Here is a 54,004-nt window from a genome sequence, read left to right as displayed (position 1 = left end):
CGAGCGCCGGCGAGGTGAAGGTGACCAGTACCTCGCCGGTGGCGGCGTCGCGGACGGTCGCGGTCGGTTCGATGCCCGCGAAGGTGGCGCCCGCCTCGTCGGGACTGGCGGTGACCACGATCTTGCTGATCCCGGCCGGGACGGCGGCGGTGTCGACGATGATGGCGTCCGGGCTGCCCGCGGCGGCCGGGCGGTGGGTCACCCCGGGCCCGTTGGGGGCGTTGTAGAAGACGAAGTCGTCGTCCGAACGGACCTTGCCGGCATCGGTCAGCAGCAGGCCCGAGACGTCCAGCGCCTTGGGTGCGGTGACCTCGACGGTCACCCGCGCGGCGGTCAACGGGGCGTTGCCGCCTTGGGTCAGGACCGTGGACACGAACTCCTCCTGGGAATGACGTGGTGCGGGGCCGGCCCCGGCGGTGGGGCGGCTGTGCCGACTGGCGACCACAGTAACGAACGAGGTCGGCCGGATGAGCCCGATCGGGTCGCTGACCTGTCGGGTTGTCCGACCGGAGCGGGCCGGGCCGGACGGCGGTGGTGCGGTGGTGCGGCGGCGCCGGGGCCGCTCAGCGGGCGGGTGCGGTCAGCGGACGGGTGCCGTCGCGCCGCGCCGGTGCCGTGGGGCCGGGGCGTACCTCGGTCCCGGTGGCGGACGGTGCGGCGAAGGTGCCGAGGGCGGCCACGGCGCGCGGCCGGTCGATCCCGAAGGCACTGGCCTTCCAGGACTCGATGGTCCGGGGGTCGGCGGTCCGGGGGTCGGCGCGGCGCGGTGCGGGCGTACGGATGCCGAGCACGGCGAAGGTGTACCGACCGGGGCGGACGTCGGTGCCGGGCGGGGTGGTGAAGCGGTACACCGCCGCGCCCCGCTCCTGGTGGGTGGTGATTACGGCGCCGGCCAGGTCCGTCCAGACGGTGCCGGCGCCCGGGGCCGACCCGCCCGGGGCGAGGCGGAACTCGGCCTGGAGCGCGGTCAGCGGCTCGGTGACGGTCAGCGCGAGCAGGTGGCGGGTCCCGTCGCGGCCGAGCGGCTGGACCAGGGCCGCGCCGGTGAGCGCCAGGTCGTCGGCGTTGTCGGTACCGCCCTTGACGCCCTTTCCGCCCTTGTCGCCCGGTTCACCCGTGGCTCCCTTTTCGCCGGTGCCGCCGGTGCCGTCGGTGCCGCCGGTCCCGGGGTCGGTGAGGACCTCGCCGGGCCGGCCGGGCGCAGGCGTCGGGGTGCCCGGCGCGGGGGCGAGCGGGCGGGACGCGGTCGGGGAGGGGGAGGGCGCGGGGGTGGCCGGGGCCGTCGCGGTGGGTGCCGGCTCCTCGGCGGGCCGGTCGGCGGTCGGCCGGTCGGCGTTGCGGGAGGCGGGCTGCTCCTCGGCGGGCTGTCCGGCGGCGAGGGTGTCCTGGCCGCCGCCGGCGGTGCCCGTTCCGGTACCGGTGCCGTGTCCCCCGGCGGGCTCGCCGGTCACGCCGTGCCGGGGCGGCGGGCCCTCGGCGAGCGGCACGCCGGTGGAGGAGCCGCCGCGGGGCGCGGCCGGGGTGGCGGACCGCGGGCCGGGGGTGCTCCCCGGGGCCCGGGGGCCGGCCGTCGGGCTGTTCGGGTCCTTCGAGCCGTCGGGGCCGGTCGGGCCGGGCACGGGGACGGCCGGGGTGGCCGGGGGACGGCCCGCGGTGGCGGCCGGGGCGTCGCTCTCCCGGTCGGCCGTGGTGCCGGAGGCGGGACCGGTGCCGGTGCCGGAGGCGGCACCCGATCCGCTGTCGGGGCCGACGGCCGGGCTGGGCGGCGGGGCGCTGGAGCCGACCCGGGCGACCCCGGCCCGGCGGCCCACGCCCTGTTGCTCGTTCAGCAGCAGGGTGGTGGCGATGCTGATGCCCACGACGGTGGACATCGCCATCGCGGCGCCTGAGAAGCGCAGGGTGGGCAGCCGCAGACGGCCGCCGAACGGGCCGGGCCGTCCGTGCCGGCCGTGCCTGGTGCGGTAGCGCTCGTGCGGGTACGCCGCGTCCTGCCCGGTGTCCTCGGACGGACCCACCGGACCCCTCCCTCCCCTGAAGTCACCGTTGCGGTCGCGGCATTCTCCCACGTACCGACGGCGGCGCCGGTGCCGCCGACCGGGCGGACGGCCGCCGGGCCGGCCCGGTGCGGTCGGTCCGACCGGGATCCGGTCGGGGGGCGTCGTCCGGGACGCGTCCGGGCCCGGCCCGAGCATCCCCCCGGGGCCGCGCGTGCGGAGTCCGCCGGGTGCGCGCGGGCGTGCGCCGGCAGGGGGACGAGCGTAGCAGCGGGTACCCGGGCGGTGGCCAGAGTCCGGACCGAATGGATCAAATCCGTGGACAACCCTTTGCCCAGCGGAAGTTGACGGTCCGTCTGACAAGGCCGGTAAGGGACCCCGGGAGCGTTCGGGGATTATTGCAACCCCCTTGCAACCCTTGCCGGTCCGTCGCGCGGTGGCGCAGTCTGGGGGGCATTCCACGCCGTCCCGGAGAGACCGTCATGCCGCCCGACCCGCTGCCAGCACCCTCCAGTGCCCCTCTCGCCGCTACCCCCACGGGCGGCGAAGAGGCAGGCTCCACCGCCGCTCCGGCGGCGGTGGAGGAGGTGCTGTCCCTGCGGATCTCGCTGGGCGAGGAGGTGGTCGGAGAGGTCCGTACGCGGTTCCGGTTCGACGCCGCGCGCCCGTACGAGGTGCTGCTGACGTTCCATCTGGGGCGGCCGGACGAGGCCGACTGGGTGTTCTCGCGCGAACTGCTGCGCGACGGCCTGCGCTCGTTGAGCGGTCAGGGCGACGTCAAGCTGTGGCCGGCCTACTGTCCGTGCCACGGCTCGACGTTGCACCTGGCGCTGGAATCGCCGCACGGCAGCGCCCTGCTGGAGGTCTCCATGCCGAAGGTCCGGGCGTGGCTGGACCGGACGTACGCGCTTGTCTCGGAGGAGGCTGAGCGGGCCCACGGGCCGAGCGACGCCGAGCTGACCGAGCTGCTGTCCGGCGGCCGCTGAGCCCGGGGCGGGTGCCCCGGGCCGACGGACGGTGCCCGGACGGGCGGTGCTCGGGCCGACGGACGGCGACCGGACCCGGCGGTGGGCTCGGGTCGGCGGTGGGCTCAGGCCAGCGGGAGCCGGCCGGTGCGCGGAGCCAGCGCTCCCGGTAACGGTGGCGGGCCGGGGAGCCGGACGGTGCCGCCCGCGAGCCCCGCGCGGAGCCTGCGTACGGCCGGGCCCGAGGAGGACGGCAGCAGGTCGTACGGGTCCTCCGGTCCGGCCACGCCGACCAGGACCGATTCAGCGAAGCGGTACGGCCGGTGGGCCAGCAGGCCGCCCAGGTGGCGGCGGAGCCGGGACAGCTCGGCCCGCACCGTGACCGTCCTGGCCGGGTCCCCGAACAGCGCGTCGGCCAGCTGGGCCGCGCTGAGGCCGTTCCGTTCGGTGGCGAGCAGGAGCAGCAGTTCGGCGTGGCGGGGGCTGAGCGAGTGCGACCAACTGCCGGCCGCGCCGTGCACCGACAGCGCCGGGCTGCCCGGCCGGCGCAGGTCGAGCCGGACCCGGGCGCCCTCGGCCTGCTCGGCGAGCAGTCCGCCGAGGCCGCCGGGCCCGTCGGGAGTTCCGGGGCCGTCGGGGCCGTGCGGGCCCGCGGGGTCTGCGGCCGGGGCCGGGGCGGTGCTCCGGAGCGGGACCGGGCGGACCAGCCAGCCGTCGGCGAGCGGCTCGATCACGCACTCGCCCAGGCTGGGCAGCCAGTGCACGGCGGCGGTGCTCCAGCCCTCGGCGGGCAGTCGCAGCCGGGCCGGTGGCGGCAGGCCCGCCGCCGCGGCGGTCCAGCCGGCCGCGTCGACGACCAGGGCGGGCCCGTTCACCCGGGCCAGCATCGGGGCGGCGAGGGTGCGCAGGTGGTGCAGCGATTCGAGGCGGCGGGCGCGCAGCTCGGTCTCGGCGAGCTTGGCGGCGGTGGCGGTCAGCTGGAGCAGGTAGGGGCGGACGGAGTGGGCCGGGCCGCTGAGGTTGATCGCGCCGATCAGCCGGCCGGTGCCGGGGTCGTGCACGGGGGCGGCGACGCAGGTCCAGGAGTGGTGGCTGCGCAGGTAGTGCTCGGCGGAGTGGACCTGCATCGGCCGCTGGGCGCGCAGGGCGGCGGCGATCCCGTTGGTGCCGACGCTCTCCTCGATCCACCGGGCGCCGGTGAGGAAGCCGATCCGGTCGGCGCTGCGGCGCAGGCCGCGCTCGCCCTCCTGCCAGAGGATGTGGCCGTCCGCGTCGGCGATGGCGAGGATCAGCGGGGGCTGGCCGGACTGTTCGAGCAGGGTGCCGCGGAGGACGGGGAGCAGCGGGTCGAGGCCGCTGGTGCGGCGGCGGTGCTCGATCTCGGCGGGGCCGAGGTGGACGGCGGCGGCGCCCGCGTCCGGGTCGAGGCCGAGGCGGCGCAGGCGTTCCCAGGAGTCGCCGATCTCGGGGCGGGGCTGGGACAGCGGCGGGTCGTCGGGGGTGGTGTCGCGGGCGGCGGCGCGGGCGGCGGCCTCGGCGAGGGCGCGCTCGTGGACCTTGGCGAGCTCCGCCGCGGTCTGCGGAGTACGACGTTCGGGTCGTCGGGTCTGCCGTCCTGGCTGCCGCACTCGGTTCGCTCCTCGCCGCCGTTCGAGGGCGCGCCGGGGCCGACGCGCTGACGAAAGAGTACGGGCGCCACCCGTTCCTGGGGATGGGGTCTGCCAACTCGGAATACCCGGCGGTATGAGAGTGGACATGCCAATGACCGCGAGTGTCCGGCCGGGGGTGGGAAGGGGTGTGGCGAGGGGCCGGGAGCGGTGGGCCGGTGCCCGGTTCCGGAGCGGCCGAGGCGGGCTGCGGCAAGCGGGCGCGCGGGGCCTGCGGGGTGCGCGCCCGGCGCACGGGTGCGTGGCAGGGGCGCGTGTCCGAATGCTGGTCACGGCGGCCGGTGCGGGGGGCGGACGGCGGTCCGGCTCGGGCGCGCCCGATATCGACCGTAGTCCGATGGCGATCGCCGTTCTGGTAGTAGTTGTCTTCATGCTCCCGATTGTTTGCAGAGTGTTCGGTCATCGGCCTGCCCGCCGTCACACCGGTGCCGACCGGTGACGGCAGCGGTCCCGGCGTACGAGGCCGCGGCACAGGAGGCGGCGCTGCGAGGGCTGCCGGCGCACGGCCTTCCGGTGCACGAGCTGGCCGTGTACGACGGCAGCGGCATCTCCGGCGGCCTGTACAGCCGGGTGGTCGGCTGGGCGGACGCCGCGCCGCACTGGCTCGACCGGCTGGTCGAGCTCTGGTCGCTGCTCGGCCTCGGGCTCTTCGCGCTGCTGATGCTCGCCGCCTGGTGGCGGGCACGCGACGGCGGGCCGGCGGTGATGGCCCGGGTGCTGGTCTCGGCACCGGTCGTGCTGCTCGCCTACGTGGTGAACTCCGGCTTCAAGGGGCTGGTGGAGGAGGTCCGGCCGTGCGCGCAGCTGCGGGTGCGGGACACCCTGGAGAGCTGCCCCGGTCCCGGTGACTGGTCCTTCCCGAGCAACCACACCGTGATCGCCTTCGCGGCGGCCGCCGCGCTGTTCCTGGTCGACCGGCGGATCGGCGCGGTCGCCGTCGTGGCCGCCGTGCTGATGGGCGCCTCCCGGGTCTGGGTCGGGGTGCACTATCCGCACGACGTGCTGGTGGGGGCGGTGGTCGGCGTGCTGGTGGCGGTGCCGCTGGTGCTCGCGGCCGGCCGGGCCGGGCCGCTGGTGGCGCACGCCCGCTCCGGTCCGCTGCGGCCGCTGCTGGGCGCGGGGGCCGCGGCGGCGGTCGCCGGGCCGGGCCGGCCGGTCGGGACTGAGCGGGACTGAGCGGGACTGAGCGGGACCGGGCGGGGTCCGGCCGCACCGGTCGGCGCCCGGCGGTACCGGTCGGCACTCGGCGGTACCGGGCAGTACGGAACCGGCAGGCCGGACGCTGTCCCGACCCTTGTGCGGCAGGGGTGCCTGGGAAGAGCATGTGAGCCGGGCGCGGCGGCCCCCGACGGGGGCACCCGCCCGGCTCAGTCGTGCCAGGGCGCCGCGCGCCGGGCGTGCCAGTGGAGGGAAGTGCTGCTCATGCCGTACCGACTCGACATCACCCAGGGGGACTGGCCGGCCGAGGAGCTCGGCAAGGGCGTCGAGGGCCTGCTGGCCGAGGCGATGGTGCTCACCCTGGCGACGGCCGGCCACGAGCACGGCCCGCACGCCAACCTCGCCTTCTTCGCCTACGACGACGACCTCGTCCTCTACTTCGTCAGCGAGCGCTCCACCCGGCACAGCCACCACCTGGCCGAGGAGGCCCGGGCGGCGGCCACCGTGTTCCTGCCGCCGCCGGTCTTCGGCGAGCAGCTGCGCGGACTCCAGCTGACCGGCAGCGCGGGCGAGGCGTGGGGGCGGCAGGCCGAGTCGGCGCTGGCCGCGTACCAGGGGCGGTACCCGGCCTTCGCGCAGGACGAGGAGGTGCGGCGGCAGTTCCTGACCGGTGGCGGGGCGGCGGCGCTGTACCGGTTCCAGGTGGAGGGGCTGACAGCGGTGGACGAGCCGAAGTTCGGCCGGCGGAACTACCTGCGGGCGGCCGTGCGGCGCTGATCCCTGCCGGGGTGTCCGTCCGGGTGTCGTCGCGAGCCCGGGCAGCGCCATGTTGGCTGTACAACTTTTCGGTCGGTTCATCTGCGGTCCGCCGCTCGGACTCCCCTCGGACACCTGGCGGCACCAGCCTGGCCGCATGAGAGTCATCGTCGTAGGAGCAGGCGTGCTGGGCACCATGCACGCCTGGCAGGCCGTCGAGCGCGGCCACGAGGTCGTCCACCTGGAGCGCGAGGCCGAGGCGCGCGGCGCCTCGGTGCGCAACTTCGGCCTGGTCTGGGTCAGCGGCCGCGCGCAGGGCGAGGAACTGGACACCGCGCTGCGGGCCCGCGAGCTGTGGGAGCGGATCGGCGGGCAGGTCCCCGACCTCGGCTTCCGCGCCAACGGCTCGCTCACCGCGATCCGCACCGAGGCCGAACTCGCCGTCGCCGAGCAGGCGCTGACCCTGCCCGACGCCGCCGCGCGCGGCTACCGGCTGCTCGACGCCGAGCAGACCCGGGCCGCCAACCCCGCCCTGCGCGGCAAGCTGCTCGGCGCCCTGTGGTGCGAGCGGGACGCCGCGGTCGAGCCGCGCACCGCCCAGCCCGCGCTGCGCGCCGCCCTGACCGCCACCGGCCGGTACACCTTCCTGCCCGGGCGCGAGGTCCGCGACGTCGTCGGCGAGAACGCCGTCCGCGACGACCACGGCGACGTCCACACCGGTGACCTGGTGATCCTCTGCACCGGCGCCTGGCTGGGCGGCCTGGTCCGCGAGCTGGCGCCCGAGCTGCCGGTCCGCAAGGTGCGGCTGCAGATGATGCAGACCGACCCGCTGGACGAGCCGCTGACCACCTCGGTCGCCGACGGCGACTCCTTCCGCTACTACCCGGCCTTCGCCGGCGGCGCCCTGGACCACCTCCGCGAGGTCCAGCCGCAGCCGCCGGTCGCCGCCGAGCACAAGATGCAGCTGCTGATGGTCCAGCGCCGGGACGGCGGTCTGACCATCGGCGACACCCACGAGTACGACCACCCCTTCGGCTTCGACGTGGTCGAGGACCCGTACGACCACCTGGTCGGCGTGGCCGAGGAGCTGCTGGGCCGCCCGCTGCCCCGGGTCCGCCGCCGCTGGGCCGGCGTCTACGCGCAGTGCGTCGACACCACCCGGGTGGTCCACCGCGAGCGCGTCCGCGACGGCGTCTGGCTGGTCACCGGCCCCGGCGGCCGGGGCATGACCTGCTCGCCCGCGATCGCCGAGACCACCGCCGAACTCGCCGACCTGTAACTCCGCCCACCTGCAATCCCGTCGAAGGAATTGAACATGTCGAACGACATCCGCCTGGTCGTCCTGGACATGGCCGGCACCACCGTGGCCGACGACGGCCTGGTCGAGCGGGCCTTCGGGGCCGCCGCCGGCTCGCTCGGGGTCGAGACCGGCAGCGCCGAGCACGCCACCATGCTGGAGCACGTCCGCGCCACCATGGGCGAGTCCAAGATCTCGGTCTTCCGCCACCTGTTCGGCGAGGAGGAGAAGGCCCAGCGGGCCAACCTCGCCTTCGAGGCCGCGTACCACGACCTGGTCGACGCCGGCCACTGCGAGGCACTGCCCGGCGCGGCCGAGGCCATCGCCGAACTCCGCGGCCAGGGCCGCAAGGTGGTCCTCACCACCGGCTTCTCCCGGTCCACCCAGGACCGCATCCTGGCCGCCCTCGGCTGGCAGGACATCGCCGACCTCACCCTCTGCCCGGCCGAGGCCGGCCGGGGCCGCCCCTACCCGGACCTCGCGCTCACCGCGTTGCTGCGCACCGGGACCGACTCGGTCCGGCAGATCGCGGTGGCCGGCGACACCGGCTACGACATGCTGACCGGCGTCCGGGCCGGCGCCCCGGTGGTCGCGGGCGTCCTCACCGGCGCCCACGACGAGCAGCGGCTGCGGGCTGACGGCGCGACCCACGTGCTGAAGTCCGTCGCCGAGCTGCCGGCCCTGCTGGGACCGGTCGGCTGAGCCCGACCCGGGCGGAGCGCGACGCGAGGCGCGCCCCGCCCGGTACTGCTGCTCCCCGTTCTACGGCCCGACCGCGGCCAGTAGGGCGGGGAGTTCGCGCATGTCCTCGAAGACCACCGTGTCCGGGCCGGTCAGCCGGGCGGCGGGGGTGAGGCCGCCCGCGTAGCCGAAGGCGCGCATCCCGGCCGCGCGCGCGGCCAGGACGCCCGGGGCGCTGTCCTCGACGACGGCGCAGGCCGACGGCGGCACCCCCATCCGGCGCGCCGCGTGCAGGAAGAGGTCGGGGGCGGGCTTGCCCCGGGCGACCTCGGTGGCGCTGAAGATCCGGCCGGCGAACCGGTGGTGCAGCCCGGTCCGGCCCAGGGTGTGCGCCATCTTCTCGTGCGAGCCGCTGGACGCCACACAGGTCGGCAGGGTGATCGCGTCGAGGGCCTCCGGCAGGCCGTCGACCGGCTCCAGGCCGGCGTCCACCTCCTCGGCGTGCCGGCGCACGAACTCCGCCCACCAGCGGTCGGCGGTCTCCCGGCCGAGCCGCTCGGCGACCTGCTCGTCGATCGAGGCCATCGAGCGGCCGATGAAGCGCTCCACCACCTCCTCCTCGGTGAGCGGCCAGCCGAGTTCGGCGCCGAGGCCGATCTGCACCCGGGCGGCGATCCGCTCGCTGTCCACCAGGACGCCGTCGCAGTCGAAGATGACGAGCCGTATCGGCTCCACTGGAATGATCACCGTCGGAGGATAGCCGCGAGGGCCCGGGAGTCGGCCCGGGGAAACCTGCCGCCGGATCCCCGAAACGGCGCCGACACAAATGCGCCCGGGTATTGCCAGCGCTCGCCGGGAACTCCTAAAGTCGCACGCATGGCAGCTGGAGAGTTCCTGGCTGCTCGCCGGCACGTCGATTTCGGACGGCTCGCGAGCGCCCTCTGTACGGCCGCTCCGGCGTGAGCCGGCGGCGGTCCCCGGGCGGGTGGACGGGGACCGGCCGCAGCGCGTCGGACCTTCCCGGGGTGGCTCGCACCCGCACCGTTCGTGCAGGTCGGTGAGGTTCCCCGAGGTGTTCGCCGCGGATCTCCGGCGAGTCTCCGTACCCGTGAATTCAGTCCGGGGCGCGGGTGCGACGTCGCCTCGACCGGTGGTCCGCCTCCCGTGAACGAATTCCGGTGGCACCTGCGGGGAATTTCCCCGAACGGTGTTCCGGAATCATCGACCAGTATGGAGGCAAGGCAATGAGCGAGATCGGTGATTCGGAGCCGAACGGTAATTCCGCGATCGGTCGGCGGGGCTTCCTCGCCGGCGCCGCGGCCGTGGCGGCCACCGCCGCCGCCCCGGTGGCGCTCCAAACGGCGGCGGCCGCCCCGGCCGCCGCTGCCGGGGCCGGCCGGCCGAACATCCTGCTGATCGTCACCGACGACCAGCCCAAGCAGACCGAGTGGGCCACCCCGCAGACCGTGGACTGGATCGCCGGCCACGGCGTCCGCTTCACCCACGGCCACGTCACCACGCCGCTCTGCGCGCCCTCGCGGTCCTCGGTGTTCTCCGGCCGCTACGCCCACAACCACGGCGTGCGCAACAACGGCGCCTCGCACAGTCTGGACCAGCACACCACCGTCCAGCGCTACCTCCGGGAGGCCGGCTACCGCACCGGACTGTTCGGCAAGTACCTCAACTCCTGGACCCTGGCGGACAATCCGCCGCACTTCGAGGAGTGGGCGCTGCTCCAGCCCGCCTACAACGACGCCAGCTGGAACGTCAACGGCACCGTCCAGACCCTCCCCGGGTACACCACCAACATCGTCAAGAACCGCACCCTGGCCTTCCTCGACAAGGCCGCCACCGACTCCCGCCCGTGGTTCGCCTACGTCACCCCGTACGCCTCGCACGCGCCCAACGTGCCCGCTCCCAAGTACGCGGACACGGTCGTCCCGCCGTGGAACGGCCGCCCCTCGGTGCCCGAGGCCGACCGCAGCGACAAGCCCGGTTACATCCAGAACGCCACCTCCACCCTCGCCGACGGCCAGGCCGTGCGGACCAAGCAACTGCGCACCCTGCTCTCCGTCGACGACGCCGTGCAGGCGATCCACGACAAGCTGGTGGCCCTCGGGCAGCTGGACAACACCCTGGTCATCTACCTCGGCGACAACGGCTACACCTGGGCCGACCACGGCTGGCTGAAGAAGTCCGTGCCCTACTCCCCGGCGCACGAGGTGCCGTTCTACCTGTCCTGGCCGGCCGGCGGGCTCGGCGCGGGCACCAGCGACCACCGGATCGTCGCCAACATCGACGTCGCCCCGACCATCCTGGACGCCGCCGGGATCACCCCCGACACCCCGCAGGACGGGCACTCGCTGCTCACCGCGTACAGCAGGAACCACCTGCTGGTGGAGTGGTGGAAGCAGGGCACGGCGGCGGGCGGACCGCCCACCTGGTCCTCGTACGTGGCGGCGGACAAGCAGTACACCGAGTACTACGCGCTGCACACCGACGCCAACGGCACGGTGTCCGGGACGGGCGAGGTGAAGTTCCGCGAGTACTACGACCTCGCCGCCGACCCGTACCAGCTGACCAATCTGCTGTACCAGGCCACGCCGCAGCAGGAACAGGCGCTCGGCGTACCGGCGCTGGCGGCGCAGCTGGCGACCGACCGGGCCGCCTGACCCGGCACCCGCACCCAGCAGTTCGCACCCCGCACTCCAACGCGCCCGGGGCGGCGGCCGTCCGCCGCCCCGGGCCCCGACCGGACGAGGACCCCCCGTGTCGACCACCAAGCCCTGCTGCACCCCCGGCCGCGACGCCGCCGCCCCGGGCGCCGTCGCGCTGACGCTCGCCGCCCCGCCCCGGGGCTCGCGGGTCGCCCGGCAGCTGACCGGCCTGCCCGGCGGGCGCTTCCTGATGGGCACGGACGACCGGACCGGCTACCCCGCCGACGGCGAAGGCCCGGTCCGCGCCGTCGAGTTGAGCCCGTTCCGGATCGCGACGACCACGGTGACCAACGCCGCCTTCGCCACCTTCGTCAAGGCCACCGGCCACCGCACCGAGGCCGAGAGCTTCGGCTTCTCCTACGTCTTCGAGGGCTTCCTGGAGCCCGGACTCGCGGCCGCCTCACCGGCGGTGGCCGCGGTGCCGTGGTGGCGGGCGGTCGCGGGGGCGAGCTGGCGGGCGCCCGAGGGGCCGGGCTCCTCGGTCACCACCCGCCAGAACCATCCGGTGGTGCACGTCTCCTGGCACGACGCGCAGGCGTACTGCGCCTGGTCGGGCACCCGGCTGCCCACCGAGGCCGAGTGGGAGTACGCGGCCCGCGGCGGGCTGGAGCAGGCCCGCTACCCGTGGGGGGACGAACTCACCCCGGGCGGACGGCACCTGTGCAACATCTGGCAGGGCGTGTTCCCCACCCTGAACACGGCGGCCGACGGCCACCGGGGGACGGCCCCGGTGACGGCCTTCCGGCCGAACGGCTTCGGGCTGTACAACACCGTCGGCAATGTGTGGGAGTGGTGCGCCGACTGGTTCAGCCCGGACTTCCACCGCACCGGCCCGGGGCGGGAGCGGCGGCACGACCCCGTCGGCCCGCCGGACGGCACGGCCCGTGTCATGCGCGGCGGCTCCCACATGTGCCACGAGTCCTACTGCAACCGCTACCGGGTGGCGGCGCGCAGCTCGAACACACCGGACAGCTCGGCCGGCAACATCGGCTTCCGGGTGGCCGCCGACGCGGGGTGAACCGGCGTCGTCGGCCGTCGGGAACCGGGGTCAGTGCCCGCCCTTGAGGTTGAGCACCACCACGCCGACGATGACCAGGGCGAGGCCGATCCACTGCATCCGCCCCAGCGACTCGCCGAAGGCGACGACGCCGATGCCGGCCACGGCGGCGGTGCCGGCGCCCGACCAGACGGCGTAGGCGACCGAGACGGGTATGTGCTTGAGGGCGCGGCCGAGCAGGGCGAAGGACAGGACGTAGCCGATCGCCACGCCCACGCTCGGCCAGAGCCGGCTGAAGCCCTCGGTCAGCTTGAGGCAGCTGGTGGCACAGACTTCACTGATGATCGCCAGGGCGAGGAGTACGTAGGGCACGGAGCATTAAACCCCGGGCGCGGCGGTGAGCCGTCCGAGGAGGTCCAGGTCCGCGTGCTCCAGGCTGTCCAGCAGGGTGATCCGGGAGCCGTCGGGGATCGCGGTGCCGGTGGACGGGACGGCGAGCACGGCGCAGCCGGCGGCGGAGGCGGAGGCGACCCCGGTCGGGGTGTCCTCGACGGCGACGCAGACCGCCGGGTCCAGGCCGAGCCGGGCCGCGGCGGCGAGGTACGGGTCCGGGGCGGGCTTGGTGCGCGGGGTGTCCTCGGCGGCCAGGGTGACCGCGAACCAGTCCCGGCCGATGGTGCCCAGCACCATGTCGACCACCCGGCGGGGGGAGGCGGAGACCAGCGCGGTGGGCACCCGGGCGTCGCGCAGCTCGGCCAGCAGGGCGAGCGCGCCGGGGCGGGGGACGGTCTCGGCGGCGACCTTGCCGGCGAAGGAGTCGCCGAGCCGGTCGGCCAGCTCGGCCTCGCTGAGGGCGGTGCCGCTGACCCGGTGGAGGTGGGCGGCGGTGTGCTCGATCGCCCGGCCGAGCACCTCGGGCGCGTCGGCCTCGGTGAGCGGGTGGCGCAGTTCGTCGGCGAGCTCGGCGGCGGCTTCCCACCAGAGGTGCTCGGTGTCGACGAGGGTGCCGTCCATGTCGAAGAGGACGGCGGCGGGTGGGGGAGTTTCAGGCATGGCGGTACCTTCGGTGGTGCACGCGGAGGGTGGACGGGTCGGGACATGCGGCCCCGGCCCGGTGGGTGGGTGGTTCAGTCGGACCGGGCCGTCGGGTGCGGCTCAGACGGTACGCCGGTCGACCAGGACCGGGCGCTCCGGCAGGGTCAGCGCGGCGCGCGAGCCGACCGGCAGGCCGGCGGCGGCCTCGGTGGGCAGGTCGGCCTTGACCTCGGTGCGGTCGTTCAGGCGGACGGTGAGGCGGGTGACCGCGCCCAGGAAGGACGCCGAGACGACCAGGGCCACCCCGTGCTCGTCCGGGGTCAGCCGGACGTTCTCCGGGCGGACCAGCACCTGGAGCGAGCCGTCGGCGGGCAGCGCGCCGTCCACGGCGTGGCGGCGGCCGAGGACCTCGACGCCCTCGCCGGAGCGCTCGCAGGGGATGCGGCTCATGGTGCCGACGAACTCGGCGACGAAGGCGGTGGCCGGGCGGGCGTACAGCTCGGCGGGGGCGGCGCACTGCTCCAGCCGGCCGGACCGCAGCACGGCGACCCGGTCGGCCATCGACAGCGCCTCCTCCTGGTCGTGGGTGACGAACAGGGTGGTGATCCCCAGCTCCTGCTGGAGGCGGCGGATCTCCTCGCGCAGCGACAGCCGCACCTTGGCGTCCAGCGCGGACAGCGGCTCGTCGAGCAGCAGGACCCGCGGCTGCAGGGCGAGCGCGCGGGCGAGCGCGATGCGCTGCTGCTGGCCGCCGGACATCTGGTGCGGGTAGCGGCCGGCGTGCTGCGGCAGGCCGACCAGCTCCAGCAGCTCCTTGGCGCGCTTGAGCCGCTCGGCCTTGCCGGCGCCGCGCATCCGCAGGCCGAAGGCGACGTTGTCGGCGGCGGTCAGGTGCGGGAACAGGCTGTAGGACTGGAACACCATGCCGGCGTCGCGCTTGTGCGCGGGGATCGCGGTGATGTCCTTGCCGTCGACCAGCACCTGGCCCGAGTCGTGCTGCTCGAAGCCGGCCAGGATGCGCAGCGCGGTGGTCTTGCCGCAGCCGGACGGGCCGAGCAGGGCGAGCAGCTCGCCGGGCCGGACGGTCAGGTCGAGGCCGTCCAGCGCGGTGGTGGCGCCGAAGGTGCGGCGCAGCGAGCGGAACTCGACGGTCGCGCTGCCGGTGGAGTGGGTGGCGCCGGTGACGGGGGAGATGGCCGTGGTCATGATGGGTGACTCCGGGGGGTTTCAGGAGGTGGCGGTCTTGGAGCCGCGCTGACGGCCGACGGAGGCCAGCAGGAGCAGCAGCAGCCAGGTGAGCAGCAGGCTGAGGATGGAGACCGCGACCGACATGTGGGCCTGGCTGTTTCCGACCGAGTAGATCCAGACCGGGAAGGGCTGGTACCCGAGGATCGAGGCGGCGGTGAACTCGCCGAGCACGAGGGCCAGGGTCAGGAAGGAGGCGTTGAGCAGCGCGCCGCGCAGGTTCGGCAGGACCACCGTGAACACCGCGCGCGGCCAGCTCGCGCCGCAGTTGCGGGCGGCCTCGACCAGGGTGCGGACGTCCACCGCGCGCAGGCCGGCGTCCAGGGAGCGGTAGGCGAGCGGCAGGGCCATCAGCACGTAGGCGATGACCAGCACCACCGGGAAGTCCGGGTCCTGGACGAACACGAAGGTCTGGAAGAACGGCGTGTCCATCAGGTAGTCCGGGCCCCAGCGGAGCACGCCGATCATGCCGGCGGTCAGGGCGACCGGGGGGACGACCAGCGGCAGGGTGCAGAGCACGTCGATCACCGGGCGCAGCCGGGGCGCGCCGAGCCGGACCGCGATCAGCGCCGGGACCAGCAGGAGCAGCAGCACCAGCACGGTGACGAGGGCGAGGCCGAGGGTCAGCCAGAGGCTGTCCAGGAAGCCGGGCGCGGAGAGCAGCCCGGTGTAGGCCTCGAAGGAGATGCCCTTGGGCTCGTCGATCGAGAACCAGGCGGAGGCCGCGAGCGGGACCACGAAGTACACGCCGGCGAGCAGCAGCACGGCGCCGCGCCACCAGCGCACCTTGGGCCGGCGGGTGGCCTGGCGGTGGGCGCGGGCGGGGGAGGTCAGCTGAGCCATCGGGCGCTCCGGCGCTGGAGGGGGAGGTACACGGCCATCACCAGGACGGCCACCACGATCATGTTGAGGCTGAGGGCGAGGGCGAGGTTGCCCTGGCCGACCAGCACGTTGCCGGAGAGCGCGTCGGCGATCGAGCGGCTGACCAGCGGGACGGTCGCGCCGACCATGGCGGCGGCCGTGGCGTAGGCGGCGAAGGCGCTGCCGAAGAGCAGGACGAAGCCGCCGAGCAGCGAGGGCAGCAGGATCGGCAGTGCGACGTGGCGCCAGTACTGGTAGGTGGTGGCGCGGTTGTTCTGCGCCGCCTCGCGCCACTGGACGCGCAGGCCGTCCAGCGCCGGGGTGATGGTGAGCACCATCAGCGGGATCAGGAAGTACAGGTAGACGATCGTCAGGCCGGTGAAGGTGTACAGCGACCAGCCGTGGTCGGTCAGGTGCAGCAGCCTGGTGATCTCGCCGGCGTTGCCGAGGGTGGCGACGAACGCGAAGGCGAGCGGCAGGCCGCCGAAGTTGGCGAGCACCCCGGAGGCGGTGAGCACCGCCTGGCGCAGCCAGCCCTGTCGGGAGGTGACGACCGCCTGGGCGAGCGGCAGGCCGATCAGGGTGGCGAGCAGGGCGGTCAGCGCGGAGAGCTTGAGGCTGCTCAGCATCGCGGTGAGGTAGGCGCCCTGGACGGAGGCCGTCACGTTGTCGAAGGTGAACTGCCCGGCACCGGTCTCCGCGTCGCTGGAGGTGGTGAACGCGCCGATCACGATGGCGACGGTGGGGAGACCGAAGCCGATCACGAAGAACAGCAGCAGCGGCAGGGTGGCGAGCCACGCGCCGCCGAGGCGGGCGAGCGGGCCGCGCCGCCGGGTGGGGGTGTGGGTGGTGCGTGCGGCGGTGCGCGACGCCCCCGCGCCGCCACCGGGTTCGGTGGCGGCGGGGGTGGTCGGCACCGGGGTGGGAGCCGTGGTCATGAGTGCCTTGTCTCAGCCGGATGAGTGGGGTCTCAGCCCGATGGGTGGTGCGTGACCGGGGTGGGTCAGCCCGCGATGGCCTTGGTCCAGTTCTCGGTGACGACCTTCTTGGCCGCGTTGATCTGGTCCACGGTCGGGAAGTTGGTGAACGGCTTCTCGACGGCCGGCAGCTTGGCGGCCGCGGCGGCGTCCAGGGTGCCGTCCTTCTTCAGGGCCTCGAAGGTGGCCGGGGTGGCGTAGCCGCCGAGGAAGAGGTTCTGGCCCTCGGCGCTGAAGAGGTACTCCTGCCACAGGCGCGCGGCGGCCGGGTGCGGGGCCCACTTGTTGATCGCCTGGTTGTAGAACTGGGCGTAGGAGCCGTCTACCGGGATGGAGACCTTCCAGTCGACACCCTTGTCCTTGAACTGGTCGCTGTAACCGGCGTTCAGGTAGGACCAGTCGATCGAGATCGGGGTCTCGCCCTTCTCGATGGTCGCCGGGGTCGACTCGACCGGGTTGAAGTTGCCCGACTGCTTCAGCTTGCCGAAGAAGTCGATGCCGGGCTGGATGTTGTCCAGCGAACCGCCGTTGGCGAGCGCGGCCGCGTAGACGCCGCCGAAGGCCGAGCCGGACTTGGTCGGGTTGCCGTTGAGGGCGACCTGGCCCTTGTACTCCGGCTTCAGCAGGTCGGCGAAGGTCTTCGGGCAGTTGGCGATCTTCTTGGCGTCGCAGCCGATGGAGATGTAGCCGCCGTAGTCGTTGACGCGGGCGCCGGTCGCGTCCTTCATGCTGTCCGGCACCTTGTCGAAGGTGGCGACCTTGTAGGGGGCGAGGATGCCGTCCTTGACCGCCTGCAGGGCGAAGGCGCTGCCCAGGTCGACCACGTCGGGGGCGCGGTCCTGGCCCTTGCGGGAGTTGATCGCGTTGATCTCGTCCTGGCTGGAGCCGTCCGGGTTCTCCTCCTCGACCTCCAGGCCGTACTTGGCCTTGAAGCCGTCGATGATCTTGCCGTAGTTCGCCCAGTCCCGGGGCAGCGTGATGACGTGCAGCTTGCCCTCCTTCTTGGCGGCGGCGACCAGGCCGTCCAGGCCGCCGAGGTCGGCGGCGGAGGTGGCGTCCTTGGCGTCCTTGGTACCGGCCTTGGCGGCGTCGCCGGCCTTGGCGGTCGAACCGGCGGAGCCGCAGGCGGTGAGGGAGAGCGCGGCGGCGGTCAGTACGGCCGCGAAGGCGGCGGCGCGGGCGCGGTGCACGGTCACGGGGAAGTCTCCTGTAAAGGGGGCGTACTGCGAGGGGGCGTTCGCGGGGGGTCCGCGGGCCTGCGTCTCGCGAAGGGCGGCGGGCCGGCCGGGTGAGAGGCCGATCGCGTCGTCCGAGTTGACTAGCCAACTTCGCTGACGGGGGTAAGTACGCCGGAGCCCGATGACGGGAAGGTGAACGGATGGCCCAGAACCGGGGTCGGCTGCGGGAACGGTCGAATCAGATCGCCGGCGGATGATCGCGGGAGTGCGATGCTTCGGGAGCGCAGCGGGATATGGTCGGGCTGTCCGCGCCGGTACGGGCTGCGCAGGACACCGCCCAGGAGGGACATTGACTGACGTGGCACTGGAGCCGGGGCGCCCCGAGAGCCGCCCGACCGGCGCCGCCGGGGCCGAGCGCACGTCCGGTTCGCTCTACCGCAAGGTCGCCGCCGACCTGCGCGAGGCGATCACCACCGGCGCGTTCGGCGAGGCCGGCCGACTGCCCGCCGAGGGCGCGCTCGCCGAGCAGTACGGCGTCTCGCGCGGCACCGTCCGGCAGGCCCTCGCCGTACTGCGCTCGGACGGACTGGTCACCTCGCGCCGGGGCACCCGCCGCGTCGTGCTCGGCACGGCCCGGGTGCAGAGCTTCTCCGAACTGCTCAGCTTCACGCACTGGGCCTACTCGATGGGCGAGGAGCCCGGCGGCATCCTGGACTCGCTGGTCCGCCGCCCGGCCGACGCCGCCGAGCGCGACCAGCTGCGCCTCGAACCGGGGGACGAGGTCTATGTGACGGTCCGGCTGCGCACCCTCTCCGGCAAGCCGGTGATGGTCGAGCGGACCATCTACCCGCCCCGGGTCGGCGAGATCGTCGCCGAGCTGCCGCCGGACGTGGTCTCGCACACCGAGGTGCTGCGCGAGCACGGCATCCTGTTCACCGATGCCGACCACACGATCGACATAGTCGCGGCCAACGCGGACGACGCCCGGTTGCTGGGCTGCCGGCGCGGCGGTCCGCTGCTGCGCGAGCGGCGCCGGACCACGGACCCGACCGGTACCCCGGTGGAGTGGTCCCAGGACCGCTACCTGCCCGGCACGGTGGCCTTCAGCATCCACAACTCGCTGGCCACGTCGGCGCTTTCGCGGCACGCGCGGGAGAGCGACTGACCCGGGGACCGTCGCCGGTCCGCCGCATGCCGTATGCCGTACCGCTGTACTGCCGCACCGCTGCACCGCCGCACCGCTTCAACGGCGGTGCGGCGGTGCGTGGTTGACGGCTCGGGTCAGCGCATCAGCGCGGCCAGCAGCGGCCGGAAGTGCGTGAAGTCCGGCGTCGCCGCGTCCGCCTCCTTGGCCTCGTCGTCCCAGCGGCGGACCGCCACCGCGTCCTCGGCGCCCGGGTGGGCGGCGAAGGCGGCGGCCTCCTGCTCGGACATCGGCCCGCCCTGCACCTGGAGGGTGTACTCCGAGGCCTCGGACAGCCGGGCCCGGTACTCCGGCTCGACCGCGCACAGGTAGCGCTTGGCGGCCACGTGCAGCCGGACCGGCTCGGTGACCTCCGGGCCGAACCAGCGGGCCAGCCAGTCCGCCCCGGTGTGGCTGTGCCGGTTGTCCCGGCCCTCCATCAGGTCCCGCCCGTGCAGGGTCCCGTGGCTGTGCTTGTCGAGCGAGAGATGACCGACGTCGTGCAGCAGCGCCGCCGCGACCAGGTGCGGGCCCGCGCCGGTCGCCTCGGCCAGCGCGCCGGCCTGCAGCATGTGCTCGGCCATGGTGACCGCCTCGCCCAGGTACTCCCCGGCGCCCTCGCCCTCGAACAGCGCGGCGAGTTCGTCCAGCGCGGCCGAACGGCGCTCCAGCACGGTCAGGGTGGAGGACAGCGAGTCCAGGTCGGCGTAGCAGCCCTGGAGGTGGCGGCGGCCGTCCTGGGCGAAGGCCGTCCGGGCGTGCAGCAGCCGGACGTTGTCGAAGATCAGGCAGTCCCCGCGGTCGAGCCGGAAGTCCAGCTGCAGCGCCGGGCGCAGGGTGATCGCGGCGAACGCCCGGTAGGCGGCGTAGAAGGCGTCCAGCTCCGCCGCCGGACCGCGCAGGGTCGCGATCGAGCGGTTGTTGAACCGCACCTCGCGGATCCGGCCCAGCGGGTCCACGTCGATCAGCGGCCGGTCGGCGCGCAGCTCGGTGCCCCGGTCGCGGAACACGAACGGCACCGGGGTGCGGGTCAGCACCGCGAAGTGCTCGGGCGCCTCCGCCCGCAGCAGCGCAGCCGCGTGGAAGCCGTCCACCAGGCCGGAGTCGCCGCCGGTGGCCGAGTTCTCCAGGCAGTGCAGCAGCTGGAGGGTGGGCACCGGGTCCCGGTACGGGTTGTCGGTGTGCGGGGTGATCGCGGCGCTGGTGAAGGCGAGGTTGTTCGGGTCCGGCTCGATCCGGACGTCGAACAGCTCGCCGTAGTTGGTGACCCGCACGTAGCCGAAGGTCTCCGCGACCGCCAGCACCTGGCGCTCCACCGCCGGGACGCCGCGCAGCACCGCGAAGCCGGAGCGGCGGACGGCGGCCAGTACGGCGGCCCGTGCGGCCGGGTCGGCCAGGTAGGTGTCCCAGTGGGCCTCCGGGAGGCCGGCCGCGAAGTCGGCGGCGGCCCACAGCTGCTTGCCGCTCTCGGTGCGGCCGTCCTCCCCGGCCTCCTCGGCCAGCCACCCTGCGGGGTAGCGCGAGCGGTGCCCGTCCGACCAGAGCACCTCCAGGTGGCCGTCCAGCTCGGCCCGCGCGGCGATCGCCAGGTCGTCCGGCAGGTCGGTGATCTGGAACAGCTTCTGCCCGTTGCGCGGGTCGCGGCACTCCGTGCAGGGGCAGTTGTCGCGCAGCCAGTACGGCGACAGCTCGGCGGTGGTCATGGTGTTCTCCTCGGCGGCCCGGCGGTGGGGGGTCGAAGTTGTACAGACAACTTCTCCGTCGCGCAGGAGCCTGCCCGGGGTCGGTGAGGTCCCGGTGCCGGGGGAGTGAACGGCTCGGGAACGCTCGGGAACACTGACCGGCCGGGAGCGCGTCACCCCCGGTCGACGGCCCCCGCCGTCAGTGGTACGGGGACAGTCGACGGAACGCCCACCAGACGGCGAGCGGCGGGGTGGTGGCCGCGGCGAGGGCCAGCAGCCAGCCCACCGCGGTCGGCGGCCAGGCGTACACCACCAGCAGGTCGAGGCCGGCGCCCAGGGCCAGCAGCGCGGCGACCGGCAGGTGCAGTCCGGGGGCGAAGTCCCGCAGGCGGCCGACCGTCTCGCGCCCGGAGACCAGCGTGCCGGCGGCGAAGATCGAGCCGAGCAGGCCGAGGATCAGGATCCAGAGCCCGGCGATCCCGCTCATCGAGCCGTACTGGTGGGCGCGGGCGCCGAGTTCGAGGTCGTTCGCGGCGAACATCAGCGAGACCGAGTCCCCCGGCTCCGGCTCGTCGAGCGTCTCCACCCGGTCCAGGGTCAGCCGCCGGGGCTCGCCGTCCGACCACGGCACGGTCAGCACCATCGGCGCGCTCCAGACCTGGTGGTCGTTGACGTTGACGCCGGTGCGCCGGGGTGTGCCGAGCACCTCGGCTATCTCCACCGTGTACCGGCCGCCGCCCGCGCGCAGGACCCGCTGGGTCCAGCGGCCCTCGGCGCCGTCCGGGCCGACCGCCTGGGCCAGGGCGGCGGTCGGCCCGAGGGCCAGCGCGACGCCCAGCAGGGCGGCGGCGGTCCGGCCGGCCGGGCGCGGGGGGCGCTTGTCGGGGCCGCGCCGGAACTCCGAGCGCCGGATCCGCTCGCGCCGGGTCCGCTCCCGTCGGCGCGCCACCGCCGCGGCGGCCAGCCAGCCCAGGGCGCAGACCGTGGTCACCAGCAGCGGAAGCAGTCGGGCCCGGGCCGACAGCGCCACCGCTTCCGGGCTCAACGCGGGCAGCAGCGCCCACACTTCGGTCACCAGGGCGCCGATCAGGGTCAGCCACCCGGTCGGTCTGGTCCATACCGTCGACATCCGCGCTCCCCCTGTGATCAAGATCGGAGCGCGAGCGTAGCGGGCCGGTGCGGCGGCCGGGTTACCGCGCCGAGGTGGACGCGGCCGCCCAGGCGGCGTCCGCCGCGGTGAGGGCGGGCGCGGCGTCCGCGCCGGTCGCGGTGGCGAGGGCGGTGAGGGTGGCGCGGACGGTGCCGAGGGCGGCGGCGGAGCCGTAGTGGTTCACCCGCAGCATCGAGGCGGCCAGCGCACCGCCGCCGGCCTGGACCGGGAGCGAGGCGTCCAGCCGCAGCAGTTCGCGGGCGAGGCCGGTGGCGCCCAGGCCGTCCGGGGTGCGCAGGGTGGTGGCGACCGGCGCGGCGTGCGCGTCGGCCGGGACGAAGGGGGAGAGCGTGCCGAGCGCCCGGACGCCCGCGCGGGTGGCGGCCGCCGCCGCGCGGTGGCGGGCGATCACGGTGTCCAGGCCGTCCGCCGCGATCCGGTCCAGGCAGGCGCCGAGCGCCAGCATCTCCAACTGCGCGGGCGCGTGCGGCAGGACGGTGCGCCCGGCGTCCGTCCAGCGCTCCTTCCAGTCCAGCAGCGAGAGGTAGGAGCGGCGCGGGGCGGCCGGGTTGGCGGCGATCCGCTCCCAGGCCCGCGCGGAGACCGAGACCGCCGAGACGCCGGCCGGGCCGCCCATCGCCTTCTGCCCGCCGATCACGCACAGGTCCACGCCCCAGGCGTCGGTCAGCAGCGGCTCGGCGGCCACCGAGGCGACCGCGTCCACCATCAGCAGCGCGCCGTGCTCGCGCACCACGGCGGCGATCTCGGCGACCGGGTTGGTGTTGCCGGTGGCGGCCTCGGCGTGCACCAGCGAGACGAAGTCGATCGCCGGCTCGGCGGCCAGGGCCTCGGCGACCTGCTCGGCGCTGACCGCGGTCTCGAACGGCACGGCCAGGTCGACCACCTTGGCGCCGCAGTCGCGCAGCCAGTTGCCGAAGGTCTGGCCGTAGGGGCCGGTGACGATGTTGAGCGCGGTCGAGCCCGGGTGCGCGGCGCTGCGGATCGCCGCCTCCAGCGGCAGCAGCGCCTCGCCCTGGGTGACGACGACGTCGGCGGTGGTGTGCAGCAGCGCGGCGACCTTGTCCTCGATCGCCGCGAACTCGGCGGCGGTGAGCGGGGGCAGGTCGAGGAAGGGGCTCACGGTCTCGGGGCCTTTCGCGGGGAGGGGCGGTGCCGGTCCGAACGAGTCTGCCTCACATTCGCCGCTCACAGGGAACGACGCCGTCGGTAGAGTGCCGCCATGAGCGATGGCGCGGTGCTGCACGTCCGTGGTCGGGTGCTGGTGGGGCCGGAGGACGTCCGGGACGAACTCTGGGTGGTCGACGGCCTGGTGACCTTCTCCCGGCCGACCGCCGTCGGGCTCGGCGCCGGCGCCGAGCCCGGGTCCGGGTCCGGGTCCGCTTCCGGGTCCCGGGACGTCCGGACGGTCGAGGGCTGGGTGCTGCCGGGACTGGTGGACGCGCACTGCCACGTCGGCCTGGACGCGCACGGCGCGGTCGACGCCGCCACCAGCGAGAAGCAGGCGATCACCGACCGCGACACCGGGACCCTGCTGATCCGCGACGCCGGCTCGGCCGCGGACACCCGCTGGATCGACGAGCGGGAGGATCTGCCGCGGATCATCCGGGCCGGCCGGCACATCGCCCGCACCCGCCGCTACATCCGCAACTACGCGCACGAGATCGAGCCGGGCGACCTCGCCGCCTACGTCCGGGCGGAGGCCCGGCGCGGCGACGGCTGGGTCAAGCTGGTCGGCGACTGGATCGACCGGGAGCACGGCGACCTCACCGCCTGCTGGCCCGGCGACGCGCTCGCCGAGGCGATCGCGGCGGCGCACGAGGAGGGCGCGCGGGTCACCGCGCACTGCTTCGCCGCCGAGTCGCTGCCGGACCTGCTGGCGGCCGGGATCGACTGCGTCGAGCACGCCACCGGGCTGACCGAGGAGCTGATCCCGGTGTTCGCCGAGCGCGGGGTCGCGATCGTCCCGACGCTTGTCAACATCGCCACCTTCCCGCAGCTGGCGGCCGGCGGCGAGGCCAAGTTCCCGGCCTGGGCGGCGCACATGCGCCGGCTGCACGAGCGCCGCTACGACACGGTGGGCGCCGCGCACGACGCGGGCATCCCGATCTACGTGGGCACGGACGCGGGCGGCTCGCTGGCCCACGGCCTGGTCGCGGAGGAGGTCGCCGAACTGGTGAAGGCCGGGCTGGACCCGGCCGAGGCGCTCTCGGCGGCGAGCTGGGGCGCGCGGGCCTGGCTGGGGCGGCCCGGTCTGGAGGAGGGCGCCCCGGCGGACTTCGTGGTGTACGCGGAGGACCCGCGCGCCGATGTCCGGGTGCTGGCCGATCCGCGGCTGGTGGTGCTGCGCGGCCGCCCGGTGGCCTGAGCGGGCGCACGGCCTCCGAGCCCGGTGCCGGGGGCCGGCGGTCGTGGTGCCGGGGCTGTCCGAGTAGGCCGATAGGGTTACGCCCATGGCACCGCGTCCACTGAATGAGATCGTCGAGCCCGGGTGGGCCACCGCGCTGGAGCCGGTGGCCGGGCGGGTCGCCGCGATGGGCGACTTCCTCCGCGCCGAGCTGGCCGCAGGCCGCACCTATCTGCCCTCCGGACCGAATGTGCTGCGCGCCTTCCAGCAGCCCTTCGCCGACGTCCGGGTGCTGATCGTCGGCCAGGACCCCTATCCGACGCCGGGTCACGCCGTCGGCCTCAGCTTCTCGGTGGGGGAGGACGTCCGTCCGATCCCGGCGAGTCTGATCAACATCTTCCAGGAGTACGGCAGCGACCTCGGCCTGCCGCAGCCGTCCAACGGCGACCTCACCCCGTGGACGCGGCAGGGCGTACTGCTGCTGAACCGTGCCCTGACCACCGCCCCGCGCAAGCCCGCCGCCCACCGGGGCAAGGGCTGGGAGGAGGTCACCGAGCAGGCGATCCGCGCCCTGACGGCGCGCGGCGGCCCGCTGGTGGCGATCCTCTGGGGCCGGGACGCGCGCAATCTGCGGCCGCTGCTGGGCGACATCCCGGCGATCGAGTCCGCGCACCCGAGCCCGTACTCGGCGAGCGGCGGTTTCTTCGGCTCCCGCCCGTTCAGCCGGGCCAACGAGCTGCTGGTCCAGCAGGGCGCCCAGCCCGTCGACTGGCGGCTGCCCTAGCCGGCTCGCGTGTCTTAGCAGACCCGCGTCATCCCCGAGCGTCAACATCACCCCAACGGGTGAAATGACTCTCTGTATGACTCATATGACGGATCGTTTGAGAAGACTGGCGGCTCATCCAATTCCTGTCGTTGGTCGTGGGGTACCGCCATGTCTTCTCGCTCTTCCCGCTCCTCTCGTTCCTCCAGCCGAATCGTTTCCGCAAGCGCCGCCGTCGCGGTCTGCACACTGCTCACCGTTCCGACCGCCACGGCGGCCCCGGGCGCTCCGGCCGCGCCGGGCGCCGGGGCCCCCGGTTCGCCGGGCAAGGCGCGCGCCGTCACCGCCGAACTCGACCTGGACGTCCGCCTGTTGAACAACGCCGTGGACGTCCCGGTGAACGTCTCGCTCAACAAGGTGGAGTCCCCGGCGCAGCGCGACGGCACCGTGCTCACCGCCAAGGTCGACGGCGTCGACCAGTCCGGACCGGTCACCCTGGTCAAGGCCGACGTCGGCAAGTCGGTGACCAGGACGGACGCCAAGGGCGCCACCGCCTCGGTCACCCTGGCCGACGCCGATGTGCACGCCCCGGGCCTGCCCGGGACCACCCTGCTGGGCCTGGAGGCGCTCACCGCCACCGCCACCTGTCCGGTCGACGGGCAGCCGACCGCCGACGTGGTGGCCCCCGCCAAGCTCACCGTGCTCGGCAAGTCCGTCACCGTCAGCCTCTACGGGCCGACCAAGGTGGATGTGCCGCTGGTCGGCAGCGTCTCGGTGGAGTTCTCCAAGAAGACCACCACCTCGACCACCGCCGCCGCCTCGGCGCTGGAGGTCCAGGTGGCGGTGGACCCGCTCAACCTCAATGTCGCCAAGGTGACCGGCACCATCAGGATCGCCTCGGTGAGCTGCGAGAAGCCGGTGCCGGCCACGCCCACCGCCACCCCCACCCCGGCGCCGACGCCCTCGGACGCCGCGCCGACCGTGACCCCGGCCGCCCAGCCCGTCGCGGACGTCACCCCGTCCGGGGCCCCCTCCGGCGCCCCGTCCGCCGCCCCCGGCACCGCCCGCGCCGCGGCCCCGCAGGCGGCCGGCACGACCCCCGCCGCCCGCCGGACCGGTACCGGCACCTCCTCCGCCGCGCCCGACCACCTGGCGTCCACCGGCGGCAACGACGCCACCGCCCCGCTCGCCGCCGGTGCGGCGGCCCTGGTGGCCGGCGGCGCCGCCGCCCTCTGGGGCACCCGCCGCCGCCGCGCGGTCGCGGCCCACGCCCGCCGCCACTGACAACCCCTGCGTCTCTTCATGTGCGGGAGTGCCACCTGCGGCACTCCCGCACTGTGACCGTGCCAATGCGGACGGTTGGTTCACATGCGCGTTACATGAGAGGAACAACCGGGAAACGGCGCCTTGCAACGCTACGCGGGCACCCACCACCCAGTTTGCGAGGTACACCGCCGTGGCAATCAAGGCCGAGTACATCTGGATCGACGGCACCAAGCCGACCGCCAAGCTCCGCTCCAAGACTCGTGTCCTGCCGAACGCGGACAAGATCCCCACCTGGGGCTTCGACGGTTCCTCGACCAACCAGGCCGAGGGTCACGCCTCGGACCGCGTGCTCGAGCCGGTCCGGGTCGTCAAGGACCCGATCCGCGGCGGCGACAACATCCTCGTCCTCTGCGAGGTCAACGAGACCGACGGCACCCCGCACGAGTCCAACACCCGTGCCCTGCTGCGCGGTGTCGCCGAGCAGTTCGCGGACCAGGAGTCGATCTTCGGCATCGAGCAGGAGTACACCTTCTTCAAGGGCTCCCGCCCGCTCGGCTTCCCCGAGGGCGGCTTCCCGGCCCCGCAGGGCGGCTACTACTGCGGTGTCGGCGCCGAGGAGGTCTTCGGCCGCGAGATCGTCGAGCTGCACCTGGACCGCTGCATCGACGCCGGCCTCGCCATCTGCGGCATCAACGCCGAGGTCATGCCCGGCCAGTGGGAGTTCCAGATCGGCCCGGTCGACGCCCTGACCGTGTCCGACGACATGTGGATCGCCCGCTACCTGCTCTACCGCACCGCCGAGGAGTTCGGCATCGACGCCACCCTCGACGCGAAGCCGGCCCGCGGCGACTGGAACGGTGCGGGCGCGCACACCAACTTCTCCACCCGGGCGATGCGCGAGGGCTACGACGCGATCATCACCGCCTGCGAGTCGCTCGGCGCCTCCCAGGAGCTGGTCCTCGAGCACGTCACCCAGTACGGCGCCGACATCGAGTCCCGCCTGACCGGCAAGCACGAGACCGCCCCGTGGAACGTCTACTCCTACGGTGTCTCGGACCGCGGCGCCTCGGTCCGCATCCCGTGGCAGGTCGAGGTCGAGCAGAAGGGTTACATCGAGGACCGTCGTCCGAACGCGAACGTCGACCCCTACGTCGTCACCCGCCTGCTGATCAACACCTGCTGCGCCGCTCTGGAGAAGGCCGGCCAGGTCTGATCCACGGCGAATCCGCCGGCAGTAACGTTCACGCCCGCAGGGCCTCCCCGTCGCACGGGGAGGCCCTGCGGGCGTTTCCGGTGTGCTGTTCCACCGCACACGGGCGTCACTGCCGGCCGAGGATCATCCACTTCTCCGGCTTCTCCATCGGCTCGAAGCCGACCTTGGCGTAGACGGGGTGGGCGTCGGCGGTGGCCAGCAGCAGGCGGCGCAGGCCGTACGGGGCGAGGTGGTCGCGGACGGCGGCGGCGAGGGCGGTGCCGAGGCCCCGGCCGCGGGCGGCCGGGGCGATGTAGACGTCGCAGAGCCAGGCGAAGGTGGCGCGGTCGGTGACCACCCGGGCGTAGCCGAGCTGGGTGCCGGAAGCACGCTCGTAGACGCCGAAGTTGAGCGATCCGGCGATGGCGAGGTCCTGCTTCTCGCGGCTGCGGCCGAGCGCCCAGTAGGCGTCCTCGGACAGCCACCGGTGGATCAGTGCGGCATCGAGGCGCGCGGGGTCGGTGGAGATCTCGTAGCCGTCCGGCAGTTCCGTGGTCATGGCCGGATCCAAGCAGAGGGGCGGCCGCCGGACCAGCGATTACCGGTCCGGCGGCCGCCCGGTGCCCTCGGGCCGGGCGGGTCAGTGGACGGGCACGGCCTCCGCGGGCTTGCTGTGCCAGTTGGTGACGATCGGCTTGTCCACGTTGGTCGGGCCGATCGGCAGGCTGACCGGGTCGGGGTCCGGGTCGTTGACGCCGACGATGACGTCGCTGAACTGGATCGCCTGGTTGTCCTTGGTGGTCTTGGTCATGACGCCCGCGTAGGCGGCCTCCGACCCGCTGAGCCTGATCGGCTGGGCGGCGGCCTGCTCGGCCTTGGCGGCCTCGATGCCGCCCGAGCCGAAGGCGATCACGGGGCGGCGGGCGGCCAGGGTGCAGGTGACGCCGGGCTTGGCCTTGACGGTGATCAGGATGTAGCCGCCCGCCTGGGACTCGGCCTTGGCGGTGAGGACGACGTCCTTGGTGGCGCAGGTGCCGGCGGCCTGGGCGGGGGCGGACGCGGAGGGCTTCCCGGTGGCGGGCGCGGTGGTGGGCGCGCCGGCGGGGGCGGAGGCCGGGGCGGTCGTGGCGGCCGGGGCCGCGGGGGCCGGGGCGGCGGCCGTCGTGGCCGGGCCGGACGCGGCGGGGGCGGGGTCGCTGTTCTCCGGCCCGCAGGCGGTGGCGGTGACGGCGAGGGCCGCGACGGCGACGGCGGTGAGAACGAGACGGCGCGGGCGCATGGCGGATCCCCCAGGAATGTGACCGCCGGTGTCGCTCACCGGCGCAGGACGACCGTATGCCAGGGTCGTTCACGGTCCGGTTCGGGAAATATCCCGATTCTGTTCCGGACCGCCCCGCACCCTCCCTCCCGGCGCAAAAAAGATGGTCAAGAAGGGCGCCGCGCGGGACGATTCGCGTCATGACCACCCTCCCGCTGCTCCTCCTCGACGTCGACGGCCCGCTGAACCCGTTCGCCGCCCAGCCGCCGGAACAGCCCGCCGGGTACGGCACCCACCACGTCCGCCCGGACTTCCTGCTGGCGCGCTTCCCCGACCGGCCGACCGGGGAGGTCGAGCCGATCCGGCTCTGGATCAACCCCGACCACGGCCCCCGGCTGCTCGACCTGCCCTTCGAACTGGTCTGGGCGACGGCCTGGAAGGGCGAGGCCAACACCTGGATCGGCCCGCTCGTCGGACTGCCCGAACTCCCCTTCATCGCCTGGCCGAAGATGTTCCACGAGGACCCGGACGGCCTGCACTGGAAGACCAGGGTCCTGGTCGAGTGGGCGGCCGGTCGCCCCTTCGTCTGGGTGGACGACGAGCTGGGCCCGCAGGACACCGAGTGGATAGCCGCCAACCACCCGGCCCCGGCGGCGACCTTCCGGATCCACCCCGGGGTCGGCCTGCGGGCCGAGGACTTCGACACCCTGCGGGAGTGGGCGCGCACCGAGCTGGGGGACTGAGCGCGGTGCTGGTGGCCACGGTGGAGCGGCTGTGCCGGTACCCGGTGAAGTCGATGCTCGGTGAGGAGCTCCGCGAGGCGGAGGTGTCGGAGCGCGGCATCGCCGGCGACCGCGCGTGGGCGCTGCTGGACGCCGACACCGGCCGGGTGGTGAGCGCCAAGAACCCGCGGCTGTGGGCGGGCGTGCTCGGGTTCACGGCGGTCACCGGGCCGGGCGGCCGGGTGGCCGTCCTCGGTCCGGACGGCGAGGCCGTCGACGAGGGCGGGCTCTCGGAGCGGCTGGGCCGCAAGGTCCGGCTGGTGGACGTGCCGCCGCCGGGCGCGAGCGTCGAACGGTCCGTCCCGGAGGAGGTGCTGGCGCGCGGCGTGCGGGCCGAGGTCGGCTTCACCGTCAGCGAGTTGGGACGCGGCGCGCCGTCCGGCACCTTCTTCGACTTCGCGCCGCTGCACCTGCTCACCACGGCCGCCCTGGCCGCCGCGGACGCGCCCGCGGCGGCGGCCGGGCGGTACCGCCCCAATCTGGTGCTGCGGACCCCCGGTGGTGTCTCCGGCTTCGTCGAGAACGGCTGGGTGGAGGGGGAGTTGGCGGTCGGTCCGGAGCTGCGCCTGCACGTCCTGGCCGCGACGCCGCGCTGCGCCGTGCCCACCCTGGCGCACGGGCCGGGGCTGCCGCGCTCGGCGGCGGCGCTGCGGGTGCTCGCGGAGCGCAACCGGGTGGTGCCGCTGCCGGGCATGTCGGCGCTGCCCTGTCTGGGGGTGTACGCCAAGGTGCTGCGGCCCGGGCGGGTGCGGGTCGGGGACCGGGTCGGGCCGGTTTCCTGAGGGGTTTCCCGGGAAGGCGGAACCGGTTGCGGCTCCAGGAGGTCCCATGAGTACCAGAACCGAGTCCGGGGAGGCGACCGGGATGGGCGGCGGGCACCGGCAGTTCGAGGACACGGCGGGCAAGGGCGTGCACAGCAAGGGCGTGTACAGCGAGGGCGAGGACGGCGAGCGCGGCGAGGGCGCGGACGGGAGCGCGGGTGGACGGGCGGCGCGGTGGGCGCGCTGGGCCGTGGTCGGGATGGCCGGGGCGACCCTGGCGGTGGTGCTCCTGACCTCGGGGGACGGCGGGTCGGGCGGGCGTTCGACGCCGATCACGGTGATGGTGACGACGCCCTCGGGCACGCCGACGCTCACCGTCCCGGGTCCGGCCCCGGATCCGGTCACGGGATCGGTGACGGGATCGGTGACGGGGTCGGTGTCGGGGCCCGTCGAGACGTCCGCCGCCCTCGGCCGGCCCGCCTCCCGCTAACCCAGGGCCTCGGCGAGCGCGGCGAGGAACGCGTCCGTGGTGCCCTCGTCCCGGACGGCGATGCGCAGCCAGTCCGGGCCGAGGCCGGGGAAGGTGTCGCCCCGGCGGACCGCGAAGCCGCGTTCGCGCAGCCGGTCGCGCACGGTGGCCGCGTCGGGCAGCTCGACCAGCACGAAGGACGCCGCCGGTTCGCCGTGCACCCGGACCTCGGGGAGGGCGGCCAGGCCCTTCAGCAGGTGGTCGCGCCGGAGCCCGAGCTCGTGGGCGGCGCGTTCGGCCTCGTCGAGCGCGGCCGGGGCCGAGCAGGCCTCGGCGGCGACCAGGGCCGGGGTGGACACCGGCCACAGCGGCTGGGCGGCGCCGAGCCGGGCGATCAGCGGGGCCGGGCCGAGTACGTAGCCGATCCGCAGCCCGGCCAGGCCCCAGGTCTTGGTGAGGCTGCGCAGGACCACCACCCGGCCCGGCAACTCCCTTGCGGAGGCCAGGGATTCGCTCTCCCCGGGCACGGTGTCCATGAACGCCTCGTCGATCACCAGGGTGCGGCCGGGCCGGGCCAGGGCGGCGACGGCGGCGGCCGGGTGGAGGACGGAGGTGGGGTTGGTGGGGTTGCCGAGCACCACCAGGTCGGACTCCTCCGGGACGGCGCCGGCGGTCAGCCGGAAGCCCTCGGCGGGGGAGAGCAGGGCGCGGTGCACCGGGTGTCCGGCGTCCCGCAGGGCGGCCTCGGGCTCGGTGAACTGGGGGTGCACCACCGTGATGTGACGTGGCGTCAGTACGCGGGCGAGCAGGACGAACGCCTCGGCGGCGCCGGAGGTGAGCAGCACCTCCTCCACCGGGCGGCCGTGCCGGGCGGCGACGGCGGCGCGGGCGGCGGTGCCGTCGGGGTACGCGGCGAGGTCGGCGAGGGTGGCGGCGAGGCGTGCCCGCAGCCAGTCCGGGGGCGTGCCGGTGCGGACGTTGACGGCGAGGTCGACCAGGTCGGCGCCGTCGGCGCGGACCTCGGCGTCCCCGTGGTGGCGCAGGTCCGGCTCGTGCGCGCCGGGTTCGGAGGGTCCGGCGGGGGAGTGAGGGGTCACGGGCGCTCTCCTGCGTTCCGGTGGTGGGGGGTGCGGGCGACGGCGGCCGTCGCGGACGCGGTCTTCCGTTTGGGGACGAGGAGTTCGCCGCCGCCCGTCGCCGCCAGCGCCGCCGCCTCGGCCACGCTGAGCGTCCCGACCGCCGCGCCGACGGTGCCGGACGGGTTCGGCACCCGGACGGCGGCCAGCGCCCCGGCCGGGTACTCGGCCACGGGGACGCCGAGCGCCTGCGCGGCCGCCCGGACGGCGGGGTGGCCGCCCTTGCCGGTGAGGGTCGCGAGCGCGCGGACGGCGTCGGCGGGCAGTCCGGCCCCGGCGAGGGTGCGCCGGACCAGCCCCAGCAGCTCCGTCCCGGTGGCGGTCGCGCGCACGCCGACACCGACGACGAGGTCCTCGCCGACGAAGAGCCGCCCGTCCCCGTCCGGATTCCTCACGCCGTACTCACCGTCCGCTCACGTCCCGCTCCTCCACGTCACCCGCCCGACACCTGCCCGAGGGCCGCGCGCCGGACGGCCCGGCCCGGCGGCCACCGGGGGCGGCCGAAATCCGTCGGTCGCCGGTCGGGCGGAATGCCGCAGGTCAGGGCGATACCGGGCGTCGGGGCCGCCGGAAATCCCACCACGCCCGCGACGGACGGGTCAATCGGGCCGAATGTGACGTTCCCCCGCCTCCGTCCGGCGGCGAAGCTCGGCCACCGATCCCTGTTCGCCAGTTCTTCACCTCCGGCCCGAGGCCCGCGCCACCGGGCCGCTCCTACTGTTTGCGGCGCTCCGAAACCGCCGGTGCCCCGACCGGCGGCCTCTCCCACCCGGCAGTTCCCGGCGGCCGGGAAAGCCTGCCCTGCCCGCCGCCGATCCCGACGCACGGAGGACACCATGCCCGAAACTCCCGACACTGTTGACATGAGCGCCACCACCCCGAGCGCCGGGGGTGCCGCCCCGAGCCGCCCCCGCCGCCGCACGCTGACCGCCTCGGCCGCCGGGCTCGGCCTCGTCGCCGGCTCGCTCGGCCTCTGGGCCGCCACCGGCACCACCGCCTCGGCCGCCGCCCTGCCGGCGCCCGACCACGTGGTCGTCGTCGTCCTGGAGAACCACGCCTACACCCAGGTCATCGGCAGCTCCAGCGCGCCGTACATCAACAACACCCTCGCCGCCGGCGGCGCCACCCTCACCCAGTCGTTCGGGCTCACCCACCCCAGCGAGCCCAACTACTACCAGCTGTTCTCCGGCTCCAACCAGGGCCGCACCGACGACAGCTGCGTCTCCGTCGGCTCGATCAACAAGCCGAACCTCGCCTCCGAGCTGATCGCCGCCGGCAAGACCTGGGGCAGCTACAACGAGGGCCTGCCGAGCCAGGGCTCGACCGTGTGTTCCAGTGGCAAGTACGCGCAGAAGCACAACCCGTGGTTCGGCTTCTCCAACGTGCCGACCAACACCGCGTACACCATGACCCAGTTCCCGACGAACTACGCGACCCTGCCGAAGGTCTCCTTCGTCGTCCCGGACCTGTGCAACGACATGCACGACTGCTCGGTCGGCACCGGTGACACCTGGATCAAGAACAAGCTGGGCGCCTACGCCACCTGGGCCAAGGCCAACAACAGCCTCCTCGTCGTCACCTTCGACGAGGACAACCGCCTCGCCGGCAACCGCATCCCCACCGTCTTCTACGGCGCCCACGTCACCCCGGGCTCCACCACCGCCACCACCTACAACCACTACAACGTGCTGCGCACCCTGGAGGACCTCGCCGGCCTGACCAGCCACGCGGGCAACGCCGCCACCGCCGCCACCGTCACCGGCATCTGGAACTGACGCCCGTGTACGTCGCGGACTCCCGCAGCTCCAAGGCCCCCGTCGCCCCGGCCGAGACCCGGCCGGGGCGGCGGGAGGCCGCCGACGGCCCCGGCGACGGACCCGGGACCGTGGACGGCAGCACCGGCGACGGCCGCCGCACCGTCGCCCGGGCGGCCGTCCCCGGCACCGTGGTGGCCCTGGGCGTGGTCAGCCTGGTCACCGACGTCTCGTCCGAGATGGTCAGCGCCGTCCTGCCGCTCTACCTGCTCACCGGCCTCGGCCTGTCCCCGCTCGGCTTCGGCCTGCTCGACGGCATCCAGAACGGCTTCAGCGCCGTCGTCCGCCTGCTCGGCGGCCACCTCGCCGACCGCCGGGGGCGCGACGGGGCGTCCCGGCACAAGGCCGTCGCCGCCGTCGGCTACGGACTGTCCGCGCTCTGCAAGCCGCTGCTGCTGCTCGCCCACACCGTGCCGCTGATCGGCGCCGTGATCGCCGTCGACCGCACCGGCAAGGGCCTGCGCACCGCCCCGCGCGACGCGATGATCTCGCTCGCCACCGAACCGGCCCACCGCGGCCGGGCGTTCGGCGTCCACCGGGCCATGGACACCGCGGGCGCGCTGCTCGGCCCGCTCACCGCCTTCCTCGTGCTGCGGCTGGCCGGCGGCCCGATGCTCGCCGACGGCGGCCAGCAGCAGGGCTACCACGCGGTGTTCGCGGTCAGCGGGTGCGTCGCGGTGCTCGGCGTCCTCGTCCTGCTGCTGTTCGTGCCGAACCGGCTCGACGGCGCCGAACCGTCCTCGGGCGCAGAACCGTCCTCCGGCGCCGAACCGTCCTCCGGCGCCGCAGCGTCCGACGCCCGCCCCCGGCTGCGGGACGGGCTCGCGCTGCTGCGCATCCCCGGCCTGCGCCGGCTCACCGTGTGCGCGGTGCTGCTCGGCCTCACCACCGTCAGCGACTCCTTCCTCTACCTGCTGGTGCAGCGCCGGCTCGGCCTCTCCGTCGAGTACTTCCCGCTGCTGCCGCTCGGCACCGCGGGCGCCTTCCTGCTGCTCGCCGTGCCGCTCGGCGCGCTCGCCGACCGGATCGGCCGCCGCCGGCTGTTCCTGGCCGGGCACGGCGTCCTGCTGCTCGCCTACGGCCTGCTGCTGTCGCCGCTGGACGGCCCGGCCGCCGTGGTCTGCGTCCTGCTGCTGCACGGCTCCTTCTACGCCGCCACGGACGGCGTGCTCGCCGCCGCCGCGGCCGACACCGTCCCCGCCGAGCGGCGCGGCGCCGGCCTCGCCCTGGTCGGCACCGGGCAGGCGCTGGCCCGGTTCGCCTGCTCGCTGGCGTTCGGCGCGCTGTGGAGCGCGGTCGGCGGCACCACCGCGCTGACCTGGTCGGCGCTGGCGCTGGCCGGCTGCGTCACCGGCGCGGCGTTCGTCCTGCGCGGGCCCGCCGCCGCTCCCGTCGCGGCTCCCGGCGAGTCCGCCCCCACGACCGACGACTCCGAGGTGCCCTCGTGACCACCACCACCCTCCCGAACCGCACCCGGGTGCTGATCCTGCTGGTCGCCGTCGTCCTGCTCGGCGCTGTCGGCACCGGCGCCGTGCTGTGGGCCTCCGACCGCTCCGCCGAACGCGACCGCCCCCAGGCCGGCGGCCCGGTCGTCACCCGGGGCGAGGTCACCCTCAAGGACCCGGCCGCCCGGCAGCTGGTCTTCCGCAACATGGCCTGGGGCCCGCACCGCGACGAGGTCGTCACCGTCCCCGCCGGGCACCCCGACGGCCCGCGCACCTCCTCCGGCGTCCAGTGCCTGCGCTTCTACGCCGCCGCCGGCACCGGCATCTGCCTGCGGGCCGACCGGGGCGCCCTCCAGGACACCTACCGGGCCGTCGTCCTCGACGACCACCTGCGCGAACTGCGCTCCTTCCCGGCCGCCGGCATCCCCACCCGCTCCCGGGTCTCGCCCTCCGGCCACCTCGCCGCCTGGACCGTCTTCGTCAGCGGCGACTCCTACGCGGGCACCGACTTCTCCACCCGCACCTCGATCGTCGACGTCCGCGACTGGAACCTCCGGGAGAACCTGGAGGAGTTCGACGTGGTCAAGGACGGCAAGCCGTACCGGGCGCCGGACATCAACGTCTGGGGCGTGACCTTCGCCGACGACAACACCTTCTACGCCACCGTCGCCACCGGCGGCCAGACTCACCTGGTCCGCGGCGACCTCGCCGCCCGCACCCTCACCACCCTGCACCAGAACGTCGAGTGCCCGTCCCTCTCGCCGGACGGCACCCGGATCGCCTACAAGAAGCGCGTGCCCGGCGCCTCCGCGGACGCCCCCTGGCGGCTGTACGTCCTCGACCTCGCCACCATGACCGAGACCGCCACCGCCGAGCAGCGGAGCATCGACGACCAGGCCGTCTGGTCCGACGACCGCACCCTGCTCTACGCCATGCCCGGCGACTTCGGCGCCGACCTGTGGACCGTCCCCGCCGACGGCAGCGGTGCGGCCGGGCGGCTGCTGGAGGCGGCGGTGGCGCCCGCGTACCTGGGCTGAGCGGAGGGCCGGCGGAGGGCTGGGCGGAAGGCCGGGTGGACGTCGGGCGGAGGGGTGCACGAGGCTGATCGGGGTGGTTGGTCCCATTCGGAACTCGGAGCGTAGGGTCCAGGACGAGCACCACGAACGGCCGCGCCCCCTACCGGGCGACCACGACGACGACCGGGGGAACGGGAACAGTGAGGCAACGAGGGCCCGACGGCGGATCGCCGCCCGAGCGTGCGACCAGCGACTCCTGGCCGGCGCTGCACGGCCGGCCGGTGCTGCGCCGCACCGTCGCGATCGGCCTGGTGGTCTCGGTGTCGGTGCTGGCGGCCCTCGCCGTCCGGGGCGTCAACGCGCTCACCGTCGGCCGGGGGGCCATCGAGACCGACCGCGACCGCGCCGAACTGCTGGCCGGGCTCCACCCCTCCCAGCACCCCGGCGCGGGCCGCTACTACGTCCCGGTCGGCGCCGTCTACACGCGCGGGGCGGACGGCCTGCCCGTCGCCTATCTGCACTACCGGCTGGCGGGCGGGCGAGAGGTCGGCATCGGCGACTTCCTGCGCACCTACGACCTGCCCGCCCCCGGCGCCGCCGCGCCGCTGCCCGCCGACCTGACCGAGGCGCTGGGCGGCGACGAGCCGGCCTCCGCCCCGGAGCTGGGGGCGCCGCTGCCGGCTTCGGCCTCGCCGTCCGCCTCGCCTTCCGCGCTGCCCACCGCCCTGCCCGTCGGCTCGCTCTCCGCCTCGCCCGCCGCCTCGCCCTCCGCGACGGCCGACGAGGCGCCCACCGACGGTCCGGCCCCCGAGGGCGACCCGGCGGACACCGCCGAGCCCGCCACCGGGGCCGCCGACCCGGAGCCCACGGAGCACATCGCCCCGGCCGTCGACCCCGCCGCCGAGACCGGCCCCACCCCCACCTCCACCCCGGTTCCCGAGGACACCGACGACCCCCTCCTCGGCACCGACGCCATCCACAACCGGGCCCGCCGCATCTACGTCGCCCCCGACCCCGCCGGCCTCCCCGGCGCCGCCGACATCTATGTCCGCGCCACCGGCTGATCGGCCCGGGCGGTACCGTTGCCGCTGCATCCCGAGGAGCGTCCGGGGAGGGGGACCGACGTGATCACCCACGACCGTCCACAGATGAGCCTCGAAGCATTCGAGCTGATCGCCGAGACCGCTGCGCTCCAGGAGATCGCGCTCGAATTCATCGATGGTGAAATCGGAGTCAAGCCCGCTCCCGACGGCGACCACGGCCAGATCATCGCGTGGCTGCAGCGGATCTGCATGCAGCATCGTCCGGATCTCTGGCTCTTCGCTGAACAGGGTCTGCGTATTCCGTCCTACGGGAACGGCGACGCGCGCCCGGACGGCACTCTGGCGCCCGCCAAGTACTTCGCCGGCCAAGGCGAGTGGGCCGACTCCCGGGGTGTCCTGCTGGTCGCGGAGGTCACCTCCTTCGACCGTCGGGCCGACGAGCGGGACCGGGTCAAGAAGCCCCGGGCGTACGCGGAGAGCGGCATCCCGCTCTATCTGCTGGTCGACCGGGACAACGACACCGTCACCGTCCACAGCGAGCCGGTCAAGGGCAGCTACCGCGGGACCCGGACCTACGACTACGGCGAGCGGGTCGAGCTCCCCGGTCTCGACATGGTCCTGGACACCGAGGAGCTCAAGGACTACAGCCGCTGACCCAACCCTGTTGCCGGTGTTGTCGGTTGGCCGTGCTGTACTCCCGCCATGACGCTTGAGAACAGCACACCGCCGCCCGGCCGTTCCGCGGAGTGGGCGGCCGCTCTGGCCCAGGCCTTCGGGGAGGTGCTCGGCCGGCCGCCGGCCGAGCACGGGGATGCGGACGCCCGCTACGGGGCCTACTACGGCGGCAACTTCCTCGACGAGGCCGAGCTCGACCACGACCCGGTGTGGGTCGGCCGGGCCGCGCTCGCGGGGGAGGAGACGGTCGAGCCCGGCCACCTGCTGCTCACCCCGCCGGGTGACACCGCCGAGACCGAGTTGGTGTTCGACGCGAGCCGGTCGCTGTTCTGGGTCGACCCGCGCGAACTGCCCGACACGCTGGCCGCGTTCGGCGCCGATCTCGCCGCCGCCGTCGCGGAGTCCGAGAGCGGCCAGTGGCGCGGTGCCCTGCTGGGCGCCGACCTGGGCCGGATAGCCGGCCACCACGGCGTCGACCTCGCCTCGGCCGACCTGCCCCGGGAGTTGTGGACGCTCTGGCAGGGCCGGATCGCCTCCGGTGACACCCTGCTCGACGCCCTCTGCGCCGCCACCGGCCTGACCGCCGCCACCTCGCCCGAACTGGTCCCGGCCGGTCTCGGCGACAGCGCCGACGAGGTGGAGGAGGAGGCCCACGAACTGGTGGCCGGCGTGGCCGACCCGGCCCTGCGGGACTACCTGGCGGCCTTCTGCGACGAGGAGTCCCACGACCTCGCCCTCGTGCGGTTCGCCCCGGCCGACGACGAGGACGGCCAGGACGACGAGGGGGACGGCGACGGGGACAACGACTTCGACGATGCTGACTTCGATCACGATGACGACTACGACGACTACGACGAGTCGCAGGGCGGCACCGTCGTCGTCCGCTGGGACGGCGCGGTCGACCAGTACGAGGTCACCGTCCGCCGCGTGATCGCCTGACCGCCCTGAGGCCCGCCCCGGGCCCTCCCGCGCGGAGGGCCCGGCTCCCGGGGGACAAACCCAGGGGATAAAGTCGCGGGGCGAACCGATCTGCGGTGCGCGCGTGGAACCGAAGGAGCAGACCGTGGGCGAGGCCGTCTCCCCCGAGACCGGTGCCGACACCGTGGACCCCCGCCGGGGCGCGGAGCTCGCGGCGCGCTGGTGGAAGTGGGCCTTGTCGGCCCCGGCCGAGCGCAGCCCCGTCGGTGACACCACCGGCGAGTTCGCCAACTGGCGGCAGCCCTCGGACGTCTGGTTCCTGGCCGGCACCTACGGCGGCCGCGTGGTGCGCCGCTGCCCGATCCGCGCCGGGCAGCCGGTCTTCTTCCCGGTCTTCAACACCCAGCGCCTCGCGCTCGGCCTGTCCTCCGCGCCGTGGCGGGTCGAGACCTCCAGGGCCGAGGCGACGCTGAACGGCGTCCCGCTGCGGGTGCAGGAGTTCGCGTCCAGGCGCTTCCTGGCGATGGGCATCCCGCGCGTCGCCTGGGGCCAGTGGTGCGCCCTGGACCCGCTGGCGCCCGGTCAGTACGTGCTCTCCATCAAGGCGCGGGCCGGCGAGTTCTCGGTCGACACCACGTACCACCTGGACGCCGTCGAGTACTGACGGTCGCGTTCCGGCGGTCCCGTCGGCTCAGACGGCGGCGAGCAGATCGCGCAGCGGGGCCGGCTCCTGCCCGGGTGCCAGGGCCTGCACCAGCAGATGCCCGTAGCGGATCTTGCGCCCCTTCTTGGTGCCGAGGAAGCGCCGCAACTGCCCCTCGGCCGGGCGGCCCTGGTGGGCGGGCTGGCGGACGAAGGTCTGCCAGGCCGGGAGGTCGCCCTCGTCCCGGACGATCTCCACCACCCGGGCCACGCCCAGCGCGCGGATCAACTCCTCCTCCAGGTCCGCCACACACACGAAGAACCCCTCGCGCGGCGCTCCCGCCCGGTCGAGCCCGCGCTCGTAGAAGCCCTGCTCGTTCGCGTCGCACAGCCCGCTGAGGCGCAGCCCCAGCCCGGGCGGCCCGAGCAACTCGGCATACCGGGCGATGTTCATGGCACCACCCATGGAGACCACGCACACCCCGTCCCCGGCCAGGTCCCGTCCGTACTGCGCGGCCAGCGTCCCGACGGCGGCGAGGTCGCTCGGCCCCTCCACCAGGACTGCCGTCCGCACCCCCACCCGCCCGGCCAGTTCCCCCGCAGGCCCACCGGGCCCACCCGCCGCCCAAGCCGTGATCGCGTCCCGGAACGCTGCCATGTCCGCCATGCTGCGCATTCTGCTCCGCCGGGCGGTCCTGAGCCCGCCATTTTCGCCGCGTCGGCCCCTCCGGACGGAGCTACAGCACGGCAACGCACGAACTCAGGTCCTCCGCCAAGCATTCGGCCCGCCGTGCCCAGATGGCGAAGAGCCGGCTGGCCGGCGCCGTCGATCCGGCCCATACCTGGAACGAAGCCCCGGCACGCAGCGCCAGCGCGGCACGGCCGGCCGCCTCGGTCCCGTGTCGTTCGAGGGCGACAAGCAGCTCTTCGCGATCCACGACAGGCAGTATGGCGTTCGGTGGTCACGGAGGGGCCGGTCGGGAAGCCTCGGGATCAATCATCCGACTGTGACGCCGCAGGTCACGTACGGTGCGGCCATGACCGAGGACCTTCCCCCCGATGTGGCCGACGTGCTCGACGCCCTCCTCGACACCGACGATCCGGTTCATGCTGCGCTCCGCGCCCAGGTGCCCCACCTGAGCGTCTCGGGGCGGTTGCGGCACGGCCTACTTCGGCCTCGACCGCTCCGCAGTCCGGCCGGCCGCCTCGGGGCCGGGCACGGTGGTGGCCGCCGAAGCCCAGATCCCGACCGATGACGGCGACTGCCCCGGCGAAGTCCTGGCCTTCGCCGAGTCCGGCTACCTCTCCTGGCTGGAGGTCTGCTCCTGGAGCGACACGGTCGAGGTCACCCTTGCCCTGGCCCGGCGAACGCTGCGCCGCTGACGCCGGTGTGCCCTTGAGTGGGAAGTCGGCCGGTCCGACTTCCCACTCCCACCCCCTCTCCAGGGAGCGGTCATCGTCCGCCGAATTCCCATGGCTGCTCGGGCGGGCGCCGGGCAGACTCCCCTTCCATGAGGATGGGGATCACCGGCTTCGAGCCGTCGTTCGTGTTCGGCATCGAGGCGGTTCGGGAGGCGTACGGGGCGCGACTGGCGGCACTCGTCGGCCGGCGGCTGACCGGCTTTGCGGTGGTGCGCTTCGTGGAGGACGGGAGCTGGTTCGCCGACTGTCCGGTGGTGCTGGACTTCGAGGGTGTCCGGGTGGAGGTTGCCCACCGCCAGCTGGACCATTTCTGGATCGGCTGGAACGACCTCGACACAAGGGTCCCGATCGCGAACTGGGAGTGGTTCGAGTTCACACCCGAGTGGTCCGACCAGGACGAGCGCTTGGCCCCCTTTGTAGGCCGGGAGCTGCGGGAGGTGGCCCTGCTGGAGTGGTCCCCGCCCGAGCACGTTCGCGACACGGCCAGGGGCACGGTGGCCGTGGAGTTCGTGTTCGACGACGGCCATCTGCGGATCGCCAACGGCCTGGACGAGAACACCGTCGAACTCGACCCGGCCGCCCCGGAGTACGTCCGGCACCGCCTGCCCGCCCCGGAGTAGGGAGTCGGCCCGGCCGACTTCCTGCGTCAGATGAAGGGGCCGTCCAGGACCTCGAACGAGCAGCGCTCCGATACGACGTACTGCTTGGACCAGCTGTTGGCAGTGTCGTGGACCGCCCGGGGCGACCACGCGTCCGGTCCCGGATCCAGGTCCAGCACGAAGAGCCCTTCCGCGAAGCCGAGCTTCAGCCCGTCCGTGAGGACCTGCAAGGGGTACGGGCGGGTCTCGGAGAGCCGGTACTCGTCGATGCCCCGCATCGCGATCCGCACCAGCTTCCACCCGTGCAGCCTGCTGTTCGGCGAATTTCCGCCCGGGGTGGTTCGGTCCATCGCCTGGACTTCCACCTCGATCGTTCGGCGGGCGCGATCGCCTCGCGGAAGGACGATGGAAATGCCGGTGACGACACCGTCCTCGAATCCCAAGAATCTTTCGAGGAAGTCGGGAACGGACTCCTCGGAAAGATCTGCATGCATTCCCTGGCTCGTTTCTGGCTCCGGCAGTCCCGTGATGAGTAGGAAGTCGGCCTCGCCGACTTCCTACTCCGCCCGCGCCGCCGCCGCCGCGATCATGCCGTGCATGACGGCCGCCGGTACCGCCGGGTTGGTGGCGGCGTTCCCGGCGGTGGTCGGGTCCTGGAGCAGGGCGACCAGCAGCGCCGGGGGCAGGGCCGGGTGGCGATGGGCGTGGGTGCGGACCTGCGGATCCGGGTCGTGGGCGAGGCGTTCGGCGAGGGCGGCGGTGCACGCCGGGTCGTCGAGGGCGAGCAGCCGCAGGCGCGGGTGGGGGTCGTCGGCGAAGCGCAGCAGGTTGTGGCGGGGGAAGTTGGGATGGTTGCGCGGGCGGCCGGGGAAGGAGAGGGTGCCGTTCCAGCCGTCCGTCCACAGGTCGAGCAGCAGCCAGGACGGGGCGTCGTCGCAGGACTCGGTGAGGAACAGCCGGACGGCGAAGTCCTCGTCACGGGCGAGGACTTCGACCACATCGGCGGGCAGTCGGGGCGCGCGGGCGATGCTGCGGCGGATCCGGAGCCTGGGGGAGCCAGCCAACTGCCGCATGGCGGCCGGGTCGTCGAACAGGGCGGCGATCCACCACAGGGCGACCGTCCGCTCCTGGGGGGCGATGTCCGGGACGGCGTCGGCGAGTTCGGCGATCTCCCCAGGGGTCGTTGGGGGCCGGGCGTCGCCCCCAGGGGCGGGTTCGATGCCTCGTGGCCGGGGCGCCCACGCGCGGCGGGTGGCCGCGTCCGCCGCCAGCTCCGTCAGCAGGGTGTGCTCCGGTTGCCCGGCCCGGGCGGCGAGCAGCCGCTCCCACTGGGCGGCCGAGAGCCGCCCGCTGTCGGCGGCCCGCCCCCACACCCGCCGGTGCGGGCCGGCGATGGCGGCGTCCAGGACGGCGGGCGGCAGGTCGTGGCGGCGGAGCAGGAAGTCGGCCCGGCCGACGTCCAGGAGGGCGATCAGCACATCGTCCGGCGCGGCCGGGTTGAGCTCGATCCCGCCCAGCCACTCCCGCCGGAGCTGCGCCGACGGCACGGGAGGGTGGAGGAGTGCCGCCCACGGGTCCTGCTGATGATCCATTCCCGCAGGGTAGTGCGCACAGGAAGTCGGCGGGTCCGACTTCCCGTGCCAGGGGAGAACGGGAGTCAGGAGCTGCCCGATCCGGCGGCGCGGAGGGCCGCCGCGAGGTCGCTGTACTCGGGCAGGCTCGCCCCGACGACCTTCTCGTAGCGCACGGCGTCGGCGATCCCGAGCCTCTCGCCGGTGGGGAGGGTCCGGTTCGACGTCCACAGGAGCAGCCGCAGTTCCTCGTCCTCGACGGCGAGGATCGGGGCGGAGGACTCCATCGGCACACCGTTCTGCAGTCTCCACTCGGCGACGTCGTTCCAGAAGCCGTTCAGGGTGTCCCAGCAGATCGCGCTCCGGGGGCCGAGCAGCGGGCGGATGTCCTCGGGGGAGCGGAATTCGTCGAGACCGTGGGAGGTGAGGTTCTGGACGTTCTCCAGGACGCGGACGGCTGGCGCGTACCCGTGCTCGTCCACCAGCGCCTCCTCGCCCAGCGCCAGGATCTCCACGGTCGAGGGGTGGTCCCGTCGGGCGGCCCGGTAGGCGACCTGACGGGCGAGGTGCAACTCGTCGTCGGTGTCGGCCGGGGGAGCGGAGGGGCGGCGGCGCCAGGGGAATCGCATGGTCGTTCTTTCGACGGGCATCGGTGGCGATCATGATCTCCCGTGTCCGGGCACCTCGTGCACCGGGACCCGCCCGCGCAGGAAGTCGGCGGGTCCGACTTCCTGCGCAGGGGGTCGGCCCGGGCTCAGTCGAGGACGGCGACGGCCTCGACCTCCACCAGGTGCTCGGGCACGTCCAGGGCCGCCACGCCGAGCAGGGTGGCCGGCGGGGTGGCGGTCGTCCCGATCTTCGCGGTGGCGCGCCGGACGCCCTCCAGGAGCGCGGGCATCTGGTCGGGCGTCCAATTGGCGACGTGGACGGTCAGCTTCGCGACGTCGTCGAAGGTCGCGCCCGCCCCGGTCAGGGCGGTGGCGACATTGAGGTAGCACTGCTCGACCTGGGCCGCGAGGTCGCCCGCGCCGACGGTGGCGCCGTCGGCGTCCCAGGCGACCTGTCCGGCGATGTGGACCGTCCGCGAGCCGGAGGCGACGGCCACTTGGTGGTAGACGTCGACGGCGGGCAGCCCGTCGGGGTTCAGCAGGGTGATGGCCATGGCGGCTTCCGTCTCCTCGTGCTCTCTTGTGGTGACTCGGTCACCGTAGGAGAGTGGTCGCCGACGTGGAAGAACGCACTTCTCGGTGACTGGGGAACCTCAAGGTGAGCAAGCAGGTCAACGGCTCGGCGACGGATCGGGCGGACGCGATGCGCGCGGACTCCCTGGCACGGGAGATCTTCTCCGACATCGCCAACAAGTGGGCGCTGCTGATCGTCGAGGCGATCGGCGACGGTACCCTGCGCTTCACCGAGCTGCGCAAGGAGGTCGACGGCATCAGCCACAAGATGCTGACCCAGAACCTGCGCCTGCTGGAGCGCAACGGCCTGGTGGAGCGCACGGTGTACCCGACGGTGCCGCCGCGCGTCGAGTACACCCTGACCGGGCCGGGCCAGGCCCTGCGGGCCACGGTGGACGCCATGTGCGACTGGACCCACCGCCACCTGGACGCCATCGAGGAGGCCCGCCGGCGCTTCGGTGCCGTCTGAACGGCGTCCTGAACGGTCTCCTCAACGGTGTCCTGACCGGCGTCCCGCTCAGCGGAAGTCCGCCGCGTGGTCCACCGCCCACTCCCGGAACGACCGGGCCGGGGTTCCCGTGATCCGCTCCACCGCGTCGTTGACGGGCTCCGGACGGTCGAGCATGGCAGCCTGGGCCGGGAGCACGGCCGCCACCAGCTCCGCCGGCCAGCCCGCGGCCCTCATCCGCTCGGCGGCCTCGGCCGGTGCGATCTCCTCGAACCGCAGCGGCCGTCCGACCGCCTCGCCGATCAGCGCCACCTGCTGTTCCTGGGTGACCGGTCCGGGGCCGGTGAGCAGGGGGCGGGCGCCGAGCAGGGCGTCCGTGGTCAGTGCCCGCACGGCGACGGCGGCGATGTCGGCCTCGTGGATCAACGGGCGGGCCAACTGCGGCAGCGGCGCCCGGACCGCGCCGCTCGCGCGGAGTTCCTCCGCCCAGCCCAGCGTGTTGCTCGCGAAGCCGGTGGGCCGCAGCGCCGTCCGTTCGAGGCCCGACGCCTCGATCAGCCGCTCCAGTTCGGTGTGGAACGCGGTGATCGGGTCGCCCGGTGCGTCCTTTCCGTCCCCGACCCCGGCGGACGACAGGTAGACCACCCGTCGGGCGTGCTTCCCGATCACGTCGATCACCTCCGCCGCGCCCTCGGCGCCCAGGAAGGGCCACACCAGGAACACCGCGTCGACGCCCTCCAGGGCCGCGCCCAGTGACGCGGGGTCGCCGAGGTCGCCCCGCACCGCCCGCACGCCCTCCGGGAACTCCGCCTCCCCTCGCACCAAGGCCCGCACGGGTACGCCCGCCGCGTGCAGTTGGGCCACCACCGAACCGCCGACCCGTCCGGTCGCGCCGGTCACCAGGATCGTGGGCTGTGTCATCGGAATCTCCTCGTCTCGCCGTTCGATGGCCACGACCCTCGTACATCAACCGAGGTTCAGGTCAAGCGCCGGTTGGGTCGGCCACCGGAGGTCGCGAACCGCGTCACCGGACAGGACAGGACAGGACAGGGGAATCGCATGGCCGCCCTTTCTGTCGGCATCGGCGGCGATCATGATCTCCCCCGCCCGGGCACCCCGTGCACCGGGGTCCGGGCCGCGTTCGGCTCTCTCCAGCGGTGGCTCCCGTCTGGCATGATCAGGTAATCGGGTCGTCATCGAATGCAATGGCGCCCGACGGTGGCGTGCGGGGCCCTGGGGAGGGGATCGCGTGGAGTTCGGGGTTCTGGGGCCGTTGGAGGTGCGGACCGGCGCCGGTGTCCGGGTCCGGTTGGGGGGCGATCGTCAGGAGCGTCTGCTCGCGGCGCTGTTGCTGAACGCGGACAGCAGTGTCCCGGTCAGCCGGTTGGTCGACGCGGTCTGGGACGACCACCCGCCGGCGACCGCCGGGCGCCAGGTCGGCAATCTGGCCGGGATGCTGCGCCGACGGTTCGCCGAGGCCGAACCCGCCGGCCCACCCGTGCTGCTGACCGGCGACCACGGGTACCGGCTCGTGCTCGACGGCCACCGGCTGGACGCCCGGACCTTCGCCGACCGGGTGGCGCGGTCCCGCGCCGCGGCGGCCGCAGGCGAAGCCGTCGCCGCGTTGGCGGACCTGCGCGAGGCGCTGGCACTGTGGCGCGGCCCGGTCCTGGACGGGCTCCCCGGGCAGCTTCCGGCGGCGGCCTGCGTCGCGCTGGAGGAGTTGCGGCTGACCGCCTGGGAGGACTGCCTCGACCTGGAGGCGACCCTGGGCCGGTACCGCGAGACGGTGCCGGAACTGACCGCCCTGGTCGCCGAGCATCCGCTCCGGGAGCGGTTCGCCGGGCAGTTGATGCGTGCGCTGCACCGCTCGGGCCGGACGGCCGACGCGCTGGCGGTCCACCGGCTGTTCGTCGGTCGCCTCGCGGAGGAGCTGGGGCTCGACCCCAGTCCCGAACTGCGGAATCTGCACCTGGAGTTGCTCAAGTCCGAGCCAGAACGGAACGGGCGCGAGGTGGTCGATCGAGGGCCGGGCGGGCCGGCGGGGAGTGCGGCACCGGGCGACAGCGCGTCGGCCGGGAACCCCGCGACCGACGTCGCCCCCGACCGTGCCCCTGCCCCCGGCGCGGTGGTGCCGCGGCCCGCCCAACTGCCCTCCCCGTCCGCCTCGTTCGCCGGGCGCAGTGCGGAACTCGCGGCACTCGACGGGTTCGCCGCCGAGGCTGCCGGTCCCGGACCGGCCGCCCCAGCGGCGGCGACGGTCTTCACCGTCTCCGGCACCGCCGGGGTCGGCAAGAGCACCCTGATCGTTCAGTGGGCGCACCGGGTGCGCGGCCGCTTCCCGGACGGCCAGCTCTACGCGGACCTGCACGGCTTCTCGGCCGGTCCGCCGCTGTCCGCGCACGCGGTGCTGGCCCGGTTCCTGCGCGCCCTCGGTGTGCCCGGTCCGCAGGTACCCAGCGCGCCCGACGAGGCCGCCGCGCTGTACCGGTCCATGCTGGCCGACCGGCGCGTCCTGGTCGTCCTCGACAACGCGCACAGCGCCGAACAGGTCCGCCCGCTGCTCCCGGGCGGGCCGCGGTGCCTGACCGCGGTCACCAGCCGGACCAGCCTCGCCGGGCTCGCCGCCCGCGACGGCGCCCGCTCACTGGCCCTCGACCTCATGCCGGCCGCCGACGCCGTCGCCCTGCTGGACCGCGTCATCGGCGACGACCGGGCGCGCACCGAACCCGCCGCCGCCACCGAACTCGCCACCGTTTGCGGGCGGTTGCCCCTCGCTCTCGCCATCGCCGCCAGTCGCCTCGCCGTACGCCCCGGACTCACGGTCGCCGACCAGGTCGCCGAACTGCGCGACGCCGAGGACCGGCTCGGCGCGCTGGAGATCGAGGGGGACGCCGCCTCGACCGTCCGCGCCGCGTTCGATCTCTCCTACCGCGCCCTGCCCGCCCGCGCCCAGGACCTCTTCCGGCTGTTCGCCCTCGGCCCCGCCCCCGACCTCTGCACGGCCGCCGCCGCCGCGCTCTGCGGCGAACGCACCGCGGCTGTCCGCCCGGTCCTGGGGAAGCTGGCCACCGCCCACCTGCTCACCTACGAGGGCCGCGACCGGTACCGCATGCACGACCTGCTGCGCCTGTACGCCGCCGAACGCGCCGCCTCCGAGACCGGGACGGCCGAACGCATCGCCGCCCGCGAACGCCTCTGCAGCTGGTACCTGAACCACGCCGACGCGGCTGTCCGCCTGCTGACCCCGCACCGGCAGCGGACGGGATTCCCCCGTCCCGGCCCCTGGTACGAGCCGCCGGGGTTCGCCACGTCGGCTGAGGCCCGCAGCTGGTGCGAGAGCGAGCACACGCACCTGATGGGCCTCGTGCGGGAGGCCGCCGAGCACGGCCTCGACGACTTCGCCTGGCGGCTGCCCCTGGCGCTGTGGGGCTACTTCTTCGTGAGCCCGCACCTGGACGACCGGGAGGAGGCGGCCCGGCTGGCGGTGGCCGCCGCCCGGCGGTCCGGCGACCGCTACGGCGAGGGCCACGCGCGCAACGACCTGGCCACGGTGCTCGGTGCGGTCGGCCGGCACGACGACGGCCTGGCCGAACTCCTCCGGGCCCGGGCTCTGCTGGCCTCGGCCGGCGACCCGGTCGGGGAGGCCGTGGTGATCGGCAACCTGGGCGAGCACAGCCTCAACACCGACGAGCCCGGGCGGGCCCGGGAGTACTTCCGGCAGTCCCTCGCGCTGCTGCTGGCGCAGCCCGAGGACGGTTGGGACCACTGGGTGATCGGCGTCTGCGAGACCAACCTCGGCGTGGCCGCTGCTCTCGCCGGTGACACCGGGGAGGCCGACGAGTTCCTGTACCGGGCGCTCGACCGCCACCGTTTCGCGGGGGACCCGGTCCTGGAGAGCTTCACCCTCTTCTACCTGGGTGACCACCACCGCCGGCTGGGCCAACCGGAACGGGCCGCCGCCTGCCTCCGCCGGGCGCTGGCAGTGATCGACAGCACCACCGAGAACCCGCTGCTGCGTGCCGACGTGTCGGCGGCCCTGGAGGCCCTGACGGATCCCGACGAACGCACGGCGGAAGTTCTCCCAGGAGCCTGACCATCACCTCCGATGGTGATCCGATGGCCGGGCCGTGCCGAACCGGAGCAGCCGATTGGGAAGGTCGATCCGCACCGGCCCCACGAGGGACCGGTCGCCTTCGCATCGCGCCTCGCAGCACGTGCCCGCAGCCCCTGGAGGAACGCCCATGAGCCTCAGCAAGCACCTCGCCAAGCACCTCGCCAAGCGCCTCGCCGCCACCGCGGCGGCCGTTACCGTGGCCGCCCTGGTTCCACTGACCGCGACCCCGGCGAGTGCCACGACCCTGCCCACGCCTCCGAGTCCGACCTGCAACCCCAACGTCGAGAAGTTCTGGGACGACGTCGTCTCCGCCCAGGTTGACCCGGTCGTCACGGAGTTCATCGGCTTCACCGTCGCGCCCGGCACCACCGGTACCTACGAGAAGACCCTCGCGCGGGTCGATTCGGTCAGCACCACGATCAACTCCAGCCGCGAGTTCACCGCCGATCTCAGCGGACTTTTCGTCAAGGTCGGCTTCAAGACCAGCCTCTCGGTGCTCACCACCAAGGCGACCACCGAGACCGAAGAGGTCAAAGTCACCCAGAACTTCAACCAGTCCGGGCGCTACGGGCTCTACAGGGGCACCCGGAAGGTGGCGGGCCAGTTCGTCCGCTACACCTGCGCACGCAGCGGCCCGACCACGGGCCTCTGGATCAACACCAATCCCAATGGCACGGGCACCTACACGACCTTCGCGGACATCGAGATCGGCACGGTCGTCTGCACCCACCCCGAGCCGGCCGGATCGCTGAGCGCCCTCGCCCGGCAGCGGATCGGCAACTGCTGACCGCTTGCGGCCCGTTCACCGTCGGCCCGTCCGTCCGGTCCGAAATCCTCCGCTCCTTCACCTCTCCACTTCTCCGCGAAAGCGAGCCTGTCATGGGTACTCAGCACCGCCCCGGTTCCGGAGCACGCCGCCTCGCCGCCGTCCTCGGCACCGCGGCCGCCCTGGTCATGTCAGTGATCGTCGCGGCCCCGGCCGCCCAGGCCGCCGACCCGGTCGGCTTCACCTGCGACCCGGGTGCTTACCAGATCGAGGCCCTCAACAGCGGCCTGACCGTGGAGGTCTCCCTTGCCTCCGGCAACCACGGGTCGGTCGCCCAGTTCGGGTGGAACGGGGGCGGCAACCAGGTGTGGCGGTCCTGCCACATGTCCGTCCCCGGTGGCCTGGAGGTCTACAGGTTCATTAACCACGGCAGCGGCCTGTGCATGTCCGTCGACCGTCGGGGCCTCGAGGCCGGCACCTGGGTGATCACCGAACGCTGCGACGCGACCCTCAATACCGGCAACAACGCCCAGGAATTCTGGATGTTGCAGGTCGACGGCACCCGGGCATTCGCCCTCTCTCCGCAGCACACCCAGAACGGCACCCGCATGTGGCTCTCCGCCCAGGACCACTCCACCGCGGCGACGGCCCAGATCATCCAGCACAGGGAGCCCGAGCTCTTCCGCCTGAACCCGATCCCCTGAGCCTCGCACCACGGGTCACGCCCGTACGGACGCCCGGCCGGGTTCCCCCCGGCCGGGCGTTCCGCGTCGGCGGCCGCCGGGCCGCTCGGGCGCCACGCCTCCTACTGCCGTCGTCCCACCCGCCGGCGGGCGAGGTGGCGGAGGACCGGGGTGAGGTAGTCGGCGTGCGGGCCGGGGAGGCCCGGGAGGTCGGCGGGGGAGCGGACGAAGGCCAGCTCGACCAGTTCCCGTGCCGGCGGCGCGAGGGCGGTGAAGCGCTCGCGCAGGGCTGCTTCGGGGAGGGGCGGCGCGAGGAACAGCACGCCGACGCTGCCGTACTGGCCCCGGGTGACGACCCGGAGTTCCAACTCGGCGGGGGCGGCGGTGACTCCGGTCTCCTCGGCCAGCTCGCGCACGGCGTTGCGGCGCAGCGCGGCGAGGTCGAGGCGCTCGCCGTCGGGCGGGGGTTCGACGGAGCCGCCGGGGAACTGCCAGCGTCCGGGCGCGGCCGTGGTGGGGGACATCCGGCCGACGAGCAGACGCCCGTCGTCGGTGGTCTGGAGGACGCTGACGGAGAGGGAGGCGGTGGGGGCGGTGGCGGAGGGGACGCGGCGCAGGGCGTAGTGGCGGTAGGTCACCCGGGACCAGGAGACATGGAGCTCGCCGGGTCTTGGCCACGAGGTGTCGGCGCAGGCCACCGCGGGCCCGTCGAAGAGGGTGGGATTGGCCAGGACCATGGTCGCCCAGATCTGGTCCCGGGCGTGCCGCTCCTCGGCGGTGAGGCGAGGAGCGGCGACCTCGGCGAGCCGGATCCGGCGCACGCCGAGGACCTCGGCGAGCGGCGGTGGTGGGGGAGTTGGGGCGGCTGCTTCGCGCATCCGCCCATCGAAGCAGTCGGAGGGGGTGCGGGTCAGCCCGACGCGGCGAGGGAGGGGGATCCGTGGGCGCGCTCGGCGGTGTTCACCGGCCGGAGCGGCCCGCGTTCAGGGAGGATCGGAGCCCGGCCCGCGAGGCGGCGTGCAGGATCAGCGCGACGACCAGGAAGGGGAGGGAGAGGACGAAGACGCCGTAGTGGTGGCCGCGCGGTAGGCGGCGTCGTAACCGCCGAGGTCGGCTTCGGTGTTCTTGACGAGGGAGACCAGGCCGAACAGGGCGAAGAAGGCGGCGAGGGCGTAGAGCGTGATCGTGCCGCCGTTGAGCCCGGGACGGGTCGGCTCGTCGAGGGGGGACCGGGTGGTCGCCGGCATGGCGGCGTGCGGGGCGGCAACGGAGCGGTCGGGGGAGGAGGACCGGGGAAGGGTGGTGCTCATCGAGCGGTCGGCTCCGGGTGCGTGGCGACTGTGTGCGCGGGGTGTGCGAACGTTTGGACGCCGTATGTAGAGCACAGGGAGCCGACCGCGCGGCGCACGGGGTGTCAGAGGATGTCGAACTCGTCGTGCTTGACGGCGGTGACGAAGGCGCGCCAGGCGTCGGCGGGGAAGAGGAGCGCGGGGCCGGCGGGGTTCTTGGAGTCACGGACGGGGACGAGACCGGGGGAGTCGTCGGCGATCTCGATGCAGCCGCCGCCACCGTTGCTGTAGGTGCTCTTCCGCCACGACATGGTCCAGGAGTTCCCTTCTGTAGGCCTGAGATCCACGGTAGGGGAACGAAAACCCGGGGGACAGAGGGCGTACCGGCGGGGTAGGACTGCCTGGTGGAGTTGAGGACGACGGTCCACCGGGTGCGGCACGGTGGCGAGGAGTACCGGGTGGTGAAGGCCGTCCCGAGGTCGGGACGGGCGGTGCTGTTCCGGAAGGAATGGTCGCTGGACATGTTCGTGGACCTGGAGGGGGCCAGGAACGTGGCGGCGGCGTGGGGGTTGGCGGCGCGGTCGCGGCAGTCGCTGGTGTATCTGCCGTTGCGGGCCGAGCGGGAGGGACCGGGTCGGCTGCCGGGGTGGTTCCATTCGCCGGTGGTTGATCTCGTGCTGGTGCAGGGCGGATTGGGGTTTCCGGTATCGCGGTGGAAGGCGGTGCGGGGGAGGCTGGGGGTGGGGCAGCCGCAGGTGATGGAGGTTCCGGAGACGGACTTCTCGGGGGAGAAGGAGCCGGAGGAGTGGCGGCGGGACGAGTTGAGGTTCGGGTTCGCTGCCGAGACGTTGTTCCTGACCGGGAGCGCGGAGGCGTTCCGGTGGACGGGGGCACGAGTGCATTCGCTGGTGCGGGAGGGTCCGGCTCGTGCGCTGGCGGGGACTCCGTGGTCGCCGTACGACAGCGTGATGTTGCACCACGCGGGGGATCTGACGGCGAAGGGTCCGGTCAAGGGGCCGGGGGTGCTGAACATCGAGTACGCGCACGGGTGGAGAGCGGGATGAGCCCCGACCGGTGGTTCAGCGGTCGGGGCTCAGAGGTGGTGCTGGGGTTCAGACGGTGCCGAACTCGCCGCCCTGGACAGCGGTGACGAAGGCGCGCCAGGCGTCGGCGGGAAAGAGCAGGGAGGGCCCTTGCGGGTCCTTGGAGTCTCGAACCGGCATGACGCCTGCGTGGCCGTCGGAGACTTCGACGCACCCGCCCTGACCGTTGCTGTAGGTGCTCTTGCGCCAGTGGGCACCGCTGAGGTCAACGGACATGATCCTCGAAGTCCTTCCGTACTTTGCGGATGTAGGTCAGCGACGCTCCTCGCGAGAGCGATTCGACCTGCAGCCGATCGTAGTTGCTCACCCATCCCGCCACTGTCTCGGCATCGCGTTCAAGATACCCACGCTGAAGGGTCTCGGTGTAGCCCATCATGCGACGGTCGGGAAGTGTGAGCAGAACGAGCGGATAGTTCAGCGGCCTGTCCTCGCCGAGTTCCAACGGGGCGATCTGGAGTACGTTCGTGGGTTTTTCGGCCAACGTCTCCAGATGTGAGAGCTGCTCGATCATCACAGCAGGGCCACCGATCGGCCTGAGCAGGCAGGTGGCATCGAGCACGGCCTGAAGGCTCGGCGGACGGCTTGCGGACAGTCTGCTCTGCCTGGTTCGGAGGAAGGCCAGACGTTCGGCCGCCCGTTCCGTGGTCGAGACGCCTTGGCGCACTGCGGCCATCTCGTAGGCCGTGGCATAGGACTGAACCTGGAGCAGTCCAGGAACGACAGCGATCTCGAACAGCCGTATGGCGGTAGCTCGGGCCTCCTGTTCGGCGAACTCCGGGAAACCCTCGATGAGCAGGCTGTGCTTGAGCTGATCAAGCATCAGCTCAAGCGTTCCGCCGGTGTCGAGTGCCCGATCGGCCTCCTGGGCGAGCCTGAGACTTGGAGGTTCCACTCCCCGTTCAATTCGCGAGATGTAGGACGCGGAGAAGTTGATGATTCGACCAAGTTCGGTCTGGGTGAGCCCTCGCGCGTTGCGTGACCTGCGAAGTTGAACGCCGAGTGCCGCACTTGGAGATGACGAGGGGTCAAGTTCGCGCTGGTTCATGGTGGCCTCGATTGAACGCAAATCAATTCGCCAGTTCTGCGGCTTTCGATCGTAGCCCCGACCCCCCAGTATGGATACGGGTCGTAGTGATCCCAATGCACAGCGCAACCAGTGGAGCCCTCATGTCCGTCTACACCCCTGCCGTCGGCGAGGTCGTCCGTGACCTCGCGCACCTCGACACCTCCGGCAAGCCCCTCGAAGCGGTCTACATGGACACCCTCGCCGGGCTCGTCTACCTCCGCCACGAGGCCGGCGGCTGCGAGTGGACCACCAAGCCCAACCGCATCCAGGCCCTTCCCGACCCCCGCTTCCTCAGCGTCCAGCACCCCAGCCGGCCCCGCATCTCCGACGTGGCGTGAACCGCCCCCTGCGACTCGTCGTCGCCGCCCTCGTCGTCCCCACCCTCAGCGCCGTCGCCGCCGCCCTCGTCTGCCGGCCCATCCACGACGGACCCCTCGGACCCCAACTCCTCATCTTCGGCCTCGTCCTCGCCACCGGCATCAGCGCCGGACTCCCCGCCTGTCTCACCTGGCTCACCCCCAAGAACACCGACGACTGAACCCCAGGAGTCACCGTGCTGCACCACCTCCCCACCCTCCACACGACGCCGCCCCGCCGACGGCACCACCACCACGCCCTGATCCTCAACCGCGACGGCGCCCTCCTCGTCATCGGCACCACCCACACCACCG

At 73.9% G+C, this 54,004-nt stretch carries 60 protein-coding genes (1 of these 60 cut by a window edge); 31 read left to right on the top strand and 29 right to left on the bottom strand.

Annotation, left to right across the window (positions count from 1 at the left end; all coding sequences use genetic code 11):
- Positions 1-361, bottom strand: the 5' portion of a protein-coding gene (locus IF01_RS0120550; RefSeq protein ID WP_030394926.1) for a TerD family protein. The gene continues 911 nt to the left of window position 1, outside the view; the window shows 361 of its 1,272 coding nt (coding positions 1-361); it begins with the start codon at positions 359-361; the stop codon falls past the left edge of the window.
- Between the two features lie 202 nt (positions 362-563).
- Complete coding sequence (locus tag IF01_RS0120545; RefSeq protein WP_030394925.1) at positions 564-2,015, bottom strand: hypothetical protein; 1,452 nt, start codon at positions 2,013-2,015, stop codon at positions 564-566.
- Between the two features lie 461 nt (positions 2,016-2,476).
- Here IF01_RS0120545 and IF01_RS45720 point away from each other — a divergent pair, with 461 nt between their 5' ends.
- Positions 2,477-2,980, top strand: coding sequence for an SsgA family sporulation/cell division regulator (locus IF01_RS45720; protein ID WP_157855300.1), 504 nt, complete (start codon positions 2,477-2,479; stop codon positions 2,978-2,980).
- Positions 2,981-3,084: 104 nt separating this feature from the next.
- On the opposite strand, the gene IF01_RS0120535 is transcribed toward IF01_RS45720, so the two are convergent.
- Positions 3,085-4,587, bottom strand: a complete 1,503-nt coding sequence (locus IF01_RS0120535; protein WP_051755770.1) for a GAF domain-containing protein — start codon at positions 4,585-4,587, stop codon at positions 3,085-3,087.
- 474 nt (positions 4,588-5,061) lie between these two features.
- Here IF01_RS0120535 and IF01_RS0120530 point away from each other — a divergent pair, with 474 nt between their 5' ends.
- The 4 genes from IF01_RS0120530 to IF01_RS0120515 all read left to right on the top strand — a co-directional run bounded on the left by IF01_RS0120530 (position 5,062) and on the right by IF01_RS0120515 (position 8,539).
- A complete protein-coding gene (locus IF01_RS0120530; RefSeq protein WP_341845496.1) occupies positions 5,062-5,802 on the top strand; it encodes a phosphatase PAP2 family protein in 741 nt (246 codons plus the stop codon).
- A 246-nt stretch (positions 5,803-6,048) separates the two neighbouring features.
- Positions 6,049-6,561, top strand: coding sequence for a pyridoxamine 5'-phosphate oxidase family protein (locus tag IF01_RS44105; RefSeq protein WP_149030379.1), 513 nt, complete (start codon positions 6,049-6,051; stop codon positions 6,559-6,561).
- Positions 6,562-6,697: 136 nt separating this feature from the next.
- Positions 6,698-7,819: a TIGR03364 family FAD-dependent oxidoreductase gene (locus IF01_RS0120520; RefSeq protein WP_030394921.1), complete on the top strand. Its 1,122-nt coding sequence runs from the start codon at positions 6,698-6,700 to the stop codon at positions 7,817-7,819.
- Positions 7,820-7,855: 36 nt separating this feature from the next.
- A complete protein-coding gene (locus IF01_RS0120515; RefSeq protein WP_030394920.1) occupies positions 7,856-8,539 on the top strand; it encodes a phosphonatase-like hydrolase in 684 nt (227 codons plus the stop codon).
- Positions 8,540-8,599: 60 nt separating this feature from the next.
- On the opposite strand, the gene IF01_RS0120510 is transcribed toward IF01_RS0120515, so the two are convergent.
- Positions 8,600-9,265 carry an HAD family hydrolase gene (locus tag IF01_RS0120510; RefSeq protein ID WP_375340989.1) on the bottom strand — a complete coding sequence of 222 codons (666 nt, stop codon included), beginning with the start codon at positions 9,263-9,265 and terminating at the stop codon, positions 8,600-8,602.
- A gap of 497 nt (positions 9,266-9,762) precedes the next feature.
- Between IF01_RS0120510 and IF01_RS0120505 the strand changes: the two genes are divergently transcribed.
- Entirely contained in the window at positions 9,763-11,190 is a 1,428-nt protein-coding gene (locus IF01_RS0120505) for a sulfatase family protein (RefSeq protein WP_030394918.1), read from the top strand.
- A 160-nt stretch (positions 11,191-11,350) separates the two neighbouring features.
- Positions 11,351-12,253, top strand: a complete 903-nt coding sequence (locus tag IF01_RS0120500) for a formylglycine-generating enzyme family protein (RefSeq protein WP_244215578.1) — start codon at positions 11,351-11,353, stop codon at positions 12,251-12,253.
- A 30-nt stretch (positions 12,254-12,283) separates the two neighbouring features.
- Here IF01_RS0120500 and IF01_RS0120495 read toward each other — a convergent pair whose 3' ends face one another.
- The 6 genes from IF01_RS0120495 to IF01_RS0120470 form a co-directional block, all read right to left on the bottom strand.
- Complete coding sequence (locus tag IF01_RS0120495) at positions 12,284-12,604, bottom strand: DMT family transporter (protein ID WP_030394916.1); 321 nt, start codon at positions 12,602-12,604, stop codon at positions 12,284-12,286.
- Between the two features lie 6 nt (positions 12,605-12,610).
- Positions 12,611-13,285, bottom strand: a complete 675-nt coding sequence (locus tag IF01_RS0120490) for an HAD family hydrolase (protein WP_030394915.1) — start codon at positions 13,283-13,285, stop codon at positions 12,611-12,613.
- Between the two features lie 102 nt (positions 13,286-13,387).
- On the bottom strand, positions 13,388-14,473 hold the full coding sequence (locus IF01_RS0120485) for an ABC transporter ATP-binding protein (RefSeq protein WP_030394914.1): 1,086 nt from the start codon (positions 14,471-14,473) through the stop codon (positions 13,388-13,390).
- A 21-nt stretch (positions 14,474-14,494) separates the two neighbouring features.
- A complete protein-coding gene (locus IF01_RS0120480) occupies positions 14,495-15,355 on the bottom strand; it encodes an ABC transporter permease (protein WP_030394913.1) in 861 nt (286 codons plus the stop codon).
- A complete protein-coding gene (locus IF01_RS0120475; protein ID WP_030394912.1) occupies positions 15,343-16,311 on the bottom strand; it encodes an ABC transporter permease in 969 nt (322 codons plus the stop codon). Before IF01_RS0120475 ends, IF01_RS0120480 begins: the two co-directional genes overlap by 13 nt.
- A 65-nt stretch (positions 16,312-16,376) precedes the next feature.
- Positions 16,377-17,546: an ABC transporter substrate-binding protein gene (locus IF01_RS0120470; protein ID WP_030394911.1), complete on the bottom strand. Its 1,170-nt coding sequence runs from the start codon at positions 17,544-17,546 to the stop codon at positions 16,377-16,379.
- 340 nt (positions 17,547-17,886) lie between these two features.
- Here IF01_RS0120470 and IF01_RS0120465 point away from each other — a divergent pair, with 340 nt between their 5' ends.
- On the top strand, positions 17,887-18,693 hold the full coding sequence (locus IF01_RS0120465) for a GntR family transcriptional regulator (RefSeq protein ID WP_233290205.1): 807 nt from the start codon (positions 17,887-17,889) through the stop codon (positions 18,691-18,693).
- A 116-nt stretch (positions 18,694-18,809) separates the two neighbouring features.
- Here the strand turns inward: IF01_RS0120465 and tmpA are convergent, their stop codons facing one another.
- From tmpA to IF01_RS0120450, 3 genes are all read right to left on the bottom strand, one after another.
- Entirely contained in the window at positions 18,810-20,414 is a 1,605-nt protein-coding gene (gene tmpA / locus IF01_RS0120460; RefSeq protein WP_030394909.1) for a 2-trimethylaminoethylphosphonate dioxygenase, read from the bottom strand.
- A 178-nt stretch (positions 20,415-20,592) separates the two neighbouring features.
- The gene (locus IF01_RS0120455) at positions 20,593-21,522 is read right to left on the bottom strand and encodes a hypothetical protein (protein WP_030394908.1); all 930 of its coding nucleotides are present in this window, start codon (positions 21,520-21,522) and stop codon (positions 20,593-20,595) included.
- Positions 21,523-21,583: 61 nt separating this feature from the next.
- Positions 21,584-22,684 carry a pyridoxal-phosphate-dependent aminotransferase family protein gene (locus IF01_RS0120450; protein ID WP_030394907.1) on the bottom strand — a complete coding sequence of 367 codons (1,101 nt, stop codon included), beginning with the start codon at positions 22,682-22,684 and terminating at the stop codon, positions 21,584-21,586.
- 99 nt (positions 22,685-22,783) lie between these two features.
- Here IF01_RS0120450 and IF01_RS0120445 point away from each other — a divergent pair, with 99 nt between their 5' ends.
- The 4 genes from IF01_RS0120445 to glnII all read left to right on the top strand — a co-directional run bounded on the left by IF01_RS0120445 (position 22,784) and on the right by glnII (position 27,150).
- On the top strand, positions 22,784-23,929 hold the full coding sequence (locus IF01_RS0120445) for an amidohydrolase family protein (protein ID WP_030394906.1): 1,146 nt from the start codon (positions 22,784-22,786) through the stop codon (positions 23,927-23,929).
- Between the two features lie 85 nt (positions 23,930-24,014).
- Positions 24,015-24,692 (top strand): uracil-DNA glycosylase, encoded by a 678-nt coding sequence (locus IF01_RS0120440; protein WP_030394905.1) that lies wholly within the window; start codon positions 24,015-24,017, stop codon positions 24,690-24,692.
- Between the two features lie 150 nt (positions 24,693-24,842).
- Positions 24,843-25,955: an SCO1860 family LAETG-anchored protein gene (locus tag IF01_RS49320; protein WP_030394904.1), complete on the top strand. Its 1,113-nt coding sequence runs from the start codon at positions 24,843-24,845 to the stop codon at positions 25,953-25,955.
- Between the two features lie 172 nt (positions 25,956-26,127).
- Positions 26,128-27,150: a glutamine synthetase GlnII gene (gene glnII, locus IF01_RS0120430; protein ID WP_030394903.1), complete on the top strand. Its 1,023-nt coding sequence runs from the start codon at positions 26,128-26,130 to the stop codon at positions 27,148-27,150.
- A gap of 106 nt (positions 27,151-27,256) precedes the next feature.
- Here the strand turns inward: glnII and IF01_RS0120425 are convergent, their stop codons facing one another.
- Together IF01_RS0120425 and IF01_RS51075 are read right to left on the bottom strand one after the other, a co-directional pair.
- Positions 27,257-27,688 (bottom strand): GNAT family N-acetyltransferase, encoded by a 432-nt coding sequence (locus IF01_RS0120425; RefSeq protein WP_030394902.1) that lies wholly within the window; start codon positions 27,686-27,688, stop codon positions 27,257-27,259.
- An 81-nt stretch (positions 27,689-27,769) separates the two neighbouring features.
- On the bottom strand, positions 27,770-28,408 hold the full coding sequence (locus IF01_RS51075) for a DUF4232 domain-containing protein (protein ID WP_030394901.1): 639 nt from the start codon (positions 28,406-28,408) through the stop codon (positions 27,770-27,772).
- 179 nt (positions 28,409-28,587) lie between these two features.
- On the opposite strand from IF01_RS51075, the gene IF01_RS0120415 reads away from it, so the two are divergent.
- From IF01_RS0120415 to IF01_RS0120405, 3 genes are read left to right on the top strand one after another with little or no spacing between them, the layout of a single operon-like run.
- Entirely contained in the window at positions 28,588-29,130 is a 543-nt protein-coding gene (locus IF01_RS0120415) for a hypothetical protein (protein WP_030394900.1), read from the top strand.
- On the top strand, positions 29,103-29,951 hold the full coding sequence (locus IF01_RS0120410) for an MOSC N-terminal beta barrel domain-containing protein (RefSeq protein WP_244215571.1): 849 nt from the start codon (positions 29,103-29,105) through the stop codon (positions 29,949-29,951). Before IF01_RS0120415 ends, IF01_RS0120410 begins: the two co-directional genes overlap by 28 nt.
- Positions 29,952-29,997: 46 nt before the next feature.
- On the top strand, positions 29,998-30,420 hold the full coding sequence (locus IF01_RS0120405) for a hypothetical protein (protein ID WP_030394898.1): 423 nt from the start codon (positions 29,998-30,000) through the stop codon (positions 30,418-30,420).
- Here IF01_RS0120405 and cobC read toward each other — a convergent pair.
- Both cobC and IF01_RS0120395 read right to left on the bottom strand, forming a co-directional pair.
- Positions 30,417-31,496 (bottom strand): Rv2231c family histidinol phosphate aminotransferase CobC, encoded by a 1,080-nt coding sequence (gene cobC / locus IF01_RS0120400; protein ID WP_051755766.1) that lies wholly within the window; start codon positions 31,494-31,496, stop codon positions 30,417-30,419. The genes IF01_RS0120405 and cobC overlap by 4 nt on opposite strands.
- Entirely contained in the window at positions 31,493-31,930 is a 438-nt protein-coding gene (locus tag IF01_RS0120395; RefSeq protein WP_051755764.1) for a cobalamin biosynthesis protein, read from the bottom strand. The genes cobC and IF01_RS0120395 overlap by 4 nt, the downstream gene beginning before the upstream one ends.
- A 468-nt stretch (positions 31,931-32,398) precedes the next feature.
- Here IF01_RS0120395 and IF01_RS0120390 point away from each other — a divergent pair, with 468 nt between their 5' ends.
- The 7 genes from IF01_RS0120390 (at position 32,399) to IF01_RS0120360 (ending at position 39,110) form a co-directional block, all read left to right on the top strand.
- Positions 32,399-33,310, top strand: a complete 912-nt coding sequence (locus IF01_RS0120390) for an alkaline phosphatase family protein (protein ID WP_030394895.1) — start codon at positions 32,399-32,401, stop codon at positions 33,308-33,310.
- A 5-nt stretch (positions 33,311-33,315) separates the two neighbouring features.
- Positions 33,316-34,797 carry an MFS transporter gene (locus tag IF01_RS0120385; protein WP_051755762.1) on the top strand — a complete coding sequence of 494 codons (1,482 nt, stop codon included), beginning with the start codon at positions 33,316-33,318 and terminating at the stop codon, positions 34,795-34,797.
- Complete coding sequence (locus tag IF01_RS0120380) at positions 34,794-35,831, top strand: TolB family protein (RefSeq protein ID WP_030394893.1); 1,038 nt, start codon at positions 34,794-34,796, stop codon at positions 35,829-35,831. The genes IF01_RS0120385 and IF01_RS0120380 overlap by 4 nt, the downstream gene beginning before the upstream one ends.
- A 179-nt stretch (positions 35,832-36,010) precedes the next feature.
- Positions 36,011-36,874: a hypothetical protein gene (locus tag IF01_RS44100; RefSeq protein WP_030394892.1), complete on the top strand. Its 864-nt coding sequence runs from the start codon at positions 36,011-36,013 to the stop codon at positions 36,872-36,874.
- 84 nt (positions 36,875-36,958) lie between these two features.
- The gene (locus tag IF01_RS0120370; RefSeq protein WP_051755811.1) at positions 36,959-37,507 is read left to right on the top strand and encodes a Uma2 family endonuclease; all 549 of its coding nucleotides are present in this window, start codon (positions 36,959-36,961) and stop codon (positions 37,505-37,507) included.
- Between the two features lie 48 nt (positions 37,508-37,555).
- On the top strand, positions 37,556-38,467 hold the full coding sequence (locus IF01_RS0120365; RefSeq protein WP_030394890.1) for a hypothetical protein: 912 nt from the start codon (positions 37,556-37,558) through the stop codon (positions 38,465-38,467).
- A gap of 103 nt (positions 38,468-38,570) precedes the next feature.
- Complete coding sequence (locus tag IF01_RS0120360; RefSeq protein ID WP_233290553.1) at positions 38,571-39,110, top strand: hypothetical protein; 540 nt, start codon at positions 38,571-38,573, stop codon at positions 39,108-39,110.
- A 27-nt stretch (positions 39,111-39,137) separates the two neighbouring features.
- On the opposite strand, the gene IF01_RS0120355 is transcribed toward IF01_RS0120360, so the two are convergent.
- Together IF01_RS0120355 and IF01_RS0120350 are read right to left on the bottom strand one after the other, a co-directional pair.
- Positions 39,138-39,755 carry a TOPRIM nucleotidyl transferase/hydrolase domain-containing protein gene (locus tag IF01_RS0120355; RefSeq protein WP_030394888.1) on the bottom strand — a complete coding sequence of 206 codons (618 nt, stop codon included), beginning with the start codon at positions 39,753-39,755 and terminating at the stop codon, positions 39,138-39,140.
- A gap of 70 nt (positions 39,756-39,825) precedes the next feature.
- The gene (locus IF01_RS0120350; RefSeq protein ID WP_030394887.1) at positions 39,826-40,026 is read right to left on the bottom strand and encodes a hypothetical protein; all 201 of its coding nucleotides are present in this window, start codon (positions 40,024-40,026) and stop codon (positions 39,826-39,828) included.
- A 283-nt stretch (positions 40,027-40,309) separates the two neighbouring features.
- On the opposite strand from IF01_RS0120350, the gene IF01_RS50115 reads away from it, so the two are divergent.
- Both IF01_RS50115 and IF01_RS0120340 read left to right on the top strand, forming a co-directional pair.
- Positions 40,310-40,471 (top strand): hypothetical protein, encoded by a 162-nt coding sequence (locus tag IF01_RS50115; RefSeq protein ID WP_244215570.1) that lies wholly within the window; start codon positions 40,310-40,312, stop codon positions 40,469-40,471.
- Between the two features lie 128 nt (positions 40,472-40,599).
- A complete protein-coding gene (locus IF01_RS0120340; protein WP_030394886.1) occupies positions 40,600-41,130 on the top strand; it encodes a hypothetical protein in 531 nt (176 codons plus the stop codon).
- A 26-nt stretch (positions 41,131-41,156) separates the two neighbouring features.
- On the opposite strand, the gene IF01_RS0120335 is transcribed toward IF01_RS0120340, so the two are convergent.
- From IF01_RS0120335 to IF01_RS0120320, 4 genes are all read right to left on the bottom strand, one after another.
- Positions 41,157-41,459, bottom strand: a complete 303-nt coding sequence (locus tag IF01_RS0120335; protein ID WP_157855299.1) for a hypothetical protein — start codon at positions 41,457-41,459, stop codon at positions 41,157-41,159.
- 207 nt (positions 41,460-41,666) lie between these two features.
- The gene (locus IF01_RS42060; RefSeq protein WP_157855298.1) at positions 41,667-42,701 is read right to left on the bottom strand and encodes a hypothetical protein; all 1,035 of its coding nucleotides are present in this window, start codon (positions 42,699-42,701) and stop codon (positions 41,667-41,669) included.
- A 65-nt stretch (positions 42,702-42,766) separates the two neighbouring features.
- Positions 42,767-43,309, bottom strand: coding sequence for a hypothetical protein (locus IF01_RS0120325; RefSeq protein WP_030394883.1), 543 nt, complete (start codon positions 43,307-43,309; stop codon positions 42,767-42,769).
- A gap of 125 nt (positions 43,310-43,434) precedes the next feature.
- Positions 43,435-43,842, bottom strand: a complete 408-nt coding sequence (locus tag IF01_RS0120320) for a RidA family protein (RefSeq protein WP_030394882.1) — start codon at positions 43,840-43,842, stop codon at positions 43,435-43,437.
- A 149-nt stretch (positions 43,843-43,991) separates the two neighbouring features.
- On the opposite strand from IF01_RS0120320, the gene IF01_RS0120315 reads away from it, so the two are divergent.
- Positions 43,992-44,330 carry a winged helix-turn-helix transcriptional regulator gene (locus IF01_RS0120315; protein ID WP_051755809.1) on the top strand — a complete coding sequence of 113 codons (339 nt, stop codon included), beginning with the start codon at positions 43,992-43,994 and terminating at the stop codon, positions 44,328-44,330.
- Between the two features lie 48 nt (positions 44,331-44,378).
- On the opposite strand, the gene IF01_RS0120310 is transcribed toward IF01_RS0120315, so the two are convergent.
- Positions 44,379-45,230: an SDR family oxidoreductase gene (locus IF01_RS0120310; RefSeq protein WP_030394880.1), complete on the bottom strand. Its 852-nt coding sequence runs from the start codon at positions 45,228-45,230 to the stop codon at positions 44,379-44,381.
- 328 nt (positions 45,231-45,558) lie between these two features.
- On the opposite strand from IF01_RS0120310, the gene IF01_RS0120300 reads away from it, so the two are divergent.
- From IF01_RS0120300 to IF01_RS0120290, 3 genes are all read left to right on the top strand, one after another.
- A complete protein-coding gene (locus tag IF01_RS0120300) occupies positions 45,559-48,405 on the top strand; it encodes an AfsR/SARP family transcriptional regulator (RefSeq protein WP_051755760.1) in 2,847 nt (948 codons plus the stop codon).
- A gap of 148 nt (positions 48,406-48,553) precedes the next feature.
- A complete protein-coding gene (locus IF01_RS0120295; RefSeq protein ID WP_030394878.1) occupies positions 48,554-49,213 on the top strand; it encodes a hypothetical protein in 660 nt (219 codons plus the stop codon).
- A 92-nt stretch (positions 49,214-49,305) separates the two neighbouring features.
- Positions 49,306-49,896 carry an RICIN domain-containing protein gene (locus tag IF01_RS0120290; RefSeq protein WP_030394877.1) on the top strand — a complete coding sequence of 197 codons (591 nt, stop codon included), beginning with the start codon at positions 49,306-49,308 and terminating at the stop codon, positions 49,894-49,896.
- 101 nt (positions 49,897-49,997) lie between these two features.
- Here the strand turns inward: IF01_RS0120290 and IF01_RS0120285 are convergent, their stop codons facing one another.
- The 3 genes from IF01_RS0120285 to IF01_RS0120275 form a co-directional block, all read right to left on the bottom strand.
- Positions 49,998-50,753, bottom strand: coding sequence for an NUDIX hydrolase (locus tag IF01_RS0120285; RefSeq protein ID WP_051755758.1), 756 nt, complete (start codon positions 50,751-50,753; stop codon positions 49,998-50,000).
- 147 nt (positions 50,754-50,900) lie between these two features.
- Positions 50,901-51,185 (bottom strand): hypothetical protein, encoded by a 285-nt coding sequence (locus IF01_RS0120280; protein WP_030394875.1) that lies wholly within the window; start codon positions 51,183-51,185, stop codon positions 50,901-50,903.
- Between the two features lie 104 nt (positions 51,186-51,289).
- Positions 51,290-51,475, bottom strand: coding sequence for a DUF397 domain-containing protein (locus IF01_RS0120275; protein WP_030394874.1), 186 nt, complete (start codon positions 51,473-51,475; stop codon positions 51,290-51,292).
- A gap of 93 nt (positions 51,476-51,568) precedes the next feature.
- Between IF01_RS0120275 and IF01_RS51070 the strand changes: the two genes are divergently transcribed.
- Entirely contained in the window at positions 51,569-52,228 is a 660-nt protein-coding gene (locus tag IF01_RS51070; protein ID WP_051755757.1) for a hypothetical protein, read from the top strand.
- A 48-nt stretch (positions 52,229-52,276) separates the two neighbouring features.
- On the opposite strand, the gene IF01_RS0120265 is transcribed toward IF01_RS51070, so the two are convergent.
- Both IF01_RS0120265 and IF01_RS0120260 read right to left on the bottom strand, forming a co-directional pair.
- Positions 52,277-52,483, bottom strand: coding sequence for a DUF397 domain-containing protein (locus IF01_RS0120265; protein ID WP_030394872.1), 207 nt, complete (start codon positions 52,481-52,483; stop codon positions 52,277-52,279).
- Entirely contained in the window at positions 52,473-53,312 is an 840-nt protein-coding gene (locus tag IF01_RS0120260) for a helix-turn-helix domain-containing protein (RefSeq protein WP_030394871.1), read from the bottom strand. The genes IF01_RS0120265 and IF01_RS0120260 overlap by 11 nt, the downstream gene beginning before the upstream one ends.
- 122 nt (positions 53,313-53,434) lie before the next feature.
- Here IF01_RS0120260 and IF01_RS0120255 point away from each other — a divergent pair, with 122 nt between their 5' ends.
- Both IF01_RS0120255 and IF01_RS0120250 read left to right on the top strand, forming a co-directional pair.
- Positions 53,435-53,671: a hypothetical protein gene (locus IF01_RS0120255; protein WP_030394870.1), complete on the top strand. Its 237-nt coding sequence runs from the start codon at positions 53,435-53,437 to the stop codon at positions 53,669-53,671.
- On the top strand, positions 53,668-53,871 hold the full coding sequence (locus IF01_RS0120250; RefSeq protein WP_030394869.1) for a hypothetical protein: 204 nt from the start codon (positions 53,668-53,670) through the stop codon (positions 53,869-53,871). Before IF01_RS0120255 ends, IF01_RS0120250 begins: the two co-directional genes overlap by 4 nt.
- Positions 53,872-54,004 lie beyond the last annotated feature (133 nt).

The sequence above is a fragment of the Kitasatospora purpeofusca genome, assembly GCF_000718025.1.
GTDB classification, from domain to species: domain Bacteria; phylum Actinomycetota; class Actinomycetes; order Streptomycetales; family Streptomycetaceae; genus Kitasatospora; species Kitasatospora purpeofusca.
This window is presented reverse-complemented; position numbering and strand designations above follow the sequence as displayed.

What these genes read in the sequence shown, in the direction of transcription:
- IF01_RS45720 (WP_157855300.1), top strand. Translation starts at nt 2,477, where the DNA reads ATGCCGCCCGACCCGCTGCCAGCACCCTCCAGTGCCCCTCTCGCCGCT.
- IF01_RS44105 (WP_149030379.1), top strand. Translation starts at nt 6,049, where the DNA reads ATGCCGTACCGACTCGACATCACCCAGGGGGACTGGCCGGCCGAGGAG.
- IF01_RS0120520 (WP_030394921.1), top strand. Translation starts at nt 6,698, where the DNA reads ATGAGAGTCATCGTCGTAGGAGCAGGCGTGCTGGGCACCATGCACGCC.
- IF01_RS0120515 (WP_030394920.1), top strand. Translation starts at nt 7,856, where the DNA reads ATGTCGAACGACATCCGCCTGGTCGTCCTGGACATGGCCGGCACCACC.
- IF01_RS0120505 (WP_030394918.1), top strand. Translation starts at nt 9,763, where the DNA reads ATGAGCGAGATCGGTGATTCGGAGCCGAACGGTAATTCCGCGATCGGT.
- IF01_RS0120490 (WP_030394915.1), bottom strand. Translation starts at nt 13,285, where the DNA reads ATGCCTGAAACTCCCCCACCCGCCGCCGTCCTCTTCGACATGGACGGC.
- IF01_RS0120485 (WP_030394914.1), bottom strand. Translation starts at nt 14,473, where the DNA reads ATGACCACGGCCATCTCCCCCGTCACCGGCGCCACCCACTCCACCGGC.
- IF01_RS0120480 (WP_030394913.1), bottom strand. Translation starts at nt 15,355, where the DNA reads ATGGCTCAGCTGACCTCCCCCGCCCGCGCCCACCGCCAGGCCACCCGC.
- IF01_RS0120475 (WP_030394912.1), bottom strand. Translation starts at nt 16,311, where the DNA reads ATGACCACGGCTCCCACCCCGGTGCCGACCACCCCCGCCGCCACCGAA.
- tmpA (WP_030394909.1), bottom strand. Translation starts at nt 20,414, where the DNA reads ATGACCACCGCCGAGCTGTCGCCGTACTGGCTGCGCGACAACTGCCCC.
- IF01_RS0120455 (WP_030394908.1), bottom strand. Translation starts at nt 21,522, where the DNA reads ATGTCGACGGTATGGACCAGACCGACCGGGTGGCTGACCCTGATCGGC.
- IF01_RS0120445 (WP_030394906.1), top strand. Translation starts at nt 22,784, where the DNA reads ATGAGCGATGGCGCGGTGCTGCACGTCCGTGGTCGGGTGCTGGTGGGG.
- IF01_RS0120440 (WP_030394905.1), top strand. Translation starts at nt 24,015, where the DNA reads ATGGCACCGCGTCCACTGAATGAGATCGTCGAGCCCGGGTGGGCCACC.
- IF01_RS49320 (WP_030394904.1), top strand. Translation starts at nt 24,843, where the DNA reads ATGTCTTCTCGCTCTTCCCGCTCCTCTCGTTCCTCCAGCCGAATCGTT.
- IF01_RS0120425 (WP_030394902.1), bottom strand. Translation starts at nt 27,688, where the DNA reads ATGACCACGGAACTGCCGGACGGCTACGAGATCTCCACCGACCCCGCG.
- IF01_RS51075 (WP_030394901.1), bottom strand. Translation starts at nt 28,408, where the DNA reads ATGCGCCCGCGCCGTCTCGTTCTCACCGCCGTCGCCGTCGCGGCCCTC.
- IF01_RS0120415 (WP_030394900.1), top strand. Translation starts at nt 28,588, where the DNA reads ATGACCACCCTCCCGCTGCTCCTCCTCGACGTCGACGGCCCGCTGAAC.
- IF01_RS0120405 (WP_030394898.1), top strand. Translation starts at nt 29,998, where the DNA reads ATGAGTACCAGAACCGAGTCCGGGGAGGCGACCGGGATGGGCGGCGGG.
- IF01_RS0120390 (WP_030394895.1), top strand. Translation starts at nt 32,399, where the DNA reads ATGAGCGCCACCACCCCGAGCGCCGGGGGTGCCGCCCCGAGCCGCCCC.
- IF01_RS0120370 (WP_051755811.1), top strand. Translation starts at nt 36,959, where the DNA reads ATGAGCCTCGAAGCATTCGAGCTGATCGCCGAGACCGCTGCGCTCCAG.
- IF01_RS0120365 (WP_030394890.1), top strand. Translation starts at nt 37,556, where the DNA reads ATGACGCTTGAGAACAGCACACCGCCGCCCGGCCGTTCCGCGGAGTGG.
- IF01_RS0120355 (WP_030394888.1), bottom strand. Translation starts at nt 39,755, where the DNA reads ATGGCGGACATGGCAGCGTTCCGGGACGCGATCACGGCTTGGGCGGCG.
- IF01_RS0120340 (WP_030394886.1), top strand. Translation starts at nt 40,600, where the DNA reads ATGAGGATGGGGATCACCGGCTTCGAGCCGTCGTTCGTGTTCGGCATC.
- IF01_RS0120335 (WP_157855299.1), bottom strand. Translation starts at nt 41,459, where the DNA reads ATGGACCGAACCACCCCGGGCGGAAATTCGCCGAACAGCAGGCTGCAC.
- IF01_RS42060 (WP_157855298.1), bottom strand. Translation starts at nt 42,701, where the DNA reads ATGGATCATCAGCAGGACCCGTGGGCGGCACTCCTCCACCCTCCCGTG.
- IF01_RS0120325 (WP_030394883.1), bottom strand. Translation starts at nt 43,309, where the DNA reads ATGCGATTCCCCTGGCGCCGCCGCCCCTCCGCTCCCCCGGCCGACACC.
- IF01_RS0120320 (WP_030394882.1), bottom strand. Translation starts at nt 43,842, where the DNA reads ATGGCCATCACCCTGCTGAACCCCGACGGGCTGCCCGCCGTCGACGTC.
- IF01_RS0120315 (WP_051755809.1), top strand. Translation starts at nt 43,992, where the DNA reads ATGCGCGCGGACTCCCTGGCACGGGAGATCTTCTCCGACATCGCCAAC.
- IF01_RS0120310 (WP_030394880.1), bottom strand. Translation starts at nt 45,230, where the DNA reads ATGACACAGCCCACGATCCTGGTGACCGGCGCGACCGGACGGGTCGGC.
- IF01_RS0120295 (WP_030394878.1), top strand. Translation starts at nt 48,554, where the DNA reads ATGAGCCTCAGCAAGCACCTCGCCAAGCACCTCGCCAAGCGCCTCGCC.
- IF01_RS0120290 (WP_030394877.1), top strand. Translation starts at nt 49,306, where the DNA reads ATGGGTACTCAGCACCGCCCCGGTTCCGGAGCACGCCGCCTCGCCGCC.
- IF01_RS0120285 (WP_051755758.1), bottom strand. Translation starts at nt 50,753, where the DNA reads ATGCGCGAAGCAGCCGCCCCAACTCCCCCACCACCGCCGCTCGCCGAG.
- IF01_RS0120280 (WP_030394875.1), bottom strand. Translation starts at nt 51,185, where the DNA reads ATGAGCACCACCCTTCCCCGGTCCTCCTCCCCCGACCGCTCCGTTGCC.
- IF01_RS0120275 (WP_030394874.1), bottom strand. Translation starts at nt 51,475, where the DNA reads ATGTCGTGGCGGAAGAGCACCTACAGCAACGGTGGCGGCGGCTGCATC.
- IF01_RS0120265 (WP_030394872.1), bottom strand. Translation starts at nt 52,483, where the DNA reads ATGTCCGTTGACCTCAGCGGTGCCCACTGGCGCAAGAGCACCTACAGC.
- IF01_RS0120260 (WP_030394871.1), bottom strand. Translation starts at nt 53,312, where the DNA reads ATGAACCAGCGCGAACTTGACCCCTCGTCATCTCCAAGTGCGGCACTC.
- IF01_RS0120255 (WP_030394870.1), top strand. Translation starts at nt 53,435, where the DNA reads ATGTCCGTCTACACCCCTGCCGTCGGCGAGGTCGTCCGTGACCTCGCG.